This is a genomic window from Candidatus Brachybacter algidus (genome assembly GCF_016707225.1).
In the GTDB taxonomy this organism is placed as follows: Bacteria; Bacteroidota; Bacteroidia; order Chitinophagales; family Saprospiraceae; genus Parvibacillus; species Parvibacillus algidus.
Map to the genome: position 1 here is coordinate 173,014 of NZ_JADJID010000005.1, position 57,671 is coordinate 230,684.

General features: G+C 37.0%; 37 protein-coding genes (2 of these 37 only partly in view). 24 read left to right on the top strand and 13 right to left on the bottom strand.

The annotated features are described in order from the left end of the window. The 4 genes in view from IPI15_RS15295 to IPI15_RS15310 are tightly spaced (at most 43 nt apart) and all read left to right on the top strand, a layout consistent with a single transcriptional unit that may run on beyond the window. A protein-coding gene (locus IPI15_RS15295) for a peptidylprolyl isomerase (RefSeq protein ID WP_287405393.1) crosses the window boundary here: on the top strand, nt 1-1,883 show its 3' portion. Its footprint begins 73 nt before the window's first position; only the last 1,883 of its 1,956 coding nucleotides appear in the window; its start codon lies off the left edge, out of view; it ends in the stop codon at nt 1,881-1,883. Nucleotides 1,884-1,898: 15 nt separating this feature from the next. Next, a complete protein-coding gene (locus IPI15_RS15300) occupies nt 1,899-3,245 on the top strand; it encodes a peptidylprolyl isomerase (RefSeq protein WP_287405394.1) in 1,347 nt (448 codons plus the stop codon). Nucleotides 3,246-3,288: 43 nt separating this feature from the next. Next, nucleotides 3,289-4,566 carry a polysaccharide deacetylase family protein gene (locus IPI15_RS15305; RefSeq protein WP_287421096.1) on the top strand — a complete coding sequence of 426 codons (1,278 nt, stop codon included), beginning with the start codon at nt 3,289-3,291 and terminating at the stop codon, nt 4,564-4,566. A 4-nt stretch (nt 4,567-4,570) separates the two neighbouring features. Beyond that, on the top strand, nt 4,571-5,668 hold the full coding sequence (locus tag IPI15_RS15310) for a glycosyltransferase (RefSeq protein ID WP_287405396.1): 1,098 nt from the start codon (nt 4,571-4,573) through the stop codon (nt 5,666-5,668). An 8-nt stretch (nt 5,669-5,676) separates the two neighbouring features. Here IPI15_RS15310 and nadB read toward each other — a convergent pair whose 3' ends face one another. The 7 genes from nadB to msrA all read right to left on the bottom strand — a co-directional run bounded on the left by nadB (nt 5,677) and on the right by msrA (nt 14,335). Further along, nucleotides 5,677-7,281: an L-aspartate oxidase gene (gene nadB, locus IPI15_RS15315; RefSeq protein WP_287405397.1), complete on the bottom strand. Its 1,605-nt coding sequence runs from the start codon at nt 7,279-7,281 to the stop codon at nt 5,677-5,679. Between the two features lie 627 nt (nt 7,282-7,908). Continuing rightward, the gene (locus IPI15_RS15320) at nt 7,909-8,967 is read right to left on the bottom strand and encodes a glycosyltransferase family protein (RefSeq protein ID WP_287421098.1); all 1,059 of its coding nucleotides are present in this window, start codon (nt 8,965-8,967) and stop codon (nt 7,909-7,911) included. A gap of 94 nt (nt 8,968-9,061) precedes the next feature. Next, on the bottom strand, nt 9,062-10,471 hold the full coding sequence (locus IPI15_RS15325) for a tetratricopeptide repeat protein (RefSeq protein WP_287405399.1): 1,410 nt from the start codon (nt 10,469-10,471) through the stop codon (nt 9,062-9,064). 587 nt (nt 10,472-11,058) lie between these two features. Next, entirely contained in the window at nt 11,059-11,835 is a 777-nt protein-coding gene (locus IPI15_RS15330) for a SulP family inorganic anion transporter (RefSeq protein WP_353845320.1), read from the bottom strand. After that, nucleotides 11,832-12,737 (bottom strand): SulP family inorganic anion transporter, encoded by a 906-nt coding sequence (locus IPI15_RS15335; RefSeq protein ID WP_287421100.1) that lies wholly within the window; start codon nt 12,735-12,737, stop codon nt 11,832-11,834. The genes IPI15_RS15330 and IPI15_RS15335 overlap by 4 nt, the downstream gene beginning before the upstream one ends. 92 nt (nt 12,738-12,829) lie before the next feature. Continuing rightward, entirely contained in the window at nt 12,830-13,222 is a 393-nt protein-coding gene (locus tag IPI15_RS15340) for a hypothetical protein (RefSeq protein ID WP_287421102.1), read from the bottom strand. A gap of 36 nt (nt 13,223-13,258) precedes the next feature. Continuing rightward, nucleotides 13,259-14,335: a peptide-methionine (S)-S-oxide reductase MsrA gene (gene msrA, locus IPI15_RS15345; protein WP_287405403.1), complete on the bottom strand. Its 1,077-nt coding sequence runs from the start codon at nt 14,333-14,335 to the stop codon at nt 13,259-13,261. 86 nt (nt 14,336-14,421) lie between these two features. On the opposite strand from msrA, the gene IPI15_RS15350 reads away from it, so the two are divergent. From IPI15_RS15350 to flxY, 6 genes are all read left to right on the top strand, one after another. Next, nucleotides 14,422-14,802, top strand: a complete 381-nt coding sequence (locus tag IPI15_RS15350) for an ApeI family dehydratase (RefSeq protein WP_287405404.1) — start codon at nt 14,422-14,424, stop codon at nt 14,800-14,802. Next, a complete protein-coding gene (locus IPI15_RS15355; protein ID WP_287421104.1) occupies nt 14,803-16,002 on the top strand; it encodes a DUF2062 domain-containing protein in 1,200 nt (399 codons plus the stop codon). A 207-nt stretch (nt 16,003-16,209) separates the two neighbouring features. Then, nucleotides 16,210-19,842, top strand: coding sequence for a trifunctional MMPL family transporter/lysophospholipid acyltransferase/class I SAM-dependent methyltransferase (locus tag IPI15_RS15360; RefSeq protein ID WP_287421106.1), 3,633 nt, complete (start codon nt 16,210-16,212; stop codon nt 19,840-19,842). Between the two features lie 40 nt (nt 19,843-19,882). Then, the gene (locus IPI15_RS15365; protein ID WP_287421108.1) at nt 19,883-21,418 is read left to right on the top strand and encodes a phytoene desaturase family protein; all 1,536 of its coding nucleotides are present in this window, start codon (nt 19,883-19,885) and stop codon (nt 21,416-21,418) included. A 73-nt stretch (nt 21,419-21,491) separates the two neighbouring features. Beyond that, nucleotides 21,492-23,108 carry a C45 family autoproteolytic acyltransferase/hydrolase gene (locus tag IPI15_RS15370; RefSeq protein WP_287421110.1) on the top strand — a complete coding sequence of 539 codons (1,617 nt, stop codon included), beginning with the start codon at nt 21,492-21,494 and terminating at the stop codon, nt 23,106-23,108. A gap of 4 nt (nt 23,109-23,112) precedes the next feature. Beyond that, nucleotides 23,113-24,429, top strand: a complete 1,317-nt coding sequence (gene flxY / locus IPI15_RS15375; RefSeq protein ID WP_287421112.1) for a flexirubin biosynthesis putative acyl-CoA ligase FlxY — start codon at nt 23,113-23,115, stop codon at nt 24,427-24,429. 186 nt (nt 24,430-24,615) lie between these two features. Here the strand turns inward: flxY and queG are convergent, their stop codons facing one another. Continuing rightward, nucleotides 24,616-25,437, bottom strand: a complete 822-nt coding sequence (queG, locus tag IPI15_RS15380) for a tRNA epoxyqueuosine(34) reductase QueG (RefSeq protein WP_287421114.1) — start codon at nt 25,435-25,437, stop codon at nt 24,616-24,618. Nucleotides 25,438-25,892: 455 nt separating this feature from the next. On the opposite strand from queG, the gene IPI15_RS15385 reads away from it, so the two are divergent. From IPI15_RS15385 to IPI15_RS15410, 6 genes are all read left to right on the top strand, one after another. After that, a complete protein-coding gene (locus IPI15_RS15385; RefSeq protein WP_287405412.1) occupies nt 25,893-27,740 on the top strand; it encodes a toprim domain-containing protein in 1,848 nt (615 codons plus the stop codon). A 191-nt stretch (nt 27,741-27,931) separates the two neighbouring features. Next, the gene (locus IPI15_RS15390) at nt 27,932-30,520 is read left to right on the top strand and encodes a T9SS type B sorting domain-containing protein (protein WP_287421116.1); all 2,589 of its coding nucleotides are present in this window, start codon (nt 27,932-27,934) and stop codon (nt 30,518-30,520) included. A 40-nt stretch (nt 30,521-30,560) separates the two neighbouring features. Beyond that, nucleotides 30,561-31,487, top strand: coding sequence for a PorP/SprF family type IX secretion system membrane protein (locus IPI15_RS15395; protein WP_287421118.1), 927 nt, complete (start codon nt 30,561-30,563; stop codon nt 31,485-31,487). A gap of 435 nt (nt 31,488-31,922) precedes the next feature. Next, nucleotides 31,923-32,348, top strand: a complete 426-nt coding sequence (locus IPI15_RS15400; protein WP_287405415.1) for a hypothetical protein — start codon at nt 31,923-31,925, stop codon at nt 32,346-32,348. Nucleotides 32,349-32,456: 108 nt separating this feature from the next. Then, nucleotides 32,457-38,603, top strand: coding sequence for a cohesin domain-containing protein (locus IPI15_RS15405; RefSeq protein ID WP_287421120.1), 6,147 nt, complete (start codon nt 32,457-32,459; stop codon nt 38,601-38,603). A 297-nt stretch (nt 38,604-38,900) separates the two neighbouring features. After that, nucleotides 38,901-41,939, top strand: a complete 3,039-nt coding sequence (locus IPI15_RS15410; protein WP_287421122.1) for an HYR domain-containing protein — start codon at nt 38,901-38,903, stop codon at nt 41,937-41,939. A gap of 478 nt (nt 41,940-42,417) precedes the next feature. Here the strand turns inward: IPI15_RS15410 and IPI15_RS15415 are convergent, their stop codons facing one another. The 3 genes from IPI15_RS15415 to proS form a co-directional block, all read right to left on the bottom strand. Further along, entirely contained in the window at nt 42,418-42,888 is a 471-nt protein-coding gene (locus tag IPI15_RS15415) for a hypothetical protein (RefSeq protein WP_287421124.1), read from the bottom strand. Nucleotides 42,889-42,998: 110 nt separating this feature from the next. Further along, nucleotides 42,999-43,340, bottom strand: coding sequence for a DUF3127 domain-containing protein (locus tag IPI15_RS15420; RefSeq protein WP_287421126.1), 342 nt, complete (start codon nt 43,338-43,340; stop codon nt 42,999-43,001). 22 nt (nt 43,341-43,362) lie between these two features. Beyond that, nucleotides 43,363-44,826: a proline--tRNA ligase gene (gene proS / locus IPI15_RS15425; RefSeq protein ID WP_287421128.1), complete on the bottom strand. Its 1,464-nt coding sequence runs from the start codon at nt 44,824-44,826 to the stop codon at nt 43,363-43,365. Nucleotides 44,827-45,041: 215 nt separating this feature from the next. Between proS and IPI15_RS15430 the strand changes: the two genes are divergently transcribed. The 5 genes from IPI15_RS15430 to IPI15_RS15450 all read left to right on the top strand — a co-directional run bounded on the left by IPI15_RS15430 (nt 45,042) and on the right by IPI15_RS15450 (nt 52,010). Beyond that, complete coding sequence (locus IPI15_RS15430) at nt 45,042-46,109, top strand: hypothetical protein (protein WP_287421130.1); 1,068 nt, start codon at nt 45,042-45,044, stop codon at nt 46,107-46,109. A 190-nt stretch (nt 46,110-46,299) separates the two neighbouring features. Beyond that, entirely contained in the window at nt 46,300-47,787 is a 1,488-nt protein-coding gene (locus IPI15_RS15435; protein WP_287421132.1) for an OmpP1/FadL family transporter, read from the top strand. Nucleotides 47,788-47,956: 169 nt separating this feature from the next. After that, nucleotides 47,957-49,258, top strand: coding sequence for a dihydrolipoamide acetyltransferase family protein (locus IPI15_RS15440; protein ID WP_287421134.1), 1,302 nt, complete (start codon nt 47,957-47,959; stop codon nt 49,256-49,258). 4 nt (nt 49,259-49,262) lie between these two features. Further along, nucleotides 49,263-51,404: a hypothetical protein gene (locus tag IPI15_RS15445; protein WP_287421136.1), complete on the top strand. Its 2,142-nt coding sequence runs from the start codon at nt 49,263-49,265 to the stop codon at nt 51,402-51,404. A 3-nt stretch (nt 51,405-51,407) separates the two neighbouring features. Beyond that, entirely contained in the window at nt 51,408-52,010 is a 603-nt protein-coding gene (locus IPI15_RS15450; protein WP_287405425.1) for a class I SAM-dependent methyltransferase, read from the top strand. Between the two features lie 36 nt (nt 52,011-52,046). Here the strand turns inward: IPI15_RS15450 and IPI15_RS15455 are convergent, their stop codons facing one another. After that, on the bottom strand, nt 52,047-52,535 hold the full coding sequence (locus tag IPI15_RS15455; RefSeq protein ID WP_287405426.1) for an Lrp/AsnC family transcriptional regulator: 489 nt from the start codon (nt 52,533-52,535) through the stop codon (nt 52,047-52,049). A 117-nt stretch (nt 52,536-52,652) separates the two neighbouring features. Between IPI15_RS15455 and IPI15_RS15460 the strand changes: the two genes are divergently transcribed. Next, nucleotides 52,653-53,579 (top strand): S41 family peptidase, encoded by a 927-nt coding sequence (locus IPI15_RS15460; protein WP_287421138.1) that lies wholly within the window; start codon nt 52,653-52,655, stop codon nt 53,577-53,579. Here IPI15_RS15460 and IPI15_RS15465 read toward each other — a convergent pair. Beyond that, entirely contained in the window at nt 53,569-54,150 is a 582-nt protein-coding gene (locus IPI15_RS15465; protein ID WP_287405428.1) for an L-threonylcarbamoyladenylate synthase, read from the bottom strand. The two genes, IPI15_RS15460 and IPI15_RS15465, sit on opposite strands and share 11 nt — an antisense overlap. Nucleotides 54,151-54,383: 233 nt before the next feature. On the opposite strand from IPI15_RS15465, the gene IPI15_RS15470 reads away from it, so the two are divergent. Continuing rightward, on the top strand, nt 54,384-56,540 hold the full coding sequence (locus tag IPI15_RS15470) for a PKD domain-containing protein (protein WP_287421140.1): 2,157 nt from the start codon (nt 54,384-54,386) through the stop codon (nt 56,538-56,540). 75 nt (nt 56,541-56,615) lie between these two features. Then, nucleotides 56,616-57,671: the 5' end (the start) of a PKD domain-containing protein gene (locus IPI15_RS15475; protein WP_287421142.1), read on the top strand. 1,113 nt of this gene lie beyond the right edge of the window; the window shows 1,056 of its 2,169 coding nt (coding positions 1-1,056); its start codon is at nt 56,616-56,618; its stop codon lies off the right edge, out of view.

Here is a 57,671-nt window from a genome sequence, read left to right on the forward strand (position 1 = left end):
TGCTTTTTACGGTCAATAAAGCACCTGTCACCGTCAGCGAATTCAAATATATTTATGAAAAGTCGAACAATAAGAATGCTGACTATTCTGAAAAATCTCTAAAGGAAAGTCTGGACCTATATACAAGATTCAAACTTAAAGTGGCTAAAGCCAGGGACTTGAGGCTGGATACCTTGACCTCGCTCAAAACGGAATTGAACAGCTACAAAAAACAATTGGCTGAATCTTATCTGACTGACAAGGAAATCACAGAAAAATTAGCGGCTCAACTTTACGACAGAAGTAAGACAGATATACGTATAGCCCACATCTTCATTGCTGCCGGCCCGGATAAACTTCCTGAAGATACCCTTAAAGCTTATGCCAAGGTCATGGAGATAGCAGCTAAACTTAAGGCAGGTGGTAAATTTGAAGATCTTGTAAAGCAATACTCTGAAGATGAGAGCTCTAAAGTTAATAATGGAGATGTTGGGTTTCTAGCTCCAATGTATCCAAATGGATTCTTTTCTCTTGAAAACTTGGTTTATTCTTTGAAGAAAGGTGAAGTAGGAGGCCCGGCGAGAACTGCAGCAGGTTGGCATTTTGTCAAAGTTTTGGACTCAAGACCAGCACGTGGTGAAATGGAAATAGCTCAAATTCTGGTCCGCATTAATAAAGAAGTGGATGAAGGTTTCGCTAAAAATAGGATCGATTCGATTTACACAGCACTTCAGAAAGGAGCAGATTTTAACGAAACAGCAAAGAATTTTTCTGACGATAAAGCGACCTCCGGTAAAGGCGGATTCTTAGGTTTCATTACTATAGGTCAATACGATCCAACTTTTGAAGATGCAGTATTTACTTTGAAAAATGATGGTGATTATACCACTCCATTTAAGACAGCCCTTGGATTCCACATTGTCAAGAGAATATCTAAAAAATCAGATGTCAATTTTGAAACCTCTAAGAAGGCTTATATGACAAAAGTAGCTCAGAATGAGCGCTTTGCTTTGGCGAAAGATAAATTGGTTGAAAAAATTAAAAAAGAATATAAATATACACTCGATCAAAAGGTATATAAACAATATGTAGACTCTATCAACACAGATAAATTTTACACTTCAACATGGACAGAGCCTAAGATCAAAAGCAGCCCAATGTTTACAATGGGAGGTAAAGAATATACCACAGATGAAGTTAGTGAGTTTTTGAAAGCAAACTCAAGAAGGAGAGTAAGAATGAATAAAGGCATGATCCCAAGCATCGCATTCGAAGAACTTTATAATGAATTTGTAGCAACAAAAGCTATGGAATATGAGCAAAGCCAGCTTGAATTTAAATACCCTGATTATAAGTCATTGACAAGAGAATATGAAGAAGGTTTCTTGTTTTTCGAGGTGACCAACAATGAGGTTTGGAATAAAGCTTCTCAGGATACTATTGGGATTGACAAATTCTTCGCAGAGAACAGTAAGAAATATATGTGGGAAGAAAGAGCAAGAGTATTGCACTATACGCTGAAAGCTTCCACTCCTGAAGAGCTAAACAAGATATACGAAAGTATTCGTAAAAGCACACCTGAAGAGCTCCAGAAGAAATTTGGTACAGATAAGGTTTCCTATACTTCTGAATTGATTGAAAAATCTAATAGTGGTGATGTGGCAGGTCTTGACTGGAGAATAGGTAATATGTCCGGCTTGCAGCGTAATCCTGATGGAAAAACTGGCACCGCAGATAAGATTGAATCAATCACTCCTCCTTCTCAGAAAGAACTGAAAGATGCTAGAGGATTCGTCATTGCAGATTATCAAGACTACCTTGATAAGCTTTGGGTAGAAAAACTTAAAAATGAATACAACGTTTCAGTAAATCAAAACGTTTTTAATTCGCTTGTAAAGCGTTAATAGAATAAATTTCAAATGATCAGAACCTTAGCGTTTATTATTTGCTTACTACCAACATTGGTATTTGCACAAAGAGAAGTTTTAGATAAAGTGATTGCTCAGATAGGTGGCGAATCTTTACTCCAGTCAGAAGTAGAAGATGCTTATACTATGGAAGCAGGCCGCAATCCTAAAGTTCCTACAGATCTGCGTTGTCAGATAGTTGAAAATCTTCTTCTTCAAAAATTACTTACCAATCAGGCAAAAATTGATTCTGTAGTAGTTAGCAATGATATGGTCGAAAACCAGTTGAATGCAAGGGTGGATCGAGTTTTAGCTTACATGAACAATGATGTGTCTCAGTTTGAGTCATATTATGGCAAATCTGTCAGCGAAATGAAGGATGAATTGAGGGGCGACTTAAAGGACCAATTGATGGCGGAGGAAATGAAAAATAAGATAGTCGAAAAGATTACCATTACTCCGTCTGAGGTCAAACAATATTTTAAATCAATACCATATGACAGCTTACCCTATTATAATGCTGAAGTAGAATATTCTGAGATCAACTATTATCCAAAACCTTCTAAGGCAGAAAGGCAGAAAATAACTGATAAACTGAATAGTATCAGGACCAGAATCGTTGAGAATGGTGAAAAATTTGAAGATCTTGCTAAGAAATTTTCTATTGATGGATCAGCTGCAGCAGGCGGAGATCTTGGTTGGGCGAAACGTGGTGCTTTTGTTCCTGAATTTGAAGCTACAGCTTTTAATCTGGAAGAAGGTCAGGTGAGCACAATAGTAGAATCTGAATTTGGTTACCATTTAATTCAATTAATTGAAAGAAGAGGTAATTCTTTTCATGCAAGACATATCTTACTTAAGCCTGAGTTGTCGGATGATGACAAGAGAATTGCAAAGCATACACTCGATAGCATACTAGTTGAACTTAATAACAGTAAGGTGACTTTTGTGGATGTTGTGAAAAAATACAGTAATAAAAACTTTCCTAGTTACAGCAATGGAGGACGTGCCATAAATCCTGCAACAAACACCAATTTTTTCGAAATTTCTGATCTTGAACCTGATATCTATTTTACCTTAGACACCATGGTAGTAGGACAGATTTCAGCTCCTCATGAATTCAAAGATCCTTATGGTGAAACAGCTTATAAGGTTTTAATGCTGCAATCACGATCTGAACCACACAAAGCAAGCCTTGAAAAAGATTTTTCCCGATTGAAGGAAGATGCAATCATTGAAAAGAAAGATTCTGAGGTAAAAAGATGGGTGGATGAAAAAATTGGTCAGACATATATGACTATTCAGCCGGAATGGCAAACTATGTGCCCTAACATCAGCAATTGGAAGATGGCCAATTGATTTTTTTATTATGTACCTTTATTGGACAATAATAAATTAGTCTTTGGAACGACCTGTTATTCCATTCTTTTTTTTACCAGAAGTAATAGAGTTTCGGCCACTAATCACCTCTTTATTTGACCTAATTCAAAAACAGTTTGAGGTAAAATTTATTGAGACAGAAGAGTTGGTTCAAGATGCCCTCATCTTTGATTTATCATCGGGCTACCCTTTAAAAAGAGAAGTCTATACCAAACTAGGCCTTTTGAGACCATGTCCTGAATTGTTTCAACAAGGACTTCATATATGTTTCGAAACTGACCTTAAAAAGATTGATCCACTCGCTTCAGCCTTCTCTATTTTACATTGTTTATCAGAGCAAAATCTATCTGATGCTGTGCTGGATAAATATGGTAGATTAACATACGAAAATAGTCTTTACAAGGCTTTCCATTCCTCTTATGAAGATCTTGTATCGCCACTCTTCAGAATATTTTTGAAAGATTATTGCCATATTGAGAACATCAGATCTATGGCACCTAGGAGCGTAATTCTCACACACGATATAGATTTTCTGACATCAGGGTTTAAACAGGAGTTTAAGTTTTTCTTAAAAAATCCATCCTGGTCCCTTGGAAAAGCTTTATTTAAACATCTCTTTGGATCAAAGAAAATTTGGAATAATATTTCCGAGATTATTTCTTTAGAAAGAACATTCGGAGTAAAAAGTACTTTCTATTTATTACCAAATGAAGGCTTTGTTAAAAATATTAGACAGGCAGATTATGGCCCTGATATTCTTAAATCAACTGCGGAATCTATCTTGACCGATGAGATGGAAGTTGGTTTGCACAAAAGCAGTTCTGATCATAGTTATTTAGATGAAGCAGCAAAATTTAAAAGATCAGAACCATTTACCAATAGGAATCACTTTCTGAAATACACATATCCTAAGAGCTGGAAAGAGATGGCAGTTGAAGGAGTGGAAGTGGATACTGGACTTGGATGGTCTGATGCTCCTGGGCTTCGCAATGGCTATCCATTTCCATTTATACCTTTTGTAAAACCATATGGAATACAAGTTGTTCCCTTGATATTGATGGATACCAGTTTCGATAATTTTAACCAAAATTCAGATATTGTTGAATCATTTAAGAAAATGATTGATCAGTGGAATAACGGTTATACAGTTTCTGTTCTTTTTCACAATAATTATCTTACCCCTTGGTCCAACAAATATTTTCTGGATCAATACATTGAATTTTTGAAATATCTCACAAAGGAAGGCATAGAGGTGAAAAGCAGTTCACAAATTAATTCAGAACAATCAGAAACAATATGATACTATGCATATAGTTATAATACCGGCATGGTATCAAGCCTCTGAAGAAGGTCATGTTGGAATTTTTGTGCGGGACATTGCAGAGAACTATGCGCTGGCGGGTCATCAAGTTTCAGTAATTTGTTTTCATATCGACAAAGACAATACTGAAAAAACTATTAAAACCGACTGCAAAGGTTTTGTGGAATATTATCATTATGTGAATAAACGTCGACAGATCAGGAAGAAAGCATTGCTGTATTTTGAGCAGTATGTTTTATTAAATGGACAACCGGATATCATCAACACTCATGGATTGTCAGCGCTTGGATGGGTCAAAAAGATCAAAATTAAATTTAAGATTGCTATTGTTCACACCGAACACCTAAGCGCTATTATGAACAATAGATTGACGCTTAAACTTAGGCTGCAAACTTATTTTTACTATAGACGTGCTGATCATATTATTGCTGTCAGTAGGCTTCTCGCTGCTAACATCAGTAAATTAACGAATACTCCTGTAACTTTCATTTCGGGTATGGTCCATCAGGACTTTTTCGCACCTGTGTTAAGTGATGCGATCAAGCAAAGAGTATCGATGGCCTGCGTCAGTGATTTGGATCAAAGAAAAGGACATATTTTATTGCTAGAGGCACTCAGTATCCTCAAGAATCGCGAGATGGAGTTTGAACTGCACCTGATTGGTGACGGTCCTGAAGAAGAAACTATGAAGTCATACGTCCAAGAACATTCACTTGGTGAAGAGGTGATATTTCATGGAAGGACGAAGAGAGAGGAAGTCATAGGTGTATTAGAAAATTGCGAACTTTATGTATCAGCTTCCAGGTTGGAAAGCTTTGGTAGCCATATTGCTGAAGGACTTGCCATGGGATTATACGTTGTTACAACGGATTGCAAAAGCCCAGAATTCTATATTAATGATGAAAATGGAGTAATTGTGCATGAATTTGATGCCATCATATTAGCTGATGCAATAGAGTTGGCAATATTAGAACACGAAGTCTATTCTAAAAATATCATAAGGACATCCATTGAAGAAATAGCTGCTCCTAAGGTCGTCATTCCTCAGATCGAGGACATATTCGATCTTTATTCAGTTTAAAATAAATATCACATCAAAGTATTCTCTATGAATGGCAACTTACCCGGATAGTCCGTGGTATAATGCAACCCTCTGCTTTCGTGTCTCAATGTCGCTCCTTTGATGATCAAATATGAAATAGTAATAAGATTGCGCAACTCACATAGCTGTGGACTTATAGTTGTATTGTTGTATAATTCTTCAGTTTCCTGATAAAGTAAAAACATCCTGTCAGATGCTCTTTTAAGTCTGACATTGGATCGGACTATACCAACATAATTGGACATGATCTCCTTAACTTCCTTTCTGCTTTGCGTGATTAGAATCATTTCTTTGGGATCATTGGTACCGGTCGCATTCCAATCAGGAATACCTTCTTGAATCGTATATTCTTCAAAGCTTTCCAGTATTTTCATTGCTCCCCTATAGCCAAATACCAGTCCTTCCAACAGTGAATTACTTGCAAGTCTGTTTGCCCCATGCAGCCCCGAACATGTACATTCTCCGGCTGCCAATAGTCTTCTTATAGAACTTTGACCAAATTCATTTACCTGAATTCCGCCACACATATAATGACAGGCAGGGACAACTGGTATCATGCTGACCATCGGATCTATACCTATACTCAAACATTTGTTATAAATATTTGGAAAATGCTTCAAGAATCCTTCCTTATCCAGATGTCTGCAATCGAGATACATATTGTCTACACCGCGTACCTTCATCTCATTATCTATGGCACGAGCTACGATATCTCTAGGAGCTAAAGACAATCTTTCATCATATTTTTGCATGAATTCATTTCCGGAAGCGTCTTTTAAAACTGCTCCGAAACCTCTCACAGCTTCACTGATAAGAAAATCAGGATTTTCTCCCGCAGGATTATACAACGCTGTTGGGTGAAACTGAACAAATTCCATATTTTCAACCCGACCTTTAGCACGATAGAACATGGCGATGCCATCGCCCGTGGCTACTGCTGGGTTGGTAGTTGATTTATATACCTGACCTGTGCCTCCGGATGCCAAAACAGTTTGTTTGGCGAGAAATGTAATGATCTCGCTGGTCTTTCTATTCAGCGCATAGACCCCAAAACATTCGATATTTGGGGTTAGTCTGGATATATTATGTCCAAGATGATGTTGAGTAATAATGTCTATGGCAAAGTAATGTTCATATATTGCTATATTATCATATGTTGCTGCTTTGGCCATCAAGGTGCGTTGAATTTCCCATCCGGTGACATCTTTATAGTGAAGAATCCTGTTTTCACTATGTCCTCCTTCTCTTCCCAGGTCATAATCACCTGAATTGTCTTTATCAAAATTTGCTCCCCAATCGATCAATTCCTGGACTCTTACCGGACCTTCTTCTACTACGATGCGCACTATTTTTGGATCGCAAAGGTCATCTCCTGCATCCAGCGTGTCATCAATATGACTTTTAAAATCGTCGGTTTCATGATCCCACACAGAAGCAATTCCTCCTTGGGCATAATTCGTATTGCTTTCGCTTTCAGTAGTCTTGGCGAGTACGATGATGCTAATGTCCTTTCTCCTGGAAGCTAATTGTATTGCAAGGCTTAGCCCTGCTACCCCTGAACCAATGATTACGATGTCTGATTGTATTGCCATGAAATATAAACGATTTGTTCGTGTCAGGTTATTAAACAGCAAATATAGGAAAAGGGTTATTTAATGAATAATGAATTATAGATAATGAATAATGAATAATGAGAGCTGGCAGTTTTTCATGGTTTTAAACACAGGCAATTTTCAAACATTCTATAACTATATTTAAAAAACAAAAATGTGATGATGAGCAGATGTCCCTCTTCGGAGAGGGCCAAGGGAGTGGAGGCTTTTTAATGAAGAATGAATAATGAAAAATGAAATATAGAGGAGCTGAGACTTTCTCATAAACCTTAACACATGCTATTTCTGAACATTTCGTATATATCCATTAAAAGATAAAAGTATGATGATGAGCAGATGTCCCTCTTTGGAGAGGGCCAAGGGAGTGGAGGCTTTTTAATGAATAATGCATAATGAGAGCTGTTAGTCTATCAAGGTTTAAAACAAAGGCTATTTTCAATCAATTGACTTCAATTTTTGGGATAGTGTCTTCCATTCACAACTATATCTATTATACTTGATTACTGATTACTGATTACTGATTACTGATTACTGATAAAAAAGTGAGATGGTGAGAAAGTGAGAAGGTGAGAAGGTCGTTCCATAAGGTTACTGATTACTGATTACTCATAACCCCGCATTATCTAAAGCAACCTCCAACCTAGACTCAAAGACGTGCACCGGTTGAGATTCATCCTCCAGTGATATCCTGCATAATGTCTCTAAATCTAATTCCTCCTGAGATGCGATGATAAAACGTCCTTTCTTAACCAATTCTCTTCCCAAATATTCCTGTTCCGGCTGTCCGGGAGTCGGTATAAGAATTCCCTTTTTATTGAGTGTGACAAGGTCCATGACCGTGGTATATCCTGTCCTGCTGATGACTCTTTTGCTCTCATTGATGGCTTTATTGAGATTCTCAGCAGTCATAAAATTAACAGTTTCGGTGTGCCCGGGAAGTTTTAAGGCCGGGTAACCATTTCCGGGAAGACCACGAACGATGAGGAATGAATAGGGTAATAGTACCACCTGTTCAGTAATTGCTAATTCCAAATAGGTCCTAGCAGGCTCTGGACCTGATAGAATTACTATAAAATCACGTTTAGGTTTTTGTTCCTTGAATTTGAAACGGGACAAAGGCCCCAAATAACTTATTTTTTTGAAGCCTTTTCTGTCTGACATCATTCCACTGATATTGTTCGGTGGAGGTGCATCTGGAACCCAGATCTCGTCGAATTTTTCAATCATGAATTTATTAATAGCTGAAGCAGAAATGGTCAGCGCTTCATTGGAAAGTATCAGTTGAAGTTGATGAGTGATAAAAACGTTTTCGGTTTTCTTCGACCTGCAACCAAACCGATTGTCAGAGATGATTATATCTATCTGATGTTCTTTGACGTATTTTTTGACATGGGCTTTCTCTTTCTTGATAGCCTTCATCATAAACGGTATCTGAAGGAAGAGTGATTTCATCAGATTTTTACCTTTATAATGGATGCCATATCCTGGAAGTTCAGTGAACAATAGCTCGGTGAATTCCTCCTTTAGCAAGGCTAGAGCCACTCCATCTGAACCTATATGTACTTCGTGTCCCCGTTTTACCAGACTTCTGATGACAGGAATGCATCTGGCGGCGTGGCCAAGACCCCAATTGAGCGGTGTAATTAAGACTTTTTTCTTTGACATATCATTACATTATTGAAATCAACAGCAAACCATCGAAATCAAAAGTTAATTAGCAAAGTTAGCCTCCGTATGTTAACTTAAAATGAAATAACTATTAATCTTCCGGTTGGAAATAATTAATGATAGATGTCATTTCGGCATCATCCTTGAGATTAGGATTGATCTGAAAGAGGATTCTATGTGTCTCGTAGTCCTCTGATAATGCCTCTTTTAGAATTTCAGATGCTTCGTCTTTTCTATCTAAGGCCACTAATGTTAACACCTTGATATAAAGTAGCTCTGCCGAATATGTGTATTCATCAGCTTCTTCAAGGATTTCCAAAGACTTTTGGTATTCTTCTATCTCATATAAGAACTTGGCATGGGCAAACCATATTTCAGGAATATCTCCGCCTATTTCTGTAGCCTTGATAAAATAATAATTTGCTTTGTCTACTTCACCGATCTTGTAAAATGCTTCTGCTGCAGCAGCAAAGTATTCCTCTCTGCAATCTTCTATTTTTAATGCTTTAAAATAGTGCTGGAGTGCGATTTCATATTTATGTTCTGCTGCAAAACAAATGCCTAGATTATAATGTACTTCATCGTTATAAGGATCAAGTCTGTTTGATTTTCTGAAATTCAGTCGTGCCAGACGATATTGTTTCAATTTCAAATAACATTCACCGATACAAGCGAAGACTTCACTATCAGGACCAAGATTTTCCAGTGCATCTGAGTATACTTTTAAGGCGAACTTGTACTTACATAGTTGAAATGCAAGATCTGCGCAATCTTTGTACCCTAATTCAAAAGAAGGCTGAATTATGAATGAATATTCGTAAGCTGCTATAGCATTTTCATATTCACCGATGCAAGAATAGGCCTGTCCAAGGTTATACCAAGCTAAATAAGCGTATGGATCGTTATTAAGTAATTGATTCAGGTAGTTAATGCCTTGATGGTAACTTCTTTGAGCTTCCATATAAGACCAAAGCTTTTCCATGGCTGGTTCATTGCCCGGCTCTAGATCAAGTACAAATTTGATGTGGGTAAACATCTGGTTGTAGTCTTTCAGGATTTCATGGATATTTGCCTTCAACAAAGAAGCGCTAAGCCTCTCTTTATATGAGCCAGAAACCATGATATCACTCAACATAGAAAAAGCATCATCGTAAGCCTTATCCATTATAAGGCAATTAGCTTTCATTAGCTTTGCTTCATTCTCTGCAGGAGCCAACATTAATGCTTGATCTAAGGCCTCAAACGCCTCCGAAGTGTTATTCAGGGCTATTAGTATTTGTGCTTTTTTGAGAAAAAGGTCAGGTATATAGCTGAAGCGTTCCAAAGCAAGATCAGTGATCTCCAAGGCTTTGTCCAACATTAACTCTTTTTCAAAGTATAAAATAAGTTCAATAAAATCTTTTTCATGCAATAAGTTGAGGCCTCCGTTCTGAGACATTGCTTCAAACTCATTGACTATATTTGGGATTGTATTATTATTTGCATTAAGATTTCCGTCCATACATACTGTTCACTTAAAAGGGATTCATTCAATTCGGCGGTAAATATATGTTTAATTTGAGTGAGTGGTGTACTTTTTTTATACATATTTATTTCTATAAACCTTGATTTTACAAGGCATTACAAAGATTTGTAATTTGTAAAACGCTCTTTGGTACAGCTACTTAGGCATGCAGATTATTATAATACCAAAGACATGATTATCCAAAATCTTATCTTACAGTATTTAAAACATTATTAATATTATTATATTTGACAATGCCCTTTCGCATTGATTATCAGCACATATGACAAAGGGATTTATATGTTAATGTCTTTTATGGCATGGTTTATTTTATTTCCACCATCTATTGTACCGTGTTAGTCCTCCTTAATAGCGGCTTTTGGACTTGTTGCATGTAAAAGAATGCAGCCTATCGTTCATATCTTCCCGCACGCCGCTATGATCTTTGAAATAAATGTGATTTGAAGGATTGATCCAGTTACGCCCTGGCATATGGTAAGGCTAAAGCTTGTTTAAATAAAAAGGACCCCAACTTTCGCTGAGATCCTTCCTGTCAAAACCTTATATGAATTAGTTAAATATAGCTAGTTGACAAAATTAATTTTGCCATTAACCTTATTTCCTTTTTTTATATTCGTGATTACTTCAGTGGCTTTCATGCCAGTTCTTTTATGTGCATTTTTTTTAAGCCCCGGAATTTCTTCGTAGAAAATATGGTCATTATTGACCACATCATATTCTTCTTTAAATCCGGTCAGCACAGCTTTGATGTTTTTGGTAGGTGCCTTTATTTGCTCAAATTCCCTTATCATTTCCAACACATCAAAATCTATATAAAATGTTTTGGTCGCATCTATCACCACTGTGCAATCATTGGGCAACCTATCTAAGGTCATAGTCAATGCTGCCTTGTTAAGAAAGGATACCTCCTGGGACAGCTCTATTCTTATCATGTTAACTCCTTCAAGTTGTCCTTGGTGCAGATGATACGTATTTTTAAGGTTACCTATCAGAATAGCTCCAACTGCGATGGCCATACCAATGGCCACTCCCACGAGCAGATCCGTAAAGACGATAGCAACTACTGTAGCAATAAATGGAAACCAACGATATTTATTCATTTTGAAGAATGACATGAATACAGAAGGTTTGCATAATTTATATCCTGTCACGACCAGAATGACTGCTAAAGAAGCCAATGGTATATAATTTAAAATGGCAGGAATCAGCATGGCACCCACCAAAAGTAATATGCCATGTACGATTGTAGATAGTTTGGACTTAGCGCCGGCATTCATGTTGGCAGAAGACCGCACTATAACAGAAGTAATAGGGATTCCACCTATCAGTCCACTTATTATATTACCCGTGCCTTGTGCAAGTAACTCTCTATTGCTGTCTGTAAATCTTTTTCCGGATCGATCTTGTCAGTAGCTTCTATAGTAAGTAGGGTCTCAAGGGATGCCACCACTCCTATGGTCAGAGCCAATATCCAGATATCTTTATTGACGATATATGAAAAATCCGGAGTTGCAAACTGACCAAGAAACGAAGCAAAATCCTCTGGTATCGGAAGATTTACGAGATGCGTTGATTCAATGATAAGCCCTTTAGAAGCTGTATAAATAAATATAAAATTGACCAAAACCCCTGTCAGCACTGCCAGTCCAGCCCCGGGTACCAATTTTAGTTTTTCCGGTTTGTATTTATCCCAGAGCACCATGACCAATAAGGAGACGATACTAGTGATCACAATGCCAGGTTGAATCCCGTTCAAAACCTGTTCTATGGTAGCGGTAATATGTGATTCGTTTGGACTTAATGTACCATCACTTAGTGATTCGGCATCATATCCGAACAAATGGGGCAACTGCTTGAGGATGATGATGATACCTATTGCAGTGAGCATTCCATTTATGACATTTGAAGGGAAATAATATCCAATAGTTCCTGCTTTAACTATGCCTAATATTACCTGGAAGATCCCTGCAAGAATCCCCGCCAATAGAAATCCTTCAAATGATCCAATTGTAGAAATTCCCGAAAGAACAATTGCCGTTAACCCAGCAGCAGGTCCACTGACACTTAACGGAGACTTGCTGATACTTCCTACGACAATACCTCCAATGATACCTGATATCATTCCTGAAAATAGTGGTGCACCTGAAGCTAAGGCTATTCCGAGGCATAAAGGCACTGATATTAAAAAGACGACCAGGCCTGATAATATATCAGACTTTAAATATGCTTGTAATTTTTGCATTTTTATTTTGAATTAAATTAAAAGAAATGAGGACATGCTTCGCACATGCCAATTATTGTTGACCTGATGATCGGTCGAAATATTCTTTTAATTTAAAATTTGGGAGGAGGAATGACAATGTCATTGATGTGAAGTAGAATGGATCTATTCAAAAAGTAGTTGAGATGAAGCATATCCCTCTGCTCAATAGGGAAATATGGAAATTTTAAGATCGACGTAGGTGGTTTCTTTTCAGTGACCTGTTCAAAAATTTCTTCAGCGGCAGGCATACCAAAATCATTTTTAACCTTAAGCTCATGCTCTGTCTTTGCCAGATTTTTGAATATAAGACCACGGCTATTTCCGCTGGTAGCGAAAATAAAAGTCATACAAAGTAATATGATACCTGTGGTTTTAAACATTGTGTGATAAACGAAGATTAGTAAAAAAGGTTTAAACAATTCAAAGTTCGTAAAAAAATAAGACTGAACAAAAATATTTTTCATTCAGTCTTAATTAAGCGCTACAAAATTTTCTTATTACTAATTATTATTTTTACGTGCCAATTGCTGCTTTTCGTATTCCTCTCTAGTCAAAAACTGCAGAGAAATCGAATTCACACAATGACGTGTATCTTTTGATGTCAGTCTTTCTCCCTCAAATACATGACCCAAATGCGCTTTACAATTTGCACATACGATTTCCGTTCTGGATCCATCAGCATCAGGTATTCTCTCTACTGAACCTTCGATCTCATCATCAAATGCCGGCCACCCGCAATCACTTTGGAATTTGTCTTTGCTGTCATATAGAGGTGCGTTACACCTTCTACATTCATATACACCATTACCGGTAGATTTATAATATTTGCCGGTGCCGGGATACTCTGTTCCTTTATCTTCAATGACTCTTGCTTCGGCTGATGTGAGTTCATTCCACTTTGGTACACTTTCCATTTCTGTTGATTTTTGATTTGATTTTAATTTGTCAGCAAATTTCTTTCTGAATTTTTCTACTTTAGGCGTGATGATAAATCTACAATAAGACTCATTACTATTTTCATTATAATAGTTTTGGTGATAATCCTCTGCTACTGAAAATTTGCTCACCGGAAGTACTTCAGTAGTGATTCTATCACCCCATATTTCTTGAGCTGACGTCTTAATAGAATTTTCGGCTATTTTCTTCTGAGCTTCATTGAAGTAATAAATACCACTTCTGTACTGAGGCCCGGAATCATTACCTTGTCTATTAAGTGTCGTGGGGTCATGGATAGTCCAGAATACATCGAGTATGTCATTTAAACTGACTTTTTTATTGTCAAAAGTAAGTTTGACAACCTCTGCATGTCCTGTCAAACCTGAACATACCTGTTTGTATGTAGGATTATCCACATGGCCATTTGAATATCCGGATTCAACCTTTGTAACTCCGTTTAGATCCTGATAAACTGCTTCCAAACACCAGAAACATCCTCCTCCGAGTACTATTGTCTCTTCATTGGCAGGATCAGTCTTTTCAACAATTTGTGTAGTTTTGGCATTCAGTTCATCTGGCTTGCTATCTTTGCTGTTGCAAAATGAGTTGAATGATGCCAATAAAAAAATGAAATATTTCATTTGTAATATTTTTAATTTTAAACGTATAAATTTATAATTAGTTGAGCCCCTGGCTTCATTAGTTTTATAGAATACTGATATAAATAATGGGAGATATCAATACTTTTTTTTCCATACATACCATCGAAAGGGAGGGAGATCTTCTACCTGGATTTAAGATTCGACTTGATTCAGACCATCCTATTTTCAAGGGCCATTTTCCTGGGCAACCGGTGCTTCCTGGTGTATTGATCCTTAAAATAATTACATCGTGTGTTTCCTTATACCAGAAGAGAAACCTGCTGATATCGAAGGTTAAACAATGTAAATTTCTAAATTTTGTCGATCCAATAATAAATCCTGAACTTTTTCTGGATATTGAGATTTACGGAACAGATAGCCCTTTGGATGTTAAAGCAGTGTTAAGAAGCGAAGAGGTCGTCTTTTCAAAAGTAAGCATTTCACTTACAGAACAATTAAAAGCTTAGATGGCATCTTTGGATGAAATAACAGGGTCTGTGATGAAGGATTCAAAGATATGTATTCTGATACCTACATATAACAATGGATCGACGCTTAAGGCTGTGGTAAATGGGTGCTCTAAATATACTTCTAGCATTATTGTGGTGAATGACGGCTCTACAGATAACACTTCAGAGCTATTAAATGCTTTCCCAAACTTAATTATTCATACTCAGGAATCTAATCAGGGCAAGGGTATAGCCATTAAAACAGGATTTCGAATAGCGCTTGAGCATGGCTATGACTATGCCATCACCATAGATTCTGACGGTCAGCATCTACCGGAAGATATTCCAATTATTGTAGACTTTCACCGCTTCAATAAAGACGCCATCATTATTGGATCCAGAAATATGGAAAGGGAAGGTATTCCTGGAAAGAGTTCATTTGGCAATAAATTTTCAAATTTTTGGTTTAAGTTTGATACTGGCGTTGAACTTCCTGATACGCAATCGGGTTACAGGTTATATCCTATTCGATTGATCAAAGATCTGAAGCTTATTACTTGGAAATTTGAATTTGAAGTGGAGATTCTAGTGAAGGCTGCATGGAGAAATATTGAGATTCTGCCTGTTCCTGTGAGGGTTTATTATCCTCCTAGTCATATCAGAGTTACACATTTCAGACCTTTTCAGGATTTTACTCGGATAAGTTTACTAAATACCATTCTTTTTCTACAGGCATTTTTTTGGTATATTCCATTAAGATGGTTCAGGAAAATATTAAGTGTCGGGTTTTGGAAAAGCTTTGGAAAGACATTGCATGATCCCAAAGAAAGTGTGATTCGGAGATCGACCTCCATTGCTTTTGGCGTTTTCATGGGTATTTTTCCGGTATGGGGGTATCAGCTAATCATTGGTTTGACCATCAGCCATTATTTAAAATTGAATAAAGCTCTGTTTACACTTGCAGCACATATATCTATTCCACCAATGATTCCTCTTATCCTTTACTTTAGCTATATGATAGGAGGAAAAATAGTATCTGACCCGAGAAAATTGAATTTTTCTAACTTTGACTATTCCATTAATTCATTGGCAAATAACCTTGAGCAGTATTTGGTTGGTGCAGTAATACTTTCGATATTTGCAGCCGTTTTGGCTTTTTATATCAGCTTTTTTATCTATAAATTATTTGCCAGGACTGTTCCTAAACTAGTATCTTAAATCATGGGTAGACCATTCATTTATATCTTTAATAAATTAAGAAAGTACCCCTTTGTTTTTTACATTTTATTGTGCGCAATCGCCCTATATGCCGTCTTCGGTATTGTTAAGCTTAAGTTTAACAATGATATTTTTTCTATTTTTCCACAACATACTACTTCCAAGAATTATAAATCTCAGGTCACAAATCTGAGATCAAATAATAACATGCTCATTCTTTTGCATGTTGAAGAGCATGCTGATACTTCCTTACAACTCTTGCTTGATAATGCGGAATGGTGGGAAAACAGACTTGCATCTTCTCCATATCTATCTCAAAGCATCAAAGACACCCGAATCAGGATGACGGACAGTCTCCAAAGAGTGCTCTATGACAGCATCTTTTACAATCTTCCATTGTTGCTTACTGCCCAAGATCTTGATTCCTTGTCGCGTAAGTTGGATAGTGAAGCGCTGACGAATATAGTGAAGGCCAATGCAAGAATGAATAATAGCTTCACTGGACTAGCACTTAAATATTATAATGAATTAGATCCATTGCATCTTGCTCCGACGGTCCTAAAAAAACTAAGTTCTTTTCGGACCGTACCCAGCCTCACTCAAGCAAATGGTTTCCAGATTTCTACAGATGAAAGAAATTTATTATTTGACATCACAGCTATCTTTCCTGACAATGAAGACCCTAGATATGCAGGACTTATAGATACTTTATTCTCTATGAGAGGTCAAGGCGAAAAAATGTTTGCTCCAGTAAAAACTTATCTTATCGGGGCTCCCATTGCTTCAGAGATCAATAAAGACAGATCGTCAAGAGATGGAAATCTTACAGGGATTATCTCCATTTTTCTCACCATGGGTTTGCTATATTATTTCTATAGACGTAAGAGGCTTTCACTCATTGCCTTGGTGCCTTCAGTAGTAGGTTATGCGATGGCATTGGCCACATTTGGATATTTTGGTATTCCAATAGTAGCTATGGCAATGTCTTCTGCTACTATTATTCTTGCTATGGGTATCAACTATTCCATCCACCTTATCAATGCACGGATCCACCATGATTCAATTGAGGAGGCTATAAGTGAAATATCTTCGCCTTTGCTCATTGGGAACGTGACGACGATCGCAGCTTTTGCGCTGTTAGTTTTGTCAGATAGCTTGCTATTACAGCAATTCAGTTATTTGGCAGTGATCAGTCTTGCCGTAGGTGTTTTGACCACTCTGATCGTCCTACCCCAATGGCTGCACAGCGAAAAAACTCGTGAGAGGGAGGTGGCCATCAAATGGTTCGAGAAGATGACTAGCTACGATTTCCATAAAAATAAATGGATCATAGGTGTTATAGTATTGGGCACATTTGCTATGATCATCCCTTCTTCAAAAATTCAATTTCAAGGAGATCTTTCCAAATTAAATTATATTCCAGATGAGGACAAGGCAGGTTTTAATATAATTGAAAATGATCTGGGATTCGATCTTTCCAGGACATCACTTCAAGTCAAAGCCACCAACCTTGATTCTGCACTTACTATCTATGGCAAGGCAAGAAAGGACCTACTGGAGATGGACAGCGCTGCTTTAATTCCTGATATCACCGCTATACAGCCTCCTGCTTCACAACAATACAGTAACAGTGAAGCATGGCATAGTTTTTGGTCAGATTCTTTAAAAACAAGCATGAATGTTGCCTTGAAAGCACAGGGTATCTCAGCATCGAAGGATGTTCAGGGTTTCCTGGCTAAAACAAGTATGCTTGATTCCACAGCTGTGCCTGAAAGAATGACGAATGAGTTCAAAAACTCTGTACTCAACCGCTTTATTAAAACAGATGAGAATCACGAAATAACGATCAATGCTCCTGTAATTGGAGATTTCGATCTAGAACATCAAGATCCTGATGCACCATACCAATTGTTCAACAGGCAGCATTTTGCTAATCAGACAGCCGGATTACTCCAGGGAGATTTTAACAATATACTTTTTCTATCAGCATTAGTTGTCTTCCTATTATTATTCATAGTCTATGGCAGATTGGAGCTTGCTATACTTTCATTCATCCCGATGGCTATCAGTTGGGTTTGGATCCTTGGTATCGCACACCTTTGTGGTATTCAAATTCACATCGTCAATCTGATACTATGTACATTTATATTCGGGCTCTGTGATGATTATTCAATATTTATGATTGATGGTCTCACTAAGGAGTTCAGCACAGGCAAGAAAGTGATCAACAATGATAAAAAAGTCATTGTTATCTCTGTTCTTGTCACTATGATCGGACTTGCTGCCATGCTATTCGGCAAGCATCCGGCTTTTCATTCCTTTGCAGTGCTGGCATTGGTTGGTCTTATTGTAGTACTGATCTTATCATTGACACTCCAACCCGCCTTATATCATTTCTTCGTTACTTCCAGAACAGAGAAAGGCAATGCGCCTATGACCCTACTTAGTTTCATAGTCACCATAGTAACTTTCACTACATTTATCGTTCTAGGTATATTACTAAGTATAATCGGATTAATGTGGAAATGGACAGGATTAATGAAAATCCCTGCATTGAAATATATTTTCCATGTCTTGATAAAATATAGTTGCAAACTTGTTTTATGGATCACACCAACAGCACATTTTAAAAATATTGGACTTACCAATATAAATTGGGATAGACCGGGAATAATTGTTTCCAATCATCTTACCCATATTGACTTGCTTTTATTAATAGGCTTGCATCCAAAGTTGGTAGTTATGACCAATAGTTGGGTGTATAACAATCCCGTTTACGGTGGGCTTGTCAGAGCTGCAGGATATTTGCCGGGATTTGAAGGAACAGACTCTATAGTTGAAAAAGCGAGAGAAACAATAGATCAGGGATATTCTATTCTAGTCTTTCCGGAAGGTACCCGATCGATTGATGGAAAAATAAAACGCTTCCACAAAGGCGCATTTTTTCTTGCTGAAGAACTAGACGTTCCCATTTACCCGGTTGTTCTGCATGGAGTCAACGTTGGCTTAACTAAAGGTGATCAACACATTAAGTCATGTACAGGGACGCTAAATGCACTTCCGGCTATCAATGGCAGAGATACTTCCTGGGGCGAAAGTTATACCATCAGAACTAAGAATATCAATAAGATGATGCGGGAAGAGCTGGATAGAATTGCTGTCCGCATGGAGACTCCGGAGTTTCATTTTGACACTCTTAGAAAAAACTATCTATTCAAGGGTCCTGTTACCTACTGGTATGCAAAGATTAAAACCATTAATGAAAATCTTTACAAGCAATTAAATGATCTGATACCACGCAATGCAAAAATAACTGATCTTGGTTGTGGATATGGTATGATGGATCTGATGTTATCACTTTGCAGTGCTCAAAGGTCCATTACAGGTATTGATTATGATGAAGATAAAATAGACTTAGCGAATAATAATTTTTCTGTAGCTGGCAGAGATCTCCATTTCATTAATGCAGATATTATTACATATGCTTTGGAGGAAAGTGATGTATTCCTTTTATATGATTGTCTGCATTACCTTAATGAACCTGAACAGGTCGAATTATTAAAAAATTGTGCCAATAATCTTAATCCTCAGGGAATGATTATCATTCGAGAAGGAGTTGAATCCTCCGGCATTACTAAACATTCAAATACGAAGTTTACAGAATGGCTATCGACAAAGGTTTTTGGCTTTAATAAGATAAAACACGATCTTAGATTTATAAATGAATCAATTGTTTATAAAATGGCGGAAGAGTTTAATTTTTCAGTTGAGAAAAGTGAGGATTCAGCACTGTCATCCAATACTTTATTTATAATTAAAAACCAGTTCAATCCTGTTTGATCTTTTATCGATGCAGCTAGTATCAACTAATCTCAAATAAATGTCTCAAATAGATGCTCATTATGATCACGCCATCATAGGCAGCGGAATCTCTGGACTTCTTTGTGCAGCCTATTTGGCAAAAAAAGGCAAAAAGGTAATTGTACTGGAAAAAAATCATCAGATCGGCGGATGCCTTCAGGTTTTCTCCAGAGATAAGAAAATCTTTGATACAGGAGTACATTACGTTGGCAGTTTGGGTAAAGGCCAGCCATTGAGACAACTATTCGATTTTATTGGCATTGGTGATCTTTTAAAATACCAAAGATTGGATATGGACGGATTCGATCGGATTTACTTCGAAGATGAACAGATCGAATATAAATTTGGTCAGGGATGGGATAATTTTATATCAGGCTTATCTAAATATTTCCCTGAAGAGTCTGAAAACTTGGTATTGCTCGTAGAAGAAATTAATAGAATTGTGTCATTGTTCGGCCCTTATCATCTCAAGGAACTTGAAGAAAATTCCGTTACTATTGAGATACTTAGCTTATCTGCATATGAAGTAATTAGTTCATTTATAACTTCTGAAAGGTTGATCGCAGTATTATGGGGCAATTCTATTTTGTATGCAGGAAATAAGGCGAAAACACCTTTTTACGTATTTGCACTAATCTTAAATAGTTATGTAGAAGGTTCTTACAGACTCATCCATGGGGGTTCTCAGATATCCAAATATCTTTCAATGATTATCCATGACAATGGAGGTTTGGTGCGCAAATATGCTGAAGTGACATCGATAGAAATAAAAGAGGGAAAAGTGGATAAAGTTATTATTGATCAAAATATCAGCGTAAATGTTAGCACATGTATCGCAGCCATTCATCCGGCTTGCGTGATAGGGCTTCTTCCGGAATACTCATTGAGACCCAGCTATGTTTCAAGAGTTAAAGAGTTGCAAAATACTCCTGCATTTATTTCTGTTTATTTTTCTTTAAAAGAAAATGCGCTTCCTTATTTTAATTACAATACTTATATCCTGAAGAATAATGATGCAGCCATGCATCCTGATGGGCACTTTGATGATAATTGGCCGACAAATATGATGATCAGTACCGGATGTGAAGAACACGATCAGCAGTATGCGAATACAATCAATGTACTGGCATATTGTGATGTTAAAATTTTTAAAAAGTGGGAAAGCACCTTTAATACGACAGCCAAGCATCAGGAGCGTGGACAAGATTATGATCAACTAAAAAAAGAATTAATTAATAAAATAGCGAAAAAAGTTGCTTCAAAAATTAGCGGGTTTGAAGATATGTATTTTGCTGCATATTGCTCAACACCTCTTACCTACCGTGATTTTCTCAATGTACCTGATGGTACAGGTTATGGAGTTGAAAAGGACTATAATAATGCCTTATTTACGTATATTTCCCCAAAGATGAAAATACCAAATATGCTAATGACCGGGCAGAATACGGATCTTCACGGAGTTTATGGAGCATCTATTTCAGCATTATTGACATTGAAACATACATCTGAAGGGAAATTAATTTTTGAAGAAATCAATGAATTTCTAAATAATTGATGAATTAATTTTTACAATGAATATTAAAAAAATAATAAAAATAACTTTTAAAATCATCCTAATTATCTTAGGCTTGATAGTTGTTTTTTTAATTGGTTTTTTTATTTATTTAAATAGTCTTTTAATTTCTAATCCTGAATTTGCTGACAATTATCAAACGCAGCCCGGGACCTACACGCAGCTTGATGATAGCACCAGAATATTCGGTAACAATTCGCTTAGAAAATTGCAAGAGGGTTTCTATGAGATGTATGTCGAAGGCGAACCATTTGAGCGGGGCAATGCCATCGGAATACTTACTTCAGACTTACACGAATATCAGGAGGATGCTTTTATTAATCAAATTAAAAAAATGATCCCGGGTGAGTTTTACCTGAAGTTTCTAAAATATTTTGTTGCTTTTTTCAACCGGGATATTGAAGAACATATCCCGAAAGAATACCTTGAGGAGATCTATGGAGAATCGCTCCATATGAATAGTAAATATGATAATATTATTGGTTCTCCATACATGAGAATATTAAACTATCATGCAGCTCATGATATAGGTCATGCGCTGCAGGATAAAAATTTCGTGGCAGGATGCACGTCTTTTGCAGCATGGGGTAGTTATACAGAGGATGGAAACTTACTGGTGGGAAGAAACTTTGATTTTTATGTAGGCGATGAATTTGCCAAAAATAAAATTGTAGCTTTCATTAATCCAGACAAGGGTATTCCCTTCGGCATGGTAACCTGGCCGGGTATGATTGGAGTGGTAAGTGGGATAAATAAAGAGCAAATAACTGTAACTATAAATGCAGCGAAATCTACATATCCTACCGAAGCGAAAACACCCGTTTCTATACTTGCACGGGAAATCCTACAATATGCACATAATCTGGATGAGGCAATTAAAATAGCAGGTAAATTCGATCTATTTGTTTCTGAATCACTTTTAGTTGCTTCTGGTAAAGAAAATAAGGCCATCATTATTGAGAAGTCGCCGGAGAAGATGGATGTTTTTGCAGTAAATGATTCTATTCTTTATTGTTCTAATCATTTTCAATCCAAAGCTTTTTCAGCTGATTCGAACAATATTAAATTCAAAAATGAGAGTAGTTCGAACAAAAGATTTACTCGATTGAAAGAATTGGTGATTAATAATCCATTGTTGAATCCTTCAAAAATAGCAAGTATTCTAAGAGATCCATATGGCCCACAAGGTAAAGAAATTGGATGGGGTAATGAAGACGCCATTAATCAGTTAATAGCGCATCATGGAGTCATATTTAAACCATCTGAGAATGAAATGTGGATCTCGACTGCTCCGTTCCAATTAGGTAAATTTATCAGGTTTGATCTGGATGAAATATTTAATCAAAAAGCTAAGGTCAGAAATGCTAAATTTGATATTCCTGCGGATTCTGAATTAATAAAAGTAGCAAATAAACCTTATCAGGAATTCAGAAAACAGGTCAGTTTGGTCAGAACATCAACTGATAAAAATTTGAAGAAAAATATTTTAAAAATGAATAATTTAAACCCTGAATTTTATCTTGGATACGAAGTAGCGGGGGATTATTATTCAAAAAACGAAATGATAGATAGTGCTTTGATTTCTTATAAAAGAGCTTTGAAATGTGATATCCCACTGAAGAAAGACTCATTGAATATTATCCATAAATTATCCAGACTTAATAATAAATAGATTGATGAATACTTCATTCAGTAACATAAAAAATGGACTTGAAATTGACTTACTTTCAAGTAGTGAATTGAATAATTTCCAATTCGAATTAATTAGAAATACATTAATTTCCGTCAATGATAATTCAACCTATTATTCAAATTTATTTAAAGAAATTAATTTCGATGTTTTAAATTTTAATGATATATCTGCATTCAAAAAAATCCCTTTTTCAACCAAAGAAATACTGCAAGAATTCAATAATGAATTATTAAATGTGCCCATTAAGAACATTGCTGAATATGTCACCACATCAGGCACCTTGGGAGCTCCCGTCCAGTTTTTACTTACCGAAAATGACCTGGATAGATTAGCTTATAATGAAGCGAGAGGGTTATCAGTAGCGGGAGTGACATCTGATGATGTAGTGCAGATAACTACTACATTGGATAGGAGATTTATGGCTGGTCTTGCTTATTATGTCGGCTGCAGAATGATTGGTGCGGGAACCATCAGGGTAGGAGTGGGGGCGCCACAATTACAATGGGATACGATCGCTCAAATGTCTCCAACAGTCATCATCGGAGTACCGAGTTTTATCGTAAAATTAATTGAATTTGCGATTCATAATAATATTGATATTAATGCCTCATCAGTAAAAAAGATAATCTGCATCGGCGAACCAATTCGTGATATCGAATTAGAATTAAATAAAGTTGGCCAATTTATTAAATCTCAATGGAATGTTCAATTATTCAGTACTTATGCCTCAACAGAAATGGCTACTGCTTTTACTGAATGTGAATTTGGTCAGGGCGGTCATCAATTAAATGAATTAATTTATACTGAAATAATTGACGAGGATGGAAATGATGTTCTAGAAAATGAAATAGGAGAATTAGTAGTGACTACACTTCAGGTGGAGGGAATGCCACTACTCCGATTCAGGACCGGGGATATGGTTCGGAAGTATAATGCACCCTGCAAATGTGGTAGAAAATCTTCTAGACTTGGACCAATTGTAGGTCGAAAAGGACAATTAATTAAATACAAAGGAACATCTGTTTATCCTTCAGCTTTGCAACATATATTGGACCATATGGCAGAAGTAGAAACCTATGTAATTGAAGCTATTTTGAATGATTTTGGTGAAGATCAGATCAATGTTTTAATTGCTATTTCCGGTGATAAAGAAATTATTATTAATAAATTAAAAGAACTCTGCCAATCATATATCCGGGTAACTCCTGAATTTTTAATCCGTGAAGCAGGATTTATTAATCACTTGCGAAATAGACCTGAAATGCGAAAGCCGATCCTGTTTATTGATAACCGTAGATAATGAGCAATGAATAATGAATAATGAACAATGAATAATGAATAATGAACAATGAATAATGAACAATGAATAATGAACAATGAATAATGAACAATGAATAATGAACAGTGTTATACTGACCACTGACCACTGACCACTGATTACTGACCACTGACCACTGACCACTGATTACTGACCACTGATTACCCATTACCCCAAAAACCCCACATTCCTCTTCATCCCCTTAATCCCCGTCCTCTTAATTGGAGATTTTGCAAATTTTTCATCAAAAGCTTCCTGGTCCATTGTCATCCATTCTTGGCTGGTTAAATTTAATAATTCAGGATTTGGGTTGAAAGCTATTTCGTTATGCGGCTTTGAAAATCTATTCCATGGACAAACTTGTTGACATATATCGCATCCGAAGGCCCATCCCTCCATTTTATCTTTAAATTCAATTGGTATTTCATCCTCTTTTAGCTCGATTGTCAGGTAGGAAATGCACTTCGATCCATCCATAGTATAACCATCTTTAGCTATTGCGTCTGTTGGACAAGCATCTATGCATCTCGTGCAGGTACCACAGTGGTCATTTATTTCCACATCAGGCTCTATTTCAAGGTTGATAAGTAATTCGGCAAGAAAAAAATATGAGCCGCTTTTTGGATTGATGAGTAAAGTGTTTTTTCCAACCCATCCGAGTCCGCTTTTTTTGGCCCAAACTCTTTCCATGATTGGTGCCGAGTCTGTGAAATATCGAATATTCAGTCCGGGATCAATAGTGTTTTTAAGTAAATTTGATAGTTCTTTTAATTTTTTTCTAAGGACTTTATGGTAGTCCTCACCTAATGCGTACATGGCTATCTTGGGCACCTCATTTCCTGATGTTTCTGAGGGGTTATAATAATTGAAAGTAAGACTTATGATAGTTTGCGTTCCTTCATGAAGTAAGGTTGGATCTGTTCTCAAGTCGAAATAATTATTTAAGTAATCCATTTTCCCCTGATATCCGCTGTCCAGCCATTGCCTCAAGCCTGAAGGATTCTTCCTCTATAAATTCTGCCTTCGAAAATCCAACACTGCTGAAGCCGAGACTCAGCGCATGATTTATAATATTTTGTTTGATCAGATCCATTCAATTATTAAAGACTCAAGTTTCGGCAGTTAAGAAACAAAGGTAGATGGCTGATGTTAGATGTTAGATGCTTGCCCGACTAGCCAAAGTGACGGCGGGGAGTTTAGTCAATTGATCCATATTTTTTCTTTAAAAGGTTTAATAGAAAAAATATCCATCTGATTGATAGAAAGCCATCTAAAATCTACCTTCTAACATCTAACATTTTATTAAAATTTAAAAAAAACCTTCAATAAGAAAAATTTGACTACCGAAACTTAAGTTAAAGAGACAAAATTAAACATTTTACATTGCGTCAGGGATTTACATGTTATATTATTTTAATTTATAAAAATTAAGTTATTTTTGCCCCATGGAAAACAACGCTTTACAATATGTAGAGGACAATATCAGAACACTCGACTGGCGTGAACACATTCGCATGCGCCCGGGAATGTACATCGGGAAACTTGGTGATGGACAATCAGCTGACGATGGTATTTACATCCTCATCAAAGAGATCATCGATAATGCCATGGACGAATATTTCATGGGACATGGTAAAGAGATAGCTATTAAGATAACCAATGAAAAGGTATCTGTTCGTGACTATGGAAGGGGTATTCCATTAGGCAAGGTAATAGATTGTGTTGCCCAGATCAATACTGGTGGAAAATATGATTCCAAGGCGTTCAAAAAATCTGTCGGTCTCAATGGAGTTGGTACCAAAGCTGTAAATGCATTAAGCGCCGACTTCAAAGTACAATCAGTAAGAGATGGCCAGGCAAAGAAGGCTGAGTTCATAAGGGGCGAACTCTCCAAAGATTATCCGATTGGTAAATCTGATGAAAAAAATGGAACACTTATCGAATTCATTCCTGATGGCGAAATATTTAAGAATTTTCAATTTAGAGATGACATAGTCGAGCCCATGCTTTGGAACTATGCCTACCTCAATGCCGGCTTAAAACTTAATTATAACGGCAAGACATTCGTTTCGAAGAATGGTCTGGCAGATATGATCGACAATAGAACGTCACAGGAAGACCTTATTTATCCACCCATTCATCTGAAAGCGGAAGACATAGAGGTCGTCTTGACACATGGTCATCATTATGGTGAGCAATATTACTCCTTCGTCAATGGTCAGAATACCACGCAAGGTGGATCTCACCTGAATGCTTTCAGAGAGGCAGTGGTCAAGACCGTCCGTGACTTTTACAAAAAAGAATATGACGCCAAAGACATCCGTACTTCCATCATAGCTGCTGTCAGTGTTCGTGTAGAAGATCCGATCTTCGAATCTCAGACAAAGACCAAGCTAGGCTCAACACACATGGGTCCGGATGCAGCTTCTATCAGGTCATTCGTTATGGAGTTTATGTCCAGAGAGCTTGACAACTTTCTGCACAGAAACCTTGAAGTAGCGGGACTTCTACAGAAAAAAATCCTTCAATCAGAGCGTGAACGAAAGGAAATAGCAGATATTAAAAAGGAAGTGAATAAAAAGGCCAAAAAAGCCAACGTTCACAATAAGAAATTACGAGATTGTCGCATTCACTTCAATGATAAAGGTGGAAATGATGCTCAAAAAGAAAATTCTACCTTATTTATTACTGAAGGTGATTCTGCTAGTGGTTCTATCACAAAGGCGCGAGATCCTCAGGTCCAAGCAGTCTTCAGTCTCAGAGGTAAGCCGCTCAATTGTTTCGGTATGACCAAAAAGATTGTTTATCAAAATGAAGAATTCAATCTATTACAACATGCTTTGAATATAGAGGATAGCATAGATGACCTTAGATATAATAAGGTCGTAATATCCACAGATGCCGATGTGGATGGTATGCACATCAGATTGCTATTGCTCACGTTTTTTCTGCAATTCTTTCCGGATCTGGTGCGTAAAGGACACCTATATATCCTAGACACCCCACTGTTCAGGGTAAGGGATAAGAAGACAACGATATATTGCTATTCTGAGAAGGAAAAACAAGCAGCCATAGAGAAACTTAGAGGCAAGCCTGAGATAACAAGGTTTAAGGGATTGGGAGAGATTTCACCCGATGAATTCGGTGGCTTCATAGGAGAAGATATAAGGCTAGATCCTGTGTTGATAAAGGAACATACTGATATAGATAAGATTCTTGAATATTATATGGGAAAGAATACGCCAGACAGACAAATCTTTATCATTGACAACCTAAGGCTTGAGAAAGATTAGGATGATCTAACAGTTTTGCAATTAAAATGCGAAAGTTATTTTTTTATTCGACCTCTGACGTCTGACGTCTGATTTCTAGCATCTATTGTCTAGCATCTGATACCTAAAGCAAAATATTAATTTTTTACCTTTTCGAGAAATTGTGTAGTTTTGCCCTTAATTCTTTAATTAGATCAATAAACGAACCACTTATGATCAGGAAATTTTTGATTCTCAGTATATTATTCTTTACCTGTTTCTATTCATATGCAGATGTTAAGATATATGTAGATCCTGCTTCAATCGCTGCTGGCCAGAATGGAAAAGTCTTCGTTAAGGTAGATGGATTTCAAAAAGTATCCAGCTTTCAATTAAACCTTACGTGGGACGTTTCAAAATTAACATTTTCAGAAGTTGGTGACCTTTCAGCCCTTAATTTAAATGCTATAGGTGATTTCCAAGTTCCTTCACCAGGAAAAATGAGAGTTTTATGGGCACATCCTGAATCTGATGAAGCTAGTTTGGCGAATGGTACCACTTTATTCTCTATTACGTTTAGTGGAGTCTGTGGTAGTGAGTCTTTAATCAATATTATAGATGATGGATTCTTTACGGTACAGTTTACGGATACCAATGGCGATCAGATCCCTCATACCGCTACTCCCGGAAATATTACAGTGACTGGAAACCCTTGCGGAGGTGCACAAACAGTATTAAATGCTACAACTTTAGATGCCCAATCTGGAACTAAAACATGTCTAAGCATTAACGCTGGTTCAGGTTTTACAAGTATTACAAGTATTTCAGCTGACATTAATATGTCTGCGAGCTGCGTTTCATTTAACGAAGTAACCAATTTTAACGCAGGTCTTACAGGCTTAGGTGCCGGAAGTTTTAATCTTACACAGGCTGCCAACGGAATTGTTAAACTCAATTGGACATCCGCCATTTCTACATCATTGGCGGCAGGCGCCAAACTTTTTGACATTTGCTATACCCCCAATGAGACATGCTGCGGCACTACTGTCCCGCTGTCTTTTACTAATGTAACCATAACTACTCAGGGAGGAGGAACGAACAACCTTACTTCTAATGGAGGTTTGAATATAAAATGTGGCGTGGAGCCGGAATGTAATCCTACAGGTTTAGCATTAATAGGTTCAGATCATTGCGCAATGCCAAATGAATCAATTACTATGGACTTCACAGTGCAGGATTTTACTAATATTTTGGGAGTTCAATTCAGTATTGATTATGATCCTGCTTGCATGCAGCTTGAAGATATTATCTTACCGGAACCCAATCCTTTTACAGGCTTAGTGAAAGGTAAATTTCAAGACCAATTGAACGGGTGCGTTATTGTCGTGTGGGATGATGCTACAGGAAATAGCGTGAGTGTGCCTGATGGTACTATCATGTTTTCTTTGAAATTAAAAGTAATAGGTACATTAGGATCCACTTGTTCAGTCAATCTAGGTAGCAAGTGTGTTCCAAGTGGTGTAGAATTTGTAGACGTAGACTTTCAAGTAGTCCCTGTTTCGTTTTGTTCAGGGGATGTTATGATCAAGCAATGCACAGAAGAGCTAGCTATTGTGGATGGAATTATAAATAATTTCACTTGCGCAGAGCCTTGTACAGGATCTGTTTCATTCACAGTAACAGGCGCTACTAACCCTACGATCACATGGAGTCAACCCGGTTTGAGCGGCATGAGTGTCACCAATCTTTGTCCGGGATCATATACAGTGACTGTAACTTCAGGTGGATCTTCTATATCCAAGCCTTATACCATTACAGGACCTCCTGTCATCATAATTACTACAGTCTCAGTGACACCTGCCACTGCTGGTGCTAACGGAGCAGTAGATATCAATGTAACAGGCGGTACTGGCAATTTCACTTATCAATGGAGTACCAATCCGGCGCAAACCACTCAGGACATAACAAATGTTCCAACAGGTTCTTATACCGTTACGGTTACAGATAGTGGTAATGGTTGTAAAAAGTCGTATGTTGTTTCTGTATCAGATGGTAGTGGTGCATTTGATGCTACTGTAATACCAAAGAAATATGGTGAATTCGATATATCATGTGGAGATTCATGCGATGGTCAATTAACTGCAAATCCAGTTGGTGGAACAGCTCCTTATACTTATCTATGGTCATCTAAAAATGTGGCAACTCAGACCATTACAGATATTTGCGCGGGTACTTATTCAGTGACCATCACTGACAATACAAATAAAACAGTAACCAAGTCATATACGATCCTAGCTCCTCAAAAACTATTGGTAGATTTTGATATTATTTATCCTTCTGATGATGTGGCGCTGGATGGAAGTATTTCTGCTGTTCCTATCGGTGGCACAGCTCCATTTATATATAGCTGGACAGGTGCAGTCGTTTCTTCATCGAAAGAATTAACTAATATTGGTGTTGGTACATATGCCGTGTCAGTTACAGATCTGAGCGGGTGCTCGGCTACATCTGCAAAAGTAATTACACCTGGTGGAAAAGGATGTTACTCAGGAATTGGAGCAATCACACCTAATGGAGATGGAAAAAACGATCGCTTGATTATATCTTGTGTAAGTACTGTTTCTAATAGGATTTTAATATTCAATAGATGGGGAGAAATGGTTTTCGAGCAATCTTCTTACAAAAATACGTGGGAAGGTGTAGATTCGAAAGGTGAAAACCTACCTGACGGAGGTTATTATTGGGTATTGGAAGTAAAGGAATCAAATGGTGGTACAGAAGTATTTAAAGGTTCTGTTTCCATTATCAGAACTTTGAGATAAAATTGTTTATTCTAAATAATCATTCTTAATCGCACAGATTATGCAAAAAATATGTACGCTTATAATAGCTTGCTTTTTTCTAAACCAGGCTATCAGCCAGGAACAGGGAATATATAGACACTATACTATCTATCCTACTTTGATTAACCCCGGTGCTACCGGTATAAATGAGGGCCAGCATGAATTTATTGGCAATATGGTTAATACGTGGTCCGGATCTGAAGGTACTCCTGTTAATTATACCTTTGGTTATAGTGGCAGTTTTGGCAAAAGTGTAGGTCTCGGCCTGCAGCTTATGAATGAAACTAATGCTGCAATCAGTCGCTTTAAAGCTTCCATAGCATATGCCTACAAAGTTAAGTTTGATAACGCAATTTTTTCTGTTGGAATGACTACTGAATTTCAGCAAAAAAGGCTGAGAAATGGTATTCTGAATGATCCATCTATCGACCCTACTGATGCTTATTTACTGGCGGCGAACGATGGTGTTAAGTTTTTTGATTTTGGACTTGGTATACATGCTAAAATAAATCAAACACTTACATTAGGGGTTGCATTGCCTAATATGGTTCATACTTATATAACTAAGCCGGAGATAGCTAGTACGGAGGATCAGAAATACCTTGGTAACTTTGTTGGTTATCTATCAAACAGATTTAAGGTAAACGACTTTGATTTTGAAGTTGAGCCGGGGATTGCTATTAGAAAGGTATCAGCCGGGGATGGAAGCGCACCATTATTGGGTGATGTGAATGTGACAGGTTATTTCCTTGATAATAAATTGACTGGTGGCCTTTCTTATCATTTTGGTGCCGGACAGTCGGGTGGTGGAGTATTATTGGGTATAATGCTCAATAAAGTGTCTATATATTATAGTTTCGATATATATTCAGGTGATTACCAACCATACAATAACGGAAAACATGAAGTGACACTTGGAGTGGCACTTTCAGATATTAAGAAATAAATATATAAAATAAATTTTGTCATATAAAGTATTAAAATACTTTATAAGTGACTGTTAAGCAGTTCAATATAAATATTTTAAGATTTTGTTAATATATTGAATCAAAAAAATTCAAAAAAAATATATTCAAAATTTTTGAAATAGATAAAAACTGTTACTTTTGTTTTCGTTTTTCTCCTTTTGAGAAGACTCTCTTTTTAAGACTACTACACAATAACTGTTAAATTCTTAACGGTTCTTTATTAATTTTTACCAGGCTGGATTCTTTTGGGAATTTATTTTCCGCAATAACTTTATGTTTTTCAGACATTTAAGTTAGATGGCGGCAATATATTTTTAAAATATGTAATATTTGGCACGGTATTTGGATGTATATTCTCGTATAGAAATATAAAATTAAATTATTAACAAATTTTTAAACCAAAACTAAAGCACATGAAAATCAAAAATTTGATGACTTTACTCTCAGGAGTAACAGGCTCGAAAAGTTTTTTTGGACTGTCTGTTTTAATGTTTGTGGCATTTATGAGTTTTTCTACTACTGTGAACGCACAGTATGTTAGTACTCCGGTTGCTATTCAAGCTTTGAAACAAGAAACACTTTCAACAGGTAATTTTAAGACAGGATTCTCTACTCCTAGTTCAAAAGTCCCGGCTACTCGTACGCCTACGGATTATGCTAAAAGTCTTAGACTTGACTATGTTAAAGAATTATTGAACTTAGTAGCTCTTTACGGTAACGTAAGTACTGCTATTGACGTGAACAATGCAAATTGGACACAAAGACTTACAGGCAATCCTGGAAGAGCTACTGCCCTTCCTGTTCTTAAGGCATATGTTATCAATTTATTGAGAGCATAATTCCTTACATTTCTTTTTATTGTGGAGTAGTTGCCATAATGAATAGAAATTTAGTAATTAATAAACTAATTTTTTTATGAATCTAAATTTAAACAGAATCTCATGACTATGAAAAAATTTAATTGGGTGAATAGCATTTTTATGCTATGTCTTCTGTGTCTATGCGGCACACAGGGGAATGCTCAAACATTTACTTTTACCAGTGCGGCGTCAGTTGCAATCCCAGATGATGCTTATGATGGCACTGAGGGTTCAATGGCTTCAAAAACACTTGCTGTTGCCGGTATCCCTGGTGTTGGTACTATTGCTAGTATCAAACTTTCGGCTAATATTGGTCACACTTGGCCTGGTGATATGACTTTTAAATTAAAAGCTCCAGGTGGACAAATCTTAGCTCTAGTAAGCCGTATGGGCTTAATTGAAGCGGTAGATAATGGTGACGAATGTTGCGGAACACTTAACGATATGCTTATTGGCAATACTTACACTTTTGAAGATGGTGCAGCTACTGCATCTGAAGATTGGGGCGCTTTAGGATCTCCAATTCCTACATCAAGTGTAACTCCTAGCAATGGTTCAATACTTGCACCTCCTGCTTTTACTTCATTTGCTGATCTAGCAACTGCAGTTGGCATTGGTGGCTTGAATGGTAACTGGACATTACTAATGGGTGATGGTGGTGCTGGTGATGTTGGAAACGTTAGCAATGTTAGCTTTGAAATTATTATTACTGCTGATAATGGTGGTGGTGAAGGTGAGCCTGATGTATGTGCACTTACATGCCCGGGTACTCAATACATCCACTTAGATCCAGGTGCTTGTTTGTATACTTATACATATCCAGTATCTATTTCTTCATTGTGTGTTGTTACACCTGATCCTATTCTTAACTTTACAGGTCAGTTTTCAACAGCTTCTTCTCTAAGATTCCCTGATGGTGTTACTAGTACTCAGCCATATACTGGTTTCTTTACTGGAAATACTACTTATACAGTTGAATCTGCTGACGGATTTGGAGGTGATAATACTTCATTATCATACTACAATGCTGCTTATTGGAACGTTGCTGTAGCCGGTAATGTTAAGTTCAACTGGACTTACGCTACCAATGATGGTCCATTATGGGATCAAACAGGTTACTTGAAGAATATGCCTGCTACCTTTACTTGGTTTGGTAATCAAACTGGTGCTGGTTTTGGTGTATATCAATTGTCTAGCAACGCAGGTGCATTTAACCAAGCTGGTTTAGGTAACGTTAACGTTACTGCTGGTGGTAAATTTGGTTTTTATGCGTTTACACAAGATGGTGGCGGTGGTGCTGCTACAATGGTAATCACGAACTTCTCTTACGCTTCAGCTCCTGTACTTCCTGTTATCACGCAAACTTCTGGTGTTAACATCGGTTATGTTGCTGATTTCTCAGGTGGACTTGTAGATATCATTACAGAGGAATTCCCTATCGGAACTACAACTGTAACTTACTCTGGCGTAGGTCCTGATGGCCCTATTTCATGTTCATTTGATGTTGTTGTAGCAGGTATAGCTAACCCAATTGGTTCGCTTGCTTGTAATGATGATATAAATATATCTGTTGATACTAACTGTATCGCTGTGATCAATGCTGATCAAATCCTTGAAGGTGGTCCTTATGGTTGTTATGATGATTATATCGTAGCTATCGGTACTAACATGCAAGGTCCGTTTAACCTTGGTAACACAGTAACATGTGCTAACATTGGTCAAACTTTGGCAGTACAAGTTACTGATCCTAATACTGGAAACAGATGTTGGGGATGGATACATGTAGAAGACAAAATACCACCTACTATCGACTGTGATGGTTGTGTAGCTGAAGTAAATGAGCTTTTTGGTACTTTGGATTTCACTGATCCTCTTGCTGGTAACTTTACACAAAGTTGTTATGACTTTGGTCTAGGAACTCCTACTGGAGGAAACCACCCTTACGACTTAGTAAACTTCTCAGTTCCTGTGACTGGTAGTTATACTTTTGCACTTGTATCTCAAGGTCCTTTCATCGGCGGCCAAGGTTATTGTACAATTTATGGTGGAGCTGGTTTCGTACCGGGTTCTCCTTGTACTAACTTAATTGGTGGTATGGATGAGTTTATAATGACTGACTTTACTGTTAACTTAGTAGCTGGTCAAAATTATCAAATGTTGATCATTGATTACGGAGCATTGTCTGGTAATATCTTTGATTGGACAGTTACTGTAAATGGTCCTGGTGGAGTTGGCATACTTGCTGCTGTACCTTGTGAAATTGGATGTAGCGATATCGCTGCTCTATTGGCAGCAACTACTATTGAAGATCTTACAGATCTTGGTATAGAAAGTTCTGTTCCAGATGCATTTGATAACTGTGAAGGTCCTGCTTGTGGTCCACTTACTTATTCATTTACAGTAGGAGCTCTTTCTAACACTGATATGTGTGCTGAAGGAAGATTCATTCCTGTTACATGGACAGTAACTGACTTAGGTGGAAACTCTGTTTCTTGTACTGAAAATGTAGGAATTGATTTACCTACTCTTGACGAAGTAATTTTCCCTGATCAAGTAACTGTAGCTTGTGGCAGCCCGACTGACCCAGATGCATTTAACTCTCAGGCTCCTGATAATACTCCTTTCAATCCTGCTTACAACCCTAATGCTCTTGATGGTAACACTATCGATGAGGATTGGCCGGCTGTTGATGGTAATGATATCAGAAATCAAGGTACTTATTGTAACCTAGTTTCTCAATACCATGATGATGAGATTCTTCTATGTGGTCCTAACAGTGGAGCTAAGAAGATCATCAGAAGATGGACAGTTGTAGACTGGTGTACTAATGAGATCAGAGAATCTGTACAATTAATCAAAGTAGAAGATGTTATTGCACCAGCAGTTAATGCAGGTCCAGACTTTACAGTTAACGCTTCTCCTTGGTCTTGTTCAGTATACGGTTTGACTTTACCTGCAGCTACAGTATTTGAGGCTTGTTCTCCAAATGCTATTACCTGGAGAGTATTGATCGGAAACGTAGTATTATTAAACACTAATGGTGGTGTAGTTAGCAATGCTTTTGAATTAGGCGTTGGTCAACACACTCTAGTATACGAAGCAACTGATGCTTGTGGAAATGTTGGAACTGATCAAGTAATACTTACAGTTGTTGACAACACTCCTCCAAACGTAATTTGCAAAGAATTCCTACAAGTTACTACTAACCCTAACGGTTGTCTTAACTTGATCCCTGCTGATAGATTTGACAATGGTTCTTACGACAATTGCTGCTCAGATGATGAGTTAGTATTTAAAGTAAGAAGAATGTCAGAACCTAACGATTCATACTTCCGTGATACTATCGCTGTTGGTGTATTCAGTGGCAGAGTTATGTATAACAACGGTCTTCCATTATTTGGAAACGTAAATAATTCACGTGAGGTTTCTCGTGATGACTTGACTGGTACAGTTACTGGTCCTTACGGAGAGAAATTCTGTGGTAAGGTTGATGTAATCATGAGAGTTTACTGTGCTGGTTCACCGCAATACTTTGCTGATTGTATGGTTCAGGTTTTTGTTGATGACAAAACTCGTCCAGTTATATCAGCACCAGCTAACGTAATAGTTCACTGCGAAGACAATCCATCTGACAACGTTCCTCCACACCTACAATATGACCAATATTTCGGTTATGCAACATGGACTGATCCTTGTGGATCTGTAACATTTGACTCAACTGTTACTGGTACATTGAATGACTGTGGTGAGGGTGTTTTAGTTAAAACTTGGAGAGCTACAGACAAATGTGGTAACCAAGATGTTAAATCTCAAACTGTAACAGTAAGACACATTTCTGACTTTGAAGTTATATTCCCTGCGGATACAATGATCTTTGCTTGTGTTGATACTTTAGACTTTACTCCAGTACCTCATGACCCAATCTGGTGGCCAAGATTTGATCGTAATGATTGCGAGCAACTTGCTACTACTTGGTGGGATGAGCGTTTCTACGGTGAAAATGATGCATGTTTCAAAATTGTACGTCACTGGAAGGTTATCAACTGGTGTGCATTCAATGTTGATCAAGGTAATACTTATGATGATGTTATCTTGAACTCTTGGAGATTGCCTATCACTTGTAAGTGGAGACCTTCTTCTATCAACCAGTTCACAGCTAATGACTGTAACTTGTGGAGAGACATCGACGTATACAGAAGAATGAGAGATGGTGGAAATTACTCTAACTCTAATCCAAACTTATGGACTAAAGGTGACGGTGTAGTTGAATACATCCAAGTAATCAAAGTTAAGGATAATGAAGATCCTATCATACAAGTTATCAACCCTAAACCTTGCCCTCAGTTCGGTACACCGGTTGAAGAAGATACGTACTCTAACATTCCTTCTAACACACCGAATACTCCATGGGTATACAATGTAGTAGGAGTTCTTTACAACGGAGTATGTTCTGCACCTGCAGGTACATTGAAAGCTTCTGCTATTGATTGTTCAAACAAATTGAACTATCACTATGAAGTTGATGGATTTGCAAGCACAACTAACTTGAACTTGAAATCAATTGATTTCGCTGGTTTAACTCCAGTAATCACTGATATTCTTCCTATGGGTCTTCATAGAGTTTACTGGTCAGTTAATGATGCATGTGGTAACACATCATATGGTAACTACTGGGTTAGACTACGTGATTGTAAGAAACCAAGTCCGGTATGTTTCAATGGTTTAGCTACTGTTGTAATGCCTTCTGCTGGTATGATTACACTTCCTGCAACTTATTTCAATCATAACTCATTTGATAACTGTACTCCAGCTGACGGCTTGATCTACAGCTACTCTGCTGATGTTAATGAGACAAGTAGAACATGGACTTGTGATGATATCATTGCTAATGGTTCTCCTATATTTGAAATTACAATGTATGTAACTGATGGTGACGGAAATCAAGATTTCTGTAATACATTCATCAGAATAGATGATAATGATGGTGTTTGCGATACAGTTGGTACTTTAATCAGCGGTACTGTTAAGACTTTCGCTCCTTCTGAAGGTATTAAAGATGTAGTAGTTACTTTGTCTAATTCAGTAATTGATATTACTGCTGATGCAACTGGTGAGTACAATGCTCATACAACTATGACTGGTATCCAGAAATTGGAAGGTAAGCATGATAAAGATTACTTGAATGGTGTTAACGTTGGTGACATCATCAAAATCCAAAATCACTTACTTAACAAAAACTTGTTAGATCAACCTTACAAAATGATGGCTGCTGACGTAAACATCGACGGTAAAGTTTCTAACTTGGATATCCTTGCGATCAGATCATTGATCCTAGGTAAAACTGATAAGTTTGCTGCTGGTAAATCTTGGAGAACTTATGATGCACTTTATTCATTGAATATGAATAACTGGGCTCAAGCTCCTGATTTCGTTACTGTTGATATCAATTCTTCAGTTACAAATGCTGACTTGAAAGGTGTTAAATTGGGTGACGTTGACTTAAATGCTAAAGCTAACTTCGGTTCAGGTGCTATCGAGCAAAGAACTGTAGGAACACTTAGCTTCAGAGCTGACGACGTTCAAATGACTGCTGGCCAAACAATTGAAATCCCAGTGAAAGCTAAAGATTTCAAAAACATAGCTGGTTACCAATTCACATTCGCATTTGATAATGCAGCAATGGAATTCGTAGATATGAAATCTGGTGAACTTGCTATCTCTGCTGAGAACTTCTCTGCACTTAAAGCAAGCGAAGGAATCGTAACTACTATATTCGCTTCTGAAGAAGCTGCTACAATCGCTGATGACGCTGTATTGTTTACTCTTGTATTCAATGCTAAGTCTGAAGTTGCTCTAAGCAAAGTATTGACAGCTAATTCTAGCTTAACTCCAGCAATGGGTGTTAATAGCTCTGATGAGAATTTGGATATCGCACTTGAGTTTAATACAAACAATGGTGTGGTTGCTTCAGGTGATTTCGACTTGAAACAAAACAATCCGAATCCATTCTCTACAGTTACAGCTATTGAGTTTAACTTGCCACAGGCTTCTAAAGCAACATTGACAATCTATGATGTAACAGGTAAAATTGTTTACACTAGAAAAGTTGATGCAGCTAAAGGTCTTAACAAGGAACTTGTAAGCAGAACTCAGATTGGTTCAACAGGTGTTATGTTCTATCAATTGGTAGCTGGTGATTATTCAGCAACTAAGAAGATGGTTATCTTAGACTAATCTTTTAGTAGATACCTTAGACCGAGTTTAAATTTTATTTAAAATCGGTTTTTGGGACGACTCCCGCCTCTTTGAGGCGGGAGTTTTTTTTTGTCCCATTAACATATCCCTAAAAAATATATAGGTATAAAAGATATAATAATTACATTATTAAAAATATATTTGTAGTGGAATTGATGTTGGTACTTAATTATTTAGGTGTTACATCAATTCGTTCTCCCAAGAACTGTACCCTTTTCGCTATCAGTATGTCTGTAGCTAATTTTTTTTTCTAAACCAAATTATTAAGATATGATCATGAACAGTTCTACATTTATCACTATGCTCCATCGATGCAAACAGTTTTTGTTTGTTTTTGCAATTTCAGCCGGAGCGTTTACAACTTCAGAATTAAAAGCTAACATTGGTTGCGGCGTTCTAGCTCCTTCAGCTGAAGGAGTCATGGACATGAGCCAATGGGTTACCTGTCCTCCTGCATGGATTAATGTGACTTGCAGTCAATTAGATCCAGGATTGAATTATGGATCACCATGGGTCGCAAACGGTTGTGGTTGTGGCTCTATAATTTATGGACCATACATCGTCGACAATCGTGTTGGTTGTGGTGCCGGTACTATTACTAAAACATGGAACATATGGACCATGTATGGTGAATATACTTGCAGTCAGACGATCAATGTAAGTGGCGGATACTATGGTTATCCTGTTATTCATTGGCCACCCGATTACAATTTGTCAGGTTGCGGGTCTGGATATCTTCCTGATGATCTACCTGCACCATATAACAGACCTACTTGGAGTGCACCTGAGTGTTCTCAGTTGATGTATACCTACTATGATGAAGTATTCTATCCAGAGTACAATTCAGGTATTTGCAAAAAAATCTTTAGACATTGGAAGGTAATTGACTGGTGTATCTATAATGTTGACAACCCTTGGTCTCAAGGTCAGTGGAGCTGTACTCAATTGATAATGGTTAAAGATCAATATCCACCGACCATACAGTGTCCTGGAAATGTAGTAGTAGATGCTGGGCCTAACTGCTCTGGTTCTTATGTTCATATTCCTCCAGCTACTGCATACGATCCTTGTGGCAATGTTACCATTACAAACAATTCGCCATATGATGTTTATGGTGGTGCAGATGCCAGTGGATATTATCCTCCGGGAACAACTAAAGTTACATTTTGGGCTACAGATGCATGCGGTAACACATGTTCTTGCTGGATAAATGTGACTGTAACAGATAAAAAGAAACCAACTCCAGTTGTATATTATGGGTTGAGTACAAGTCTAATGTGTATGAACCCTCAACCTATGATTGAGATTCAAGCGAAATGGTTTGATGCAGGTTCTTTTGACAACTGTACCCCAAAACATAAATTAAAGTTCAGTGTCTATCCTAAGATCTTTACTTGCGCTGACAGAGGTTACAATGATGTCACCATCACTGTTACTGACGAAGCAGGTAATTCTGAAACAGTTAACTCTTATATCATTGTTGACGATAATATCGGATGCTGTGGTGTAGATACTACTAATCCTCCTGTAATAAATTGTCCGGGTGATATCACTGTTGATGCCTTGACTAATGATTGCAGTGGAGCTTTAGTCACTCTTGATCCTGCTACAGCAACAAGTGATTGCAATGGCGCAGTAACAATCAAGAATAACTCACCATATGCTACAGGCCATGGTGCTAATGCAAGTGGAGTTTATCCGATAGGAACTACAGTAGTTACTTTCACAGCTACAGATTTCTGTGGTAAGAAAAGTACATGCAAAACAACAATTAGAGTAAAAGATGGTAAGAAACCTTCACCAGTTGTGTTCTACGGATTGGCAATTACCTTAATGGAAGATACTATCAATGGAGGTGGAATTATCAACCTTGTACCGGAATGGTTCGATGCTGGTTCATTTGATAACTGCACTGACAATAATGATCTTATTTTCTCTATAAGCCCAAGCTCATTCAATTGTGATAGTTTAGGTGAACGTAATGTGAGAATCACAGTAACTGATGAATCAGGAAATACTGAATATGTCAATACTTACATCGTAATCCAGGATCCTAATGACGTTTGTGTTACAACGTTTACGGCTAATATCGCAGGTCTGATCAAGACTGAAGATGGAGATAAAGTTTCGGCTGTAGACATGATGGCAATGACGCCTGATACGATGTACGAAAAGAGAGTAGACGGTGATTATGTTTTACTAGACCTTAAAGGTGGTGAGAAATATGAAATAGTGCCACAGAAGACTGATGATATTCGTAATGGTGTTTCTACCAAAGATCTTATTATATTGAAAAATCATATAATAGGTAAAGATCTTATTCAAAGCCCTTACAAATTGATTGCAGCAGATGTTAACAGTGATAAGGTAATAAATACATTGGACTTATTAATGCTTAGAAAATTAGTTCTAGGTACATTGGATGAACTTCCTGGTGATGTAAGTTGGAAGTTTATTGATGGTAGCTATATTTTTAGTCCATTTACTCCTGCTTTAACTCAAAACTATCCTTCTAAGATTGTAATCAATAAATTGAAAGAAAATAAAGACAATATTTCTTTCATCGGAACTAAGATGGGTGACCTTAACAGTTCTGTGTCTGCTAGCGCGACTGGTGACAATAATGATATCTTATTGAGAGGAAATGGCAATATAAAATTGTTTGCACTTACTTCTGAAACTACGGAAAGTAAAGTAAGAGTTGACTTTACTCCAGATATGGCTGTAAATACTGATGGTATGCAAATGGAATTGAATTTCGATCCAACTCTTGTTAAATATACAGGAATCGATCAGGGTATTCTTACAGGATTGTCTAACAGTACTTGCATTAATACAAGTAATGTTGCGAACGGAAGTATTAAGATCAGTTGGGTATCAAATAATGCGATTTATGTTGATCCTACTCAAATTATGTTCTCTATGTTGTTTGAAAAATTGAACAATGCCGGTAACATAAAATTCAAATTGAATCCTTATGGATTGAATCCTGAATTATATGATAGAGATAATAATACTTTTGACATTGAATTGATCAATGAGAAAGTAGCTTCAGTTAATGGATTTGCTTTGTTCCAAAACAGACCGAACCCATTACAGTCTTACACTAGTATTGGATTTAACCTTCCTGAAGCATCAGATATTGAATTAAATATATATGATGTCACTGGTAATGTGGTTAAAACGATTAAAGGTACCTATGCAAAGGGCACAAATAAAGTTGATATCGAATGGACTAATACCAAAGGTGTTTACTACTATATGCTTAAAGCTGGTGATAATGTCGCTACTAAGAAAATGATTGTAATAGAATAATCTTAAATCCTTTTCTAAAGTTATATTGGAGGCTATCATTTGATAGCCTCCTTTTTTTTTGTTAAGGATGATGATTCAATTATAGTTAAACCGATATATATGAATTTGTGTTATTGCTTCTTCCAATGAGTTGCTATAAAAAACTTTGTAGATAAACTCAGTAGTCAAATAAACTCTAGTACAACGCACCTTTATATAGTAAGGAAATTAAGAAAAGTTATGGATAAGGTGTATTGAAACAAGCTATTGAATTGTCCATATCCTAAGTTTAGCATTAGACAGTACAGAAATATTTTCTTGATTAACTACTTGAAAACAAGACGAGAACTAGTACAGAATACGAATTCCCTATCGACCATTAAAAATGGTATAAACGACTTTCATCTCGGCATTATAAAACAAAATATTGGTCAAGTAAATAGTACCATTCTGAATAACATATCTTAATAAGAGATCAATCCTTTAAAATAGATACAATTCAATATTTTGGAGAAGAGTAAAAGCTTGCTATAAAGATCATGGCTATTTTAAAGGGTTGATCTACCGTGTCTTTTAATTTATCATGGATGATCCAGTCTCTTGGATCCATTTCCCATTGTGTATAGACTTCATAATCCCCCATTTTACTGCTAGTCTTCCATCCATCATATACATTCTCATACATGGTCTTAAAAGTTAGCGTATAGCTATCATCTGTGATGCGCCACTGGTTAAAATCACCGGAATACACAGTTTTAAGTGTAAGAATGCGATTGCCTGATCGAAGCTCCCAGATATTTGGATCATTTTTGTTTCGCATTTTTATTTGGCCGTTGATTTCTCCAATTCGGTAATCCCATTCGGTCCAATCTGATTGAAAGGGCCAGCGTAATTTAATTCTACCGATTGGAATTTCCTCTAAGCCATAGAGGTCCCATGAAGTATAATCATCCTCTATGCTAATGCTCATGGCCGTTATTTGACTTGATAGGCTATCTGACTGCCCTTTCAAGCTCATAAATGAACATATTAATAAAAAAGTTAAAACCGGTTTAAACAAAATATCAATTTAAAATATTCTTAAAATGGAGAGTCATCAAATGATCCATCATTGACTTCAAATGGAATATCATTTGGGTGTCCCACTATATCTTCACCACCTTTTTCAATTTTCCAGGCATTGAGATTCGTAAAATATTTACCTTGCCATTCTCTCCCTCTTAGATCAAAATGTACTTTGATTTCTTCATTTTCATTGTAAGGGTCGATCAAATTGACCCGCTCCTGTGCAAGTTGAAATTTGACATATTGTGGATAATTATCCTTTGAAATCAATATAACGAATTCTCTTGTCTGAAATGATGCAGTCTTTGATTCTATATCAAACTTTTTAACCAATTGTCCTTTTATCTCAAAACTCATGCTTTAGTTTTTATTTGTTTAATTAATATGCAATAGCGAATAAAACTCTTTGATCGGCGGGCTTGCCTGAATAAACACAAACCCCGTCTTCCATTTTATTATTTAGAGGAATACATCTTATTGTCGCCTTAGTTAATTCCTTGATCTTTTCTTCAGTTTCTGATGTTCCATCCCAGAATGCACTGATGAATCCTCCCTTGGCAAGAACTTCCTTAAATTGATCGAAATTATCAACTTCAGTGATGTTCTCATCCCTGTATTTGAGTGCTCTGTTGAAAAGATTTGATTGAATGTCTTCTAAAGTATTTTCGATTTCTTCAATAAGGGATATAACTTTTACCTGCTTTTTTTCAAAAGTATCTCGCCGTGCCATTTCAACTTCCCCATTTTGCAAATCACGAGCACCAATACCGATCCGGATCGGAACGCCTTTTAATTCATATTCTGCAAACTTAAATCCTGGTCGCAATCTATCATCCTGATCGTATTTAACTGTAATTCCAATCTTTTTAAGGTTTGCCATTAGGTCTAAAGCTACAGCGTCTATTTCCTCCGAAGGTTTAGGAATGGGAACAATGACCACATGTATAGGTGCAAGTTTTGGTGGCAAGACCAAGCCTTTGTCGTCAGAATGTGTCATGATCAAACCGCCGATTAGTCGGGTAGACACTCCCCATGATGTAGCCCATACAAACTCTTCAACATTTTTATCATTCAGGAATTTTACTTCGAATGCTTTTGCAAAGTTTTGACCTAAAAAGTGTGAAGTACCTGCCTGCAATGCTTTGCCATCCTGCATTAGTGCCTCAATAGTATATGTATCTAGCGCTCCTGCAAACCTTTCATTGGCAGACTTAACACCTTTGATTACCGGCATGGACATAAACTCTTCAGCGAATTTTGCATAAATATCCAACATGGTTTTTGTCTCTATTACTGCTTCTTCAGATGTAGCATGTGCCGTATGTCCCTCTTGCCATAGAAATTCAGTAGTTCTGAGGAACATTCTGGTGCGCATCTCCCATCGCACTACATTCGCCCATTGGTTGATCAATAAAGGTAGATCTCTATAAGATTTAACCCAATCTTTATAGGTATGCCAGATAATAGTCTCAGAAGTAGGACGGACTATGAGTTCTTCTTCCAACTTAGCACTTGGATCTACGATCACACCACCACCATTAGGGTCATTCATTAATCTATGATGAGTTACAACAGCACATTCTTTGGCAAAACCTTCCACATGTTGGGCCTCCTTTGAAAGAAAACTCTTTGGAATGAAGAGTGGAAAATAGGCGTTAACATGACCCGATTCCTTAAACATAAAGTCCAGTTGATCACGCATTTTTTCCCATATAGCGTATCCATATGGTTTAATCACCATGCAACCTTTTACAGCAGAATGTTCTGCCAAACCTGCTTTTATGACGATATCATTATACCATGCTGAATAATTTTCAGTACTACTCGTTATTTCTTTACTCATTCTGTATCTTCCTATTTTTGAAAATGGAATTTTTGATCCATGTCCATTGTTTACAATTGTAATGCCTTAAATTGCGGTTACTAATTGTATTTTAACTAATTGTAAAATAAATATTATTAATAATTTAACATAAATTCGGGGATAAAAGTAATACTTTAGCCGTTGAAAAGGGTATAATACTTTAAAGACATTAAAAAATTTATAAAATGAGAGTCTTGCGTTTTTTATTACCAGTGATGTTACTGACAGGATTAACTGCCACGTCTTCATTATATGCTCAGTTTGATGATGTATATTATGATCCCGCCAAGGATAATCTTTCTGACACATATGCCAGAGTGGAAAAATATGACAATAATTCCACCACTACTACTTCTTCAGGAGGTTATGAAGGCAATAATTATGTCAATAATTCATCAGATAATGGATATGATGATGAATCATATGACTATCAGGATGGATATGATAGTGGATATGAAGATGGTTACTATACTTCTCGTATAAATAAATTTCATAGATACAATGGAGGATTTAACAACTACTATGACAATTTTGGTTATAATAATGGTTGGATGTTCCGTCCTAGTATGACTTTTGGATATGATCCATTCTTTAATTATAATAGATACTATAATAATAGTTTCTGGGGATTTGGAAGTCCTTACGATAGTTACTATGGTGGATATGGAAATTATGGATATGGTGGCTATGGCAATAACTATGGATACGGAGGCTTTAACAACTATTATGGTTATGGTGGGTATAATAATTATTATGGTGGTGGATATTATCCTAACTACTGGTATGACTATGGAGGAAGTAATAAGTCAAACAAAGTTTATGGTGCTAGAAATGGTGGTGCTGTAGTTGGAAGTAAATCTGGCTATAGAGATAGATCTGAAATCAGAACTACAGATACAAATGGCAGCAGGGATAGACAGTCTAATACTTCTAAGACAAACATTGATGAAAGATCTACTACTACACCAAGTAGAACAAGATCAACACCACAGAGAGAGACAACTCCTTCTAGGGAAAGAGTAAATCCGACCAGAGAAACAACTCCAACAAGGGAAAGAACAACTCCAACAAGAGAAAGAGCCACGCCTCAGCGTGAAACAACTCCTACCAGAGAGAGATCAGAACCTAGTAGATCTAGATCTAATGATACCTATACAGCTCCATCAAGGTCTGAATCTTCACCGAGTGCTTCTCCTTCAAGGTCAAGTGACAGTGGTAACAGCGGAAGATCTTCTTCAGGTAGGTCAGGTAGAGGGGGTTAAAATAGCGTTTTCTATATATCTTAATAATTTATAAGGTGGTATTATGTCTAAGTATTACCACCTTATTTATTTAGGTCAATGCCCAGATACCCGGCAGAAAACTTCTTGCCCCTTTTGAATAAAACGAACCAAGAATTTAGTCATTCCCAAAAATGACTAGCTAACTTTTAAAAAATTAAAACCAAATACCATGAAAAATATCTTGTTCAAAACGGTGATCTTAGCTAGTGCTTTTTTCGCCATATCAAATATAGAGGCACAGTCAGCACTTGACGTTTTAAGACTTTCAGATCAGACCCTTATAGGAACAGGAAGAGCAGCTGGAACAAATACCAATATGAGTGGAATTGGAGCGGATTTTACAACACTTTCTTCCAATCCGGCAGGAATAGCACAATATCGCAAGTCAGAAATAATGCTATCACCAACAGTAACCCATTCCAATATAGAATCAACTTTGTTGGGAGGATCAGTAGGCGCACCTGTTGACGAAAGTAAGACGAAATTCAGATTGCCCAATTTAGGAATAGTAATTGCTAAAGAAGGACGGGACAATATTAGTTATGCGTTTGGGTTCGGAGTTAATGGTTACATGGGAAGTAATCAAAATTTCACATTCAAAGGGAAAAGTAAGGGTTCGATCTCTGAAAGATTTGCTGCACTTGCTAATGGACTTGAGCTGGATGAGTTGGATAATTTTGAAGCAGGATTGGCATATGATTCAGAATTACTTATAGAAAAAAGGCCTGATGGGTCTTATTCCTATGACTATGAAAATTATAAAACCACTGAATTGACAAAATACCAGAATGTCCAATCCTCAGGAAGATACAATGAAGTAGCTTTCTCGGGAGGTGTCAATTTGACCAATAAACTACTTTTAGGTGCTACTATTGGCGTACCGACATACAGATATAATGAAGCTAAGGTATATCAGGAACTTGATAAGGATGAGGCTGTGCCTTTTTTTGACGAAATTCAATTCAGAGAATACAAAGCAGTTTCAGGTACAGGAATCAATGCAAAATTTGGACTTTTTTTCAAGCCAATCAATAATCTAATTATAGGGGCGGCAGTTCACTCACCGACTTTTATAGCGATTACTGATGATTATAGTACAGAACTGGATTATAAATTTACCTTCAATAACGCTCCTGTTTCTAATTCGTTTGAATCTCCAGAGGCCACTATCGATTATACGATAACTACTCCAATGAAGCTATCAGGAAGTATTGGTGGAATACTTGGCAAGTTTGGATTTATAAATGCTGAAGTTGAGTATCAGGATTATTCCAAAAGTAAGATCAAAATAAAAGCTGGTGAAAATGTAATCAATGACAATCTGGTTCAAGACAATATTAATGCAGACATCAAAGCAAATTATCAGAAAACAGTAAAAGTTAATTTTGGAGCTGAGGTAGCAGCAATACCTAACTTTAGATTGAGAGCAGGGATAGGCTTCGCTAAAAGTCCATATGTGTCAGAATCTGAATTCTTGCCGAACTTCGGATTTGGTGCCGGTTATAGAAATGATTATTTTTTCTTAGATCTTGCATATCGTCAATGGCGATCTGAAAACGGGTACGAGCCATACTATATAACAGAGGCTGCCGAAACGCTGGTTTCTCAGAAATTGACTCAAAGCGCATTTGTATTGACGATAGGGTTCAAATTGTAATCTTCAGCTCGAAAAGAAATTAATGCTGATTCTTTTCACAAAATATTAAATATCAATTAGTTATAATATCACTTGAATTGTCATCTATGGTGTAGGGATGAATTTTTATCATATTATTACTTGGAAAGGCTTATTTTTGTGCGAATTTTCGAATGAAACAACAATTTAAATGGCCACATACGAATTAATAATGCCCAAAATGGGAGAGAGTATCATGGAAGCAACGATCCTCAACTGGGTCAAAAATGTCGGTGATACCATTGAGATAGATGAAACCATCATTGAAATAGCTACAGACAAAGTAGATAGCGAGATTCCTTCGCCTGTGGCAGGAACACTTTCCAAAATATTATTCAATGTAAATGATGTCGTTCCAATAGGTACCGTAATCGCTCTTATTGATACAGGTGGTCCTGGTTCAGTTGTTGAACCTACAATAACAGAAATAAAGACGGCCGAAGCTCCAATACAGGCGTCCCAACAAGCAACTGAAATTAAAGTCGAACCAATTTCTGAAAAAACAGAAAGTGACAGATTTTACAGTCCACTTGTTAAAAACATCGCTAAAGAAGAAGGTATTTCTGTCAGTGAAATGGATAAGATACCGGGCTCCGGACAAGAGGGTAGGCTTACTAAGAATGATCTCCTTGCATATTTAAAAACAAGAAGTCAACCACAGCAAGAATCAGCTCGTCCTGCTTCCATTCCTGCACAGCCGGTTCAATCTCAAATAAAATCAGCTCCAGCCACTTCAATGAGTGGTGATGTTGAAATAATAGAAATGGATAGAATGCGCAAGCTGATCGCAGACCATATGGTCATGTCCAAACATGTTTCACCCCACGTCACATCTTTCGTTGAAGTCGATATGACAAACATCGTGAGATGGAGAGAAAAAGTTAAAAAAGATTTTAATTCAAAATACGGTCAAAATATCACCTTTACCCCCATTTTTATTGATGCTGTGGTCAAGGCCATCCGTGATTACCCAATGATCAATTGTTCTGTAGATGGCACGACCATCATGCGCAAGAAAAATATCAACATAGGTATGGCTGCTGCATTGCCTTCTGGCAATCTAATCGTGCCGGTCATCAAAGATGCAGATAATATGAATTTGATCGGTCTTACAAAGACTGTCAATGACCTTGCAGGACGTGCAAAAACCAACCAATTGAAACCTGAAGAGATTCAGGGAGGAACCTTTACTATTACTAATGTAGGTTCCTTTGGAAATATAATGGGCACGCCAATTATAAATCAGCCTCAGGTAGCGATCATGGCAATTGGAGCAATTAAGAAAAAGCCTGCAGTGCTGGAAACAGCGGATGGAGATGTCATTGCTATCAGACACATGATGTTTCTTTCTCTTTCTTATGATCATAGAGTGGTGGATGGCATGCTTGGAGGTTCTTTCTTACGCAGGACAGCTGATTATCTAGAAGCTTTTGATATCAACCAATCAATCTGATTTAATGGGGAGGCTTAAATTCACTTTTGTAGTCTTGTTATTGATATGCTCTAATCTTTTGATAGGGCAGGGAACAGCCAATAAAGTCAGAGATGAAGCAGACAGGTACTTTAAGGCCCAGGAATATTCTAAAGCGATTCAATTGTATGAGAGGCTCTCTCTGATGAATAGTAACAATACAGATTTTAATAAAAATCTGGGTATTTCTTATTTTTTTTCAAACAGATTGCAAGAGGCAGAGACTTCCTTGACTAAATATTACAATGTCCATAAGGAGGATCTAGATGCTGTGTACTACCTGGCTTGTGCTGCTCATCATGAATTGAAATTCGACTTAGCAATTGATTTTTATAAATACTTTCTTTCGCGGTCAAAACCTTCCAATCCATTGTATAAATCTGTCATTGGAGATATCAAGAGATGCGGAGTCGCAAAGAAGATAAAGTACCAGGAAGAACTTGCGATCAGCGAGAATTCAGGTCCTAAGGTCAATTCTCCTGCAGATGAGATCAATCCTACATGGAGCCCTAATCACAATGGTAGAATCTATTTTACTGCCAACCAAGAAATAGACACAACGGATAGATTGGACAATTTAATGTCTAAAGTTTCAGATGATTACAATATGTTTGGATCAGAAATTCAGATAGATAATGGACTTCTAAGCTACGCCTATCCACTTAATGAAGCACTTAATACACCAGAGGTAGAACAAATCTATGGCTTTAATGAAAATGGGAAATTACTTTATTTCGGCAGAGGACAATCACTTACCAGTCTATCTTTATATACCGAAGATCTAACGATATTAGATGATGAATCACCGAGTATCAATAAGTTTGATGCGCCTTTTGGAAATGATCCGATGCTCATCGACCTTTATCCGTTTTCGGATTCGGTTCTAATATTTTCGTCTATAAGACCTGAAGGATTTGGTGGCTATGATCTTTATTATGTTGAATTCAAAGATGGAAGATGGAAAGATCCGGTCAATTTCGGTGATAAAATTAATTCTGAATTTGATGAAAGAGCTCCTTTTTTATCAAAAGATGGCAGAACCTTATATTTTTCCTCCAATAATTTCCAAAGCGTAGGAGGATACGATATATTTTCAGCTTACTATCTGGATAAAGATATGGAGTGGACTAATGTCCAGAACATGGGTTTTCCTATTAATTCTCCGGGTCATGAATTGTTTTTCAAGCTTGGTTTTGATGGCCAGAAATCACTGTTTTCCTCCGATAGAAAGTCTGGATTTGGAGGATATGATCTGTATACAGGTTTTTTCAAATCTATTAGAACGGAACAAAATACGGCTGCACTTCCTGATGTTTTCTTCAAGGTTCCTGAATTTAAGTTGAACTCTCAGGAGTACCAGGATGAAGTGCTCGCTAATAAAATTACAGCACTTAATATTGAGCCACTTTATTATACAAGCGACGATAATGTGCTTCAGCCAAAAAATAAACAGCAATTGGACTTATTGGTAGAAATAGGCAAGCGCTTTCCAACTACAATTTTTAATTTTATGATCAATTCAGAGTCAAGTGTGTCACCTGAGATCGAATTATATTTCGGTATTAAAAGATCAGAACTGATCAGTAATTATATGATCTCGAAAGGGATCTCCGGTAATAGGGTCAATCTACAAAGTGTAGGAAGTTTGTATCCTATCGCAAAAAATGTATTGGATGGCAGACCAAGTATTTCCGGCCAGAATTTAAATAGAAGAGTTGAGATCAGCATTAATAATATAGATTCATTGCCATTGAAGATTACTTATAAACAACCTTTTGTCAGTGATCTATTAAAGACATCAGATGGATCAAAATTTAAAAGAAGGATCAATGGACTTTCATATAGGGTGCAGATCGTATCTCTGAAACAGATGTATAATGGTGATATTTATTCTTTAAGCCCAGACCTTTTAATAGAATCACAGGGAGGTAGCGGCAATTACCGTTATATGACTGGACTATTTCCAACTTTTGCTGATGCGGTAGATTTTCAAACGATTTTAATTAAAAATGGATTGAAAGATGCTTTCATTGTTCCTTATATTGACAACGTAAGGCTAATTAAGTCAACAATTTCTGAGAGCATGATGAATAAATATCCCGATCTAAGAAAATATTACCTAAATTAAAGTATGGACTCGATACACAAGATGCCTGCCGGATTAAGACAACAAGACCATATGGGAAGATTCGCCTTTTTTAAAGAAAGTTTAAGAAATTTTAAAACAGTAGGTACAGTGACACGGAGTTCGAGGTATCTATGCCAGGCCGTAGTAAAAAGAGGAGATCTTTCAGCTGCCAAAGTCATAGTTGAATTAGGGGCTGGTGATGGTGTGATGACAAGACATTTGCTAAAGGCTATGCCGAAGGATGCTATTTTGTTCTCTTTCGAGATCAATGAATTATTTTGTGAACAAATGGCACAAATTAAAGACACCCGATTAAGAATCATCAATGATTCTGCTGAGATACTTCCTACGATCCTACATAAACTGGGTATACATGAAGTAGATACGGTGGTTTCGGCGCTCCCTTTCTCTGTTTTTCCTGAAGAGCTTGCCAGGTCTATAGTTCAGACAAGTCATGACGTTCTCAAATCCAATGGAAGGTTTGTTCAGATACATTATAGTCTTAAGACTAGAAAACTCTACCGCGAGGTTTTTGGTAATGTGGGTACGACTTTTGAGTTCAGGAATATTCCTCCAGCCTTTGTGCTTCTTTGTTTTAAAAAATAAAATTAAAAAGGCCTTTTGTTTAGAAGGCCTTTTTAATTAATAATCTTTATTTTTTTCGATCTCAATGACATCTATTTGTCGACTTAGACCTTCATCCAAAGATATAAGTGTTTCAGTATTTGAGATGCCCTTGATGTCAATAATCTTGCCGTGTAGGATGTTTTTTAGATGCGTATTGTTCTTACAGATCAATTGAATGATACCGCTGAATCTCCCTGTAGTAAGATTGACTACAGTCACTTCAGGAATCTTTCTCAAAGCCTCAATTATATGTTTGTAATTGGCGCCTTCAGAAAAATTAACGCCAACAAAAGCTTTGATTTCAAATCCCAATTTAGTATGATCGGCGATAAGATGCATCGCTTTTATCACACCAATTTGTTCTAGCTTTTTCATTCTCACATGGATAGTTCCACCCGAAACTTCAAGTTGACTTGCGATTTCTGCGTAAGTTGAATTTGCATCTTTCATTAAAATTGATAATATTTGTTTATCAATTCGATCTAATTCATGATCTTTGTTCATATATGAAAGTATTTAATGTTGTTGTATTTTATTAATTTGAGTTTATGTCTAATTTAACACGAATATACTGTAAAATGTTCAACAGAATGAGACAAAACTATATTTACATTAAAAAATATGCTTAAAAATTCAATTCCTCTTGGAGTTTCTTTACTTTTTGTTATACTTTTCCAATTATTTAATAACAGTACAATTGAAAGCAAGCAGAGTGGTAATAAAATCACAAATGAAGCTTTACAAACCATAGAAGTAAAGGGCTTTTTAGGTGAATTCAATCCATTTTTGAGTCAGGAACTTTTGAGAGATAAGGTGAGTATTAATTCAGATTCTTCAATGATAGGTAGTATTAGTATTATGAATGCTGATCAGTATAGAAAATGGATCGGTAAAATCAATATCACAAATGCAACGAACAAAGACACGATAATTGACTCATCTATTTTAACTTTTGGTACTCCTAATTCTACTATTTCAAAAGCTCGATATATAAAATTGAAAGCAATCCGAAATGGCGCTTATCAATCTTTTATGAAAGGAATGGAAAGGCTGGCAGGCTTTTCTGGTTATGATACCTTATATCTCGACCTTAGAAATTGTAGTTCGGGACTCGATCAGGAAGTGACTAAGATTGCCAATCAACTTGTCTATGATGCAGACGTGATGATGATGAAGGAAATGTTTTTTAATGGCACGATAAATAAAATAAATTCAAGAGGTAAGGTGTTTTTTCCTTTGAAAAAGATCATTATCCTCGTCAACGAGCAAACATCCGGAGTTTCTGAATTACTGATTCGGATGATTCAAAAGGGAAGTCAGGTCGAAATTCTGGGAAAACCTACAGTCGGTGCTCAGCTCATTATGCGCTTCTTTCCTTTATCAAATGGGAAATATCTTTTTTTTCCAATTGGATATTATTGTAATGATTGCGAAAAAGTTGATCAAAAATACGATCAGAAGAAACTCAATCCAATTTTGCCAAATATTAATTTGAGCGATATTAAAATGGACTCATTATTAAAGCAAAAGTTTGATATCAGTCTCTGATGACTTTGATGATTCCGTCTGCATCTTCAGTGATTATTCGAGAACCTGATTTTTCAACATTATTTGTTTGGTCAAACTGAACGATGTAGTCGACACCTTTCAATATTGGTTTAGAGATTTCTTTAAATAGTCCCGGGGTAAACTCACCGCTTATATTGGCAGATGTGGAAACTATGGGTTTGCCAAATTTCAATAGGAGCTCCCTACAAAAAGGATCATCCGGCACTCTTATGGCCACTGTCCCATCCTCACTTATGAGCTGAGATGCAAGGTTTTTAGCATCTTTTAATATAAAAGTTACAGGCTTTTCACTTTTATTTGCAAAATCGAGCATTGCTAATGAAGGTGGTTTGGCAAAATTTGAAATATCATTAAAGCTTGCCACCAGGATGATAAATGATTTTGAACCGGGTCGGTTCTTGAGGTCAATTATTTTATTAATGGCTACTTCACTTTGAGCATCACAGCCGATTCCCCAAACAGTATCTGTCGGATACAAAATTAATAATTCTTCCCTGAGATGCGTTATACAATGGGTAATGTCATTGTTGAAATTAGATTCATCGTTCATTTATTCATCAATATTAGGCAATAAATATACTGATTGAGTATATTTAATTGGTCTTTTATGGTTTTATATAATAACTTTGTCAACACAACAAGTTAACTTTTTATAGAAATAAAAGTTTCATTATGAAGTAATTGTATACGAGTTCAACACAGATGGTCAAAGGTTTATTTTTTTTATGTTTTCTTGTATTGTTCCAATATGAGAGTGCAGCTAAGCACATAATTGGTGGGGTGATGTCTTACGAGTTCATCAGTAATAGCGGTAACATAAACCGATATAAGCTGGTTCTCAAGATGTACAGAGATTGTAAACCAGAAGCAAATAAAGCAGATTTTGATGGTTTGTTCAATCAGGTGCCTGCACTTGCGACTGTTTTTATTAATACGAATCAAATATTTATTGACCAGCTGAATTTTGGTGTTCCGGCAGTAAAAGTAATAGGACTCGAGATCACTAACAAATGTTTGGTCCTCCCTCCTGATATATGTGTAGAGGAGGGTGTTTATACTGCTTTTGTCGACTTGCCTGTGAGCACATCAAGTTATCATATAACCTATCAGAGATGTTGCAGAAATAATAGTATATCCAATCTTGTTCGTCCTGGTGATGCAGGGGCTACATTCACAGTAGAGATAACTCCACGAGCGCAAAATGAAATGAATTCTTCTCCTCAGTTTTCAAATTTTCCTCCAACAGCTATTTGTGCTAACTTCCCACTGGTCTTTGACCATTCAGGAATTGATAAGGATGGTGATTCCTTGGTTTACTCACTTTGTGCACCTTATATAGGTGGTGGCAACGATGACAACGGCAGCAATGGATGCTTTGTGGTAGCGCCGGATCCTGACTGTCCACCTCCTTTTGATGAAGTTACCTATAGACCTCCATATTCTGCATTGAACCCTTTAGGCGGCGATCCAATACTTACCATAAACTCTATGACCGGACTATTATCCGGCACACCAACTGTGACTGGTCAGTTTGTCGTAGGTATTTGTGTGAAAGAATATCGGGCAGGTTTGTTACTTTCAGAGATCAGGCGCGATTTCCAGTTTAATGTGACTCCATGCACAAAGACAGTCAATGCGCTGGTTGAAGCGCTTGGGATAGAAGGCAGAGACATAGAAGTAAGGGTCTGCGGAGATTCCATTCTTAATATTACAAACAATAGTTCAATTGCCACAAATATTTTCGATCTGACTTGGGACTTTGATTACATGGGTCAGAAGCAATCAGGGAAAACTAAGGATTTTGTTTTAAAAACACCTGACCTTGGTTTATACACCGGGACACTGTTGCTTAATCCCGGACTGCCTTGCAGTGATACTGCCTTTATTAGAGTCAATGTGTTTCCGGATATTAAGGCTGATTTTAGTCAAACCTACGATACTTGTTTAGGTAAAGTAATAGACTTTATGAATCTTTCAGTAAGTGATGCAGGGCCGATCCAGACTAGTACCTGGAAGGCTAATGAAGTGATTTTTGCTACCACAAGTGACGCCCAATTTAATACGTTGGAGCCGGATTTCTATAATATGGAACTCATTGTTTCTGACCAAAATCAATGCATGGATAGTATTTCCAAAACAGTTCCTTTCTTTCCTATACCTAAAGATGAGTTGATCAGTCCTGAAGCGATGGAAGGTTGTGATCCTTTTACAGTTCATTTTCAGCGTCCTAATAATTATATAACAAATGACTATGATATTACATGGCAATTTGGAGATGGCAGCACAGGAAAAGGTACCGATCCTACTCATCAATATACTGAACCCGGTATTTATAATATCAGTGTAAATGTCCAAAATGTATTTGGATGTGAGACGGAAGCAGTATTTCCACAGACTATCACAGTAGTTGAATCACCTGTAGCCGGATTTACTTATTTGCCTAAAGAACTATCCAACTTGAAGCCACTACTTAATATTACTGACGCAAGTAAGGATGCATCCTTCTGGTTCTATAGTTTTGGGAACGGAAGTCAGAGTTCCGATAGAAATCCAGAATATACTTACCCGGATACAGGAATGTATGTAATAACTCAGATCGTAACACACGAAAACGGCTGCAAGGATACCATCCAGATTAATGTAGATGTGGCGCCAAAATATACGATCTTTTTGCCTAATGCTTTCATCGGTGGCAATCTTGGAGACAATGGTGTATACGGGTCTGTTGGGATACCTTTTGGTATAAAGTCTTTTGAGTTGTCCATATATGACAGATGGGGCAACAAGGTTTTTGGAACTACAGATTTTAATGGCAGGTGGGATGGCAAAAATAAAGCAGGACAAGTCTTGCCCAATGGAGTGTATGCTGTAAGAGTCAAGCTTACAGAGGCCAGAGGTGGTGAGCGGGAAATAAAAGGTACAGCGGTACTAGTACAATAACTTCATGATCCAATCAATATGCTTATAAGACAATTGATACTTATTTTTTTGATTCTGATAGCTAGCAACATGTGTATGAAAGCGGCACATATTATTGGTGGCGTGATGTCCTATGAATATATTTCTACGGAGAATAATATCAATACTTATAAAATCACTTTACGTGTATTTCGCGATTGTAACCCATTTACTACAGGAGCGGACTTTGACAAGCCGGCACCAATCTCCATTGGCAAATCAGATTTCACTTATTTTAACAAGAACGTATCCTTCGGAAACCCTGTAGTGACCACTATCTCAAATCAATTTACTAATTTTTGCCTAGCCCTGCCTCCAAATGTTTGTGTGCAGCAAGGGGTTTATACCAAATTGGTCAAATTGCCAATAGAGGATAATCTTTCGTATTTTATTATATATCAGAGATGTTGCAGGAATAACACCATTTTCAATATTCTTGCACCGGGTGATCGGGGGGCAACTTTTATGATAGAGATCACACCAGAGGCTCAAAAATTAAATAATTCATCTCCAACTTTTAAGAATTTCCCGCCTATAGCCATTTGTGGAAATTATGCGTTAAACTTTGATCATTCAGCCATAGATATAGATGGAGATAGTTTGGTTTATAGCTTAACAGCGCCTTTGGAAGGTGGTGGAAAAGATATGGACATGAGCTGCACTTCGATTTCACCTATTCCGGCATGTTTGCCACCTTATGAAAGTGTTTCTTACAGAAATCCATTTAATATAAACAATCCTATTGGTGGCAGTCCGGGGCTGTCGCTCAACAAAGAAACCGGTCTAATGTTAGGTAATCCCGATATTTTAGGGCAGTTTGTGGTAGGAGTGATGGTAAAGGAGTATAGAAATGGTGTATTATTATCCACCACGATCAGAGATTTTCAATTCAATATTACACAATGTGAAAAAACGGTAAATGCGTTGTTAGAAATTGATGATACACAAGGCAAAGATTTAGAGTTGACTGTCTGTGGTGGCAAAACTTTCGATATTGAAAATAAGAGTTCCCTGGCTTCGAGCATTCTATCCTATGATTGGGAGTTTGAACATGATGGAAAGAAATTAACATCTCAAGATAAAAACATAACCCTCCAGACACCTGAACCGGGT

Excerpts from the sequence above, each read along its gene's own strand:
- IPI15_RS15365 (WP_287421108.1), top strand. The coding sequence starts at position 19,883 with ATGTCTCAAATAGATGCTCATTATGATCACGCCATCATAGGCAGCGGA.
- IPI15_RS15400 (WP_287405415.1), top strand. The coding sequence starts at position 31,923 with ATGAAAATCAAAAATTTGATGACTTTACTCTCAGGAGTAACAGGCTCG.
- nadB (WP_287405397.1), bottom strand. The coding sequence starts at position 7,281 with ATGGCAATACAATCAGACATCGTAATCATTGGTTCAGGGGTAGCAGGG.
- IPI15_RS15325 (WP_287405399.1), bottom strand. The coding sequence starts at position 10,471 with ATGGACGGAAATCTTAATGCAAATAATAATACAATCCCAAATATAGTC.
- IPI15_RS15360 (WP_287421106.1), top strand. The coding sequence starts at position 16,210 with ATGCTCATTCTTTTGCATGTTGAAGAGCATGCTGATACTTCCTTACAA.
- IPI15_RS15420 (WP_287421126.1), bottom strand. The coding sequence starts at position 43,340 with ATGAGTTTTGAGATAAAAGGACAATTGGTTAAAAAGTTTGATATAGAA.
- IPI15_RS15470 (WP_287421140.1), top strand. The coding sequence starts at position 54,384 with ATGTCTTACGAGTTCATCAGTAATAGCGGTAACATAAACCGATATAAG.
- IPI15_RS15310 (WP_287405396.1), top strand. The coding sequence starts at position 4,571 with ATGCATATAGTTATAATACCGGCATGGTATCAAGCCTCTGAAGAAGGT.
- IPI15_RS15385 (WP_287405412.1), top strand. The coding sequence starts at position 25,893 with ATGGAAAACAACGCTTTACAATATGTAGAGGACAATATCAGAACACTC.
- IPI15_RS15445 (WP_287421136.1), top strand. The coding sequence starts at position 49,263 with ATGGGGAGGCTTAAATTCACTTTTGTAGTCTTGTTATTGATATGCTCT.
- IPI15_RS15335 (WP_287421100.1), bottom strand. The coding sequence starts at position 12,737 with ATGCAAAAATTACAAGCATATTTAAAGTCTGATATATTATCAGGCCTG.
- IPI15_RS15415 (WP_287421124.1), bottom strand. The coding sequence starts at position 42,888 with ATGAGCATTAGCATAGAGGATGATTATACTTCATGGGACCTCTATGGC.
- flxY (WP_287421112.1), top strand. The coding sequence starts at position 23,113 with ATGAATACTTCATTCAGTAACATAAAAAATGGACTTGAAATTGACTTA.
- IPI15_RS15440 (WP_287421134.1), top strand. The coding sequence starts at position 47,957 with ATGGCCACATACGAATTAATAATGCCCAAAATGGGAGAGAGTATCATG.
- proS (WP_287421128.1), bottom strand. The coding sequence starts at position 44,826 with ATGAGTAAAGAAATAACGAGTAGTACTGAAAATTATTCAGCATGGTAT.
- msrA (WP_287405403.1), bottom strand. The coding sequence starts at position 14,335 with ATGAAATATTTCATTTTTTTATTGGCATCATTCAACTCATTTTGCAAC.
- IPI15_RS15460 (WP_287421138.1), top strand. The coding sequence starts at position 52,653 with ATGCTTAAAAATTCAATTCCTCTTGGAGTTTCTTTACTTTTTGTTATA.
- IPI15_RS15450 (WP_287405425.1), top strand. The coding sequence starts at position 51,408 with ATGGACTCGATACACAAGATGCCTGCCGGATTAAGACAACAAGACCAT.
- IPI15_RS15435 (WP_287421132.1), top strand. The coding sequence starts at position 46,300 with ATGAAAAATATCTTGTTCAAAACGGTGATCTTAGCTAGTGCTTTTTTC.
- IPI15_RS15465 (WP_287405428.1), bottom strand. The coding sequence starts at position 54,150 with ATGAACGATGAATCTAATTTCAACAATGACATTACCCATTGTATAACG.
- IPI15_RS15355 (WP_287421104.1), top strand. The coding sequence starts at position 14,803 with ATGGCATCTTTGGATGAAATAACAGGGTCTGTGATGAAGGATTCAAAG.
- IPI15_RS15350 (WP_287405404.1), top strand. The coding sequence starts at position 14,422 with ATGGGAGATATCAATACTTTTTTTTCCATACATACCATCGAAAGGGAG.
- IPI15_RS15410 (WP_287421122.1), top strand. The coding sequence starts at position 38,901 with ATGAACAGTTCTACATTTATCACTATGCTCCATCGATGCAAACAGTTT.
- IPI15_RS15340 (WP_287421102.1), bottom strand. The coding sequence starts at position 13,222 with ATGAAAAATATTTTTGTTCAGTCTTATTTTTTTACGAACTTTGAATTG.
- IPI15_RS15320 (WP_287421098.1), bottom strand. The coding sequence starts at position 8,967 with ATGTCAAAGAAAAAAGTCTTAATTACACCGCTCAATTGGGGTCTTGGC.
- IPI15_RS15395 (WP_287421118.1), top strand. The coding sequence starts at position 30,561 with ATGCAAAAAATATGTACGCTTATAATAGCTTGCTTTTTTCTAAACCAG.
- IPI15_RS15455 (WP_287405426.1), bottom strand. The coding sequence starts at position 52,535 with ATGAACAAAGATCATGAATTAGATCGAATTGATAAACAAATATTATCA.
- IPI15_RS15390 (WP_287421116.1), top strand. The coding sequence starts at position 27,932 with ATGATCAGGAAATTTTTGATTCTCAGTATATTATTCTTTACCTGTTTC.
- IPI15_RS15405 (WP_287421120.1), top strand. The coding sequence starts at position 32,457 with ATGAAAAAATTTAATTGGGTGAATAGCATTTTTATGCTATGTCTTCTG.
- IPI15_RS15300 (WP_287405394.1), top strand. The coding sequence starts at position 1,899 with ATGATCAGAACCTTAGCGTTTATTATTTGCTTACTACCAACATTGGTA.